This is a genomic window from Corynebacterium cystitidis (assembly GCF_900187295.1).
Classification (GTDB): domain Bacteria; phylum Actinomycetota; class Actinomycetes; order Mycobacteriales; family Mycobacteriaceae; genus Corynebacterium; species Corynebacterium cystitidis.
In genome coordinates this window covers 978,031-1,034,984 of the sequence record NZ_LT906473.1, presented here as the reverse complement: position 1 = coordinate 1,034,984, position 56,954 = coordinate 978,031, and the positions used below count along the sequence as shown (strand labels likewise).

Sequence of the window (56,954 nt, the reverse complement as noted above, 5' to 3'; positions counted from 1 at the left end):
CGCTACCCCACCTTGGATGTAGCACTCGCACACGAATTGGGCACCGAAAAGCTCTATGGCGCCTAGCCTGACACACCACACATCGCACCCGGAGCTATCTCACCGGTTGCTACTGTGGTGGAATGGACGAAAAAGACACCGTCACTGACTTTGACATCGCGCTAGTCGGCCAGGTGCTCGCCGACGAAAACCTCGAATACCGCCTCCAAAACACCCCCACCCCGGACGGCTCAATCACCGTGGTCCGCACCGGCTTCATCAACTCCGCTATCGCCTTCGTGCGCGAGGGCGACTACCTAGTATGCGAAGCTTTGTGGCGCGGCGAATTCCCCAAAGCACTCTCCGCCACACTGCTGGGCATGTGCAACGAATACAACCAAATGCAGTTCGCCCCCACCCTACGCTTCTACGAGCAGGCCGAGGACTACGTCGCAGCGAACGCCTTCCGCCTCCTGGATATCTCTCAAGGCACAAGCTACAACCAAGTCGGAGCATTCGTAGTGTCTACCCTCGACGCCATCGTCGGAGCTTTCAGCGCCCTGGAAGAGCAATTCCCCGAACTTGTCACATGGGAGGACCCACATGAGCACTAACATGAGCACCAATCAGCCCACCGGCAGCCAACCTTACGAAGTCACCATGGACCGCATTGACGCCGTCATGGCTTCCCGCGACATCACGCTGGTCCGCGACGACACCCGTAGAATTGCCCAGGCTAACATCAACGGGTTCACCGTCATCTTCGCATTGCTCGGCTCCGTTCTCGTTGTGCGTGCCGACGCCGCCACCGACATCTCTGCCGACGCCACCAACGCAACCTTCTACCTGGCCGCCAACCAGGTCAACTCCACCACATTTGGGGCGCGCGCCGTAATCGTCAACAAGACCGAGAAACTAGTGGTGCGCACCGAACGCGAGCTGCCGATTTCCGCCGGGCTTAACGACGCACAACTCTCACACACCCTGCAGACCGCGATTGACGGAATCCTGTCCGCCCAAGACACCATGGTCGCAGTCACCGAGCAATTAAACCAGCTCATGGAGGATAACACCTAAAACTTATCCACAAGGTAGTAGTTATCCACAGGTTTTAGCTTCAGCACGCACACGGCCTTGCACCATCGTTTAGTGTCGAAGCCATGAACAGATTTGAGCGGTTCGCCGACGCCTTCGGCGATACCCTGGGGGTGCTCGAAGATGCTCAAGGCTTGAGCCGCGCTGAACTCGTCGACAAGCTCCACGACAACGACATGGCCGGTGTAATTTGCAAGCTCTCGGGGGTCTACTTCGGCACAACTAGGTACAAGAAACAACAGCAAGTCGCGCGCAAAGCCGTGGCCGAAAACAAACACAGCCTCGGAACACTCGACGTCATTGAACGCTACGTGCGCCGCATTCCCGACGGGAAGAAGAAAAACACCAATGCCTGGAAACTACGGAAACGTCTCGCAAGCATCCGTGGAGGGTTGACAAAAATCCGGGCGGCAGCCCGCACCATGCTCGCCGCAATCACCGGCACAACCGGCACCAAACCTGCCCGTACTCAGGCGTCTATGTCCAATCCAGCCGACCGACTCGACCGCACTATCCATCTCACCGGGCCCGAAGCAGCCATCGCCGAAATATGGGAAACCGCCAGGGACCACGCAGCTTCCACCGGGCTCAGCGTTGCCGAATCCCTGCTTGAGCTTTTCAACTCCGGAGGCGAAAGCACCCGCTACACGCCAATGGTGATCGTGTCCTTAGACGACCTCGCCACACTCTACGGCACCACGGCAACCACAACCAAGGACATTACGCTCGAACCCTCCGACAAAGACATCATCCTCTCCGCCACCAATGGGGCCCGCATCACCGGCCAAGAATTCCTCGACCTGCAGCTGACCGAGCACGGATTCTTCATGCTCACCAGCCGTGTCTCTGGTCCGGTAGATCTCTACCGGACCGACCGCTTCTTCAGCCAGAAGCAACGCATCATGGCCAAAGCCTGCGATCCAGTCTGCGCAATACCTGGATGTGGACAACCAGCCGAAAGGTGTGAGCCGAACCATAACATCGCCTGGTCGGCAGGAGGCAACACCAACGTGAGCAATGTATCGATGCTGTGCCGCTATCACAATGGAAAAGTCGACGATAACCGCAGCGAAAAACGTTTCGGTTATGTCGATAACATTAACGGGCAGAGCATGTATTTCAATGCGTTCGGTGCCGCCCCGCAATTAAACGATCATCCGACAGCGCGAGGAGGAGCACTAAGAATCGTTTAAAACTTATATGCTGCTTCAGGAAGAGCTTTGATTTTTGCACACATAACTCCTCTCGCCCGCGAAAAGCCTAGTTAAGACAACTCGAGGCGGCGACGCTCTTCTTCAGGATCAAAATCTAGTTCTGGCCACTTCAGCTCCATGGACTGCATAGCATCCACTAAAAGGGCCTTGACTATGGTGCGTGCGTACTTCTTGTTGTCGGAGGGGACGCAATACCATGGCGCTCGTTTAGTTGAGGTACGTTCCATCGCAATCTGGTATGCCGCTTGATACAGCTCCCACAAGGAGCGATCCTCAAGGTCACCGGGATCGTATTTCCAATGCTTATCCTCACGTTCAAGGCGCTCGAGCAGGTTGTGTTTCTGGAAAGCACGTGAAATGTGCAGCATTACTTTGATGATGCGTGTACCGTTTTTTACCAGTTCGCTTTCGAAATCGATGATCGCCCCGTAGCGTCGCTCAATTTCCTCTGGGGGTGCCAGATTCTTCACTCGCTGAACCAAAACATCCTCGTAGTGAGACCGGTCATACACCGTAATCATGCCGGGAAGCGGCAGATGCGGCTCGAACCGCCAGAGGAAATCATGCGCAGACTCCTCCTCAGTAGGTCGGCCAAAACCGACGGTATGCACACCCTGGGGGTCAAGTTCTTTCACTACATGGCGAATCACCCCGCCCTTTCCCGAAGTATCCATTCCTTGCAGAACTAGCAGGATAGAGCCAGTGTCGTCGGAGTTTGCTCGGCCGTTGGCGAAGAGCTTTTCCTGGAGCTCATCGAGATCATCATCAAATGCGTGAAAGGCGTCTTCGAGGTCACCCGAGTCTCCGTTGAAACCCGGAGTTGATTCCGGGGCGACATCGGCTAAGTGGAAACCTTCCTCGACGCGAAGGGCGAGTGCATCCTCGATTGTTATGTCAGACATGCTTTCCGAGTCTACCGATCTATCAGAGTCTTCCGGCGGCCCAACTAATCGCCTGAAAGATCCCCTAAGGCATTTTGTGACCCCTCCGCGCTCGCTGTGTTTTCCGTATCTCCGCTGTGATCAGATTCATCATTGTCGATAAGCTCCGGAGCGTTGTCCTTGTTTGTTTGGACTACGTCATCGAGCACAGCATGGATGTACGGAGGTGCTTGATTTCCGGAATACTCGGTAGCCATTTCGACGCCCTCGACAACAGAGATGGGCCCATCGACATCATCGTTGAACATGATCTCCCAGGCGCACACGCGGAGGATTGCGCGGTCGACAGCGGGCAGTCGTCCCAGTTCCCAGTCGACAGACAGGAACCGTTCGATCGCGTCGTCGATGTCATCAAGCTTCTCGGCAGCCCCCGCGACGATTGTCTTGGTGTATTCGTTGACGGGTGCAACCTGGTTTTCTGGGTTTCTTGCCAGTTGTACTCGGTCCTCAACGATCGCCACAGGGTCCACGTCGCGAGCTTCCGCCTCGAATAAAATGTCGACGGCGCGTCGCCGTGCCCGGTAGCGTGATCCGCGTCGCTTGAAGTCACGCTTTTTGCGCGTGCTTGCTGTCCCGTTGTCTACGAAGCTGTTCTCAATGGTCCTGTTTTCAGCACCATCTCCGGCGTGCTGTGCGGCACTAGGGTTGTTGGTCTGGCTCATTAGTTGTTTACGCGGGAGAGATACTCGCCGGTACGTGTGTCGACCTTGACTACATTTCCGGTCTCTAGGAATAGCGGAACTTGGATCTCAGCACCGGTTTCGACGGTTGCTGGTTTGGTGCCACCAGTAGAGCGGTCACCTTGCAGACCTGGATCAGTGTGAGTGATCTCAAGATCGACGGAGACAGGAAGCTCACCAAACAGTGCATCGCCTTCGTAGAAGGACACCTGAACCCGCATGTTTTCCTTGAGGAATGCGCCGGCGTCTCCGAATGCGTCGTGCGGTAGCTCATACTGTTCGTAGGTTTGGTCGTCCATGACTACGTAGGAGGTGCCGTCGTCGTAAAGGTAGGTCATGTCACGGCGGTCCACTGTTGCGGTTTCGACCTTCACGCCTGAGTTCCAGGTCTTGTCGACAATCTTGCCAGAGACGACGTCCTTGAGCTTGGTGCGCACGAATGCTGGGCCCTTGCCTGGCTTGACGTGTTGGAACTCAACGATCTGCTGGAGTTTGCCGTCTATCAGCAAGACGAGGCCGTTTTTGAAATCGGCGGTGGTTGCCACGAAGTTTTCCCCTTAACAATTGTTGGATACAAGCAGCCCAAGCCTACACCACAGTCAGTTCTTTACTGACACCGGTGATTATTTTGGGCGCGCCTGAGGTGATCACAAGTGTGTCTTCGATGCGAACTCCGCCCCGGCCTGGTACGTAGATGCCTGGTTCGATCGTTAACGTCATGTTTTCGGCGAGGATCTCGTCGGAACGCGTGGAGGCACTGGGGGCTTCGTGTACGTCGAGCCCGATGCCGTGGCCGGTGGTGTGGGTGAAGTAGGCACCGTAGCCTGCGTCCTCGATGATGCTGCGTGCGGCGGCGTCGATATCACGTAGGGCGGTGCCGGGTGTCGCGGCGCGGATTCCTGCCTGTTGTGCTCGCAGTACGATGTCGTAGATCTCTCGGGCAAACTCATCGGGCTTTCCGACGTTGAACGTACGTGTCATGTCTGAATTGAAACCATGGCGGTGTGCGCCGAAATCGATGGTGACGAGATCTCCGTCAGCAAGGACACGCTGGCCAGCCGTGTGATGTGGTTTGGCAGAATTCGGCCCCGAGGCGACGATGGTGTCGAAGCTGGTGCGCTCAGCCCCGAGGCACCGCATGCGGTATTCCAGGTCAGCGGCAATGGCGATTTCTGTGCGCCCGGCTGCGATTTCACCGGCGGCGAGCATGTCTAGCATGGCCTGGGTGGTCACGGCCGCGATGTTGGTTAGTTCTCTTAATTCGCCTGCGTCTTTGATGGCGCGTTGTGCCTCGATGATGCCGCGAACTGGCACGAGTGTGACGCCTTCTGGGCAGGTTTTTTCCAGCGTTTCTAGTTGGGTGACGGTGACGTAATCGGCCTCGTAGCCGACGCGACGCCCGCCACCGATGTTCTCCAACAATGCAGTGGCGCATTGACGACGAATGGTTGCCTCGATATCTGGGACTTCTTCAGCAATTTGTGTGGTGTAGCGCCCGTCAGTGGCGATTGCGGTTGACCGGTCTTTTGACAGCGCCAACGCTGCGTTGGACCCGGAAAAGCCGGTGAGGTATCGAACGTGGGTGAGATGCGTGACAAGGATGTCGTCGAGACGCATGCCGGCGAGCTTTGCGGCTAGCGCACGGCGGCGGGTATCAAACCGAGTATCTGCTAAAGCCATACCGGCTACTGTAGCGTGGCCGGGCAAGAAGTTGAGCAGTTGTGCTTAAAGCGCTGGAGGTGGGCGACACAACGTGTCTGTGCTTAGCCCCGCTCGGCGTGGCTAAGCGAGTGCGGCGAAATACTCTAGGGCCAGCAGGTAGCCCTGGGGACCTAAGCCTGTAATGGTTCCCACCGCGATGGCGGAGAGATACGAGTGTTGGCGGAAATCCTCTCGCGCAGCAACATTAGAGATGTGCACCTCTATAAACCCATGGTGATCGGTCGTCTCGACGAGCGCATCGCGCAGCGCCACCGAAGTGTGGGTGTACCCGCCCGGATTGATGATCACGGGCCACTGATTGTCTGCAGCCTCGTGTGCCCATTCGACGAGTTGACCTTCGTAGTTGGATTGGCGGCATTCTACCGTCACACCGAGTTCTTGCGCTTTATCGACGAGCATCGTTTCGATCTCTGCCAGCGTCGTCGAACCGTAAATCTCCGGCTGGCGTTTGCCAAGGCGGTTGATGTTGGGGCCGTTGAGCACAAGAATCTTCATGACTGTCCTTCGTCCACCTGTGGTTTTCTTCGTTTGTTTGCGGTCTTCAGTTATTGGGAGACTGCTGTATAGGCTGCCCGTAGCTCTTCTTCGGTTGGGCCTTCAATTCGCGTTGTGCTGCCTACTGCGTCGAGAGCAACGAAGCGGATCATGCCGTCACGATTTTTCTTGTCATGGCTCATTCCTTCGAATAATTCGTCGAATGCGCCGGCCTCGTAACTGGTGGGCAGACCAACTGATTCAAGAATGTTCTTGTGGCGGGCTACAAGCTCGGTGTCGATCAGACCTCGACCGTGGGCGAGGTGTGCGATGAACATCATCCCCACAGCGACCGCATGCCCATGGCGCCACCGGTAGTTTTCACGCTTTTCGACGGCGTGACCAAACGTGTGACCGTAATTAAGCATTTCGCGCAATCCCGCTTCTTTTAGGTCTTGTCCGACCACGCTAGCCTTCACGGCTACGGATCGTTCAATCAACTCGGGAAGGTATCCGTCGACATCAAGGGCACGTGCCGGGTCGGCCTCCACGATTTCTAAGATGCGCTCATCTGCAATGAAGCCGGTTTTTATGATTTCGGCTGAGCCAGCGATGATTTCTTCGTCGTCAAGCGTGTACAACCGCTCTAAGTCGATGTAGACACCGCTGGGTTCATGAAACGCGCCGACCAAGTTTTTGCCTGCTGCGGTGTTAATGCCTGTCTTTCCTCCGACGGCCGCGTCGACCATGGCCAGTAGCGTTGTGGGAACTTGGAGCACTGTGATTCCGCGCATCCACGTGGCTGCGACAAACCCGGCTAAATCGGTAGTGGCACCCCCACCGAGGCCGATGATGGCGTCTTGACGCGAAAAATTATGCTCGCCCAGCAGGTCCCATAATTCGCCCGCGACGCGCAGGGTTTTGCCTTCTTCGGCGTCTGGGATTGGGGCAAGAACGACGTCAACATTGGCAGCCTGGAGTTCTTCAGCCAGTACGCGTGAGGGGGCTGCCAGTGTGGGCTGGTGCACGACGGCTACCTTGTGAGCCCCGATGTCCTTGATCCGTGCTGCAACCATGTTGGTGAGGTTGCGGTCGATGTGGACGTTGTAGGGCGTCGGCCCAGTTACAGTGATGGTCGCCATTGCTTCTTAAAGTTCCTTTACTGTACTAATCACGGTACTAATCACGGGTGCCGATGAGGCCCCGTTGAGGGGCTAGTCAGCGTCAATAATCGCCAGTATTTCGGCAACCACCCGCTGCGGTGGTCGTTCGTCGGTGCGCACGCGGTAGTCTGCAACCTCACGATAAAACGGTTCTCGTGCCTCTAGCAATGCTCGGTAGTGCGCTTCCGGGTCTTGTGCAGCTAGCACAGGCCTGCTGTTATCGCGTGAAGTGCGCCGAATGCCTTCTTCAGGGCTGACATCAATCCACACCACGGTGTGGCCTTGCAGCATGTCCCGGACCTCGTCGGTAAGCACCGCTCCCCCACCGAGCGCGACGATGCCACCGGTGTGGAGAGCTTGGGAAACATAATCCCGTTCGGCTTCGCGGAATTTCTCCTCACCTACCAAGGAGAAGTACTCGCCGGTGGGCATCTTCACGCCCTTGGCGAGCAAGTCGTCGGAATCAATGAGAGGGAGGTTGGTGGCGCTTGCTAAACGACGTCCGATGGTGGACTTTCCGGCACCAGGAGGGCCGACCAGCACCACTTTCGGGGTGGTGTGGCACACAGAGTGGGACGGCATGTGGCTCGGGTCGATAGTGCTTTTGGCGTTGCTACCTGACTGTACATTTTCCTGAGACGCGTCAAACTGGTCCATGTTAGTTCTCTCCAAACGCTAGACGCTCGTCGATGTAGAGCTGGTAGGCAGCAATATTACGCTTAGTTTCCTCCAGACTGTCTCCCCCGAATTTCTCAAGAACAGCTCGTGCGAGAACGAGCGCCACCATCGCTTCAGCTACAACACCTGCGGCGGGTACAGCGCACACGTCAGAGCGTTGGTGAATGCCGGTTGTGGCGTTGCCGGTAGCCATATCCACTGTCTTTAGCGCGCGTGGAACCGTGGAAATTGGCTTCTTGTGGGCGCGCACTCGCAGTTGTTCACCGTTGGTCATGCCGCCTTCGATACCGCCTGCACGGTTGGTGAGGCGTGTTACCCCTTCCCCGTCGCTGTCGCGCACCATTTCGTCGTGGGCTTCAGAGCCACGGCGGCGGGCTTCTTCGATGCCGTCGCCGATCTCAACAGCCTTGATCGCCTGAATGCTCATCAAAGCACCAGCCAGCTGCGCATCTAAACGGTCTTCCCCGGAGATGTGCGAGCCCAAACCAATTGGGAGGCCATCAACGATGACTTCCACCACACCGCCGAGTGTGTCGCCGGCTTTCTTTGCGGATTCGATGCATGCGATCATATCTGCTTCGGAGTCTTCGTCGAAGGCACGTACCGGCGACTGGTCGATCGCTTCGATGTCGGAAAACTGTGGCGACGGGCCATCGTACGGTTTCGATTCGCCGATCGAGATAACGTGTGAAAATACCTCCACGCCAAGGGTTTCTCGCAGGAAACTGCGCGCAATGGTGGCGGCAGCTACGCGGGCTGCCGTTTCGCGTGCCGACGAGCGCTCGAGAACTGGGCGGGCATCATCGAAGCCATACTTCACCATGCCGGCAAAGTCAGCATGTCCAGGGCGTGGCCGGGTGAGTTTAGCGCCACGGCCGGAGCCCATAGCCTTTTGCACATCGGGATCATCCATGTCAACGGGTTCTGCGCTCATTATCGTGGTCCACTTAGGCCACTCACTGTTGCCAATCATCACAGCAATTGGCCCGCCCAGAGTTCTGCCGTGGCGGATTCCGGTGAGCAAAGTTAACTCATCCTGCTCAAACTTCATGCGCGCACCACGGCCGTAGCCGAGGCGTCGACGAGCAAGCTGGTATGAAATTTCTTCTTTTGTCACCGGGACCCCAGCGGGCATGTGCTCCACCATGGAGATGAGCGCTTGGCCGTGGGATTCACCTGCAGTAGTCCAACGAAGCATGCCAAGCATTGTCTCACACTCGGCGCCTCAATCCGACTATTACCCCATTGAGAACGCGCCCCCGCTGGTTTTCAGCAGCTCCACTCCAACCACAGTCCATGCCCCAAGCAGCATAGCAGGCCCATGTGCTCCGCTGGAAGACCCACGCAGCGGCCGTGCGCACAGCAAAGCGCAAACAGTGAACGCGCTTGCCAACGCCATGGCGATGATTGTGCCGAATACTCCCGTGTGCCACGCCACCCAGATCCCTAGTGGCACCGCCAACTTGATGTCCCCGCCTCCTATCCCGCCTGCTCGCCATGCCACGCACAAGTACAGAAACGGCCAGATCGCCCCGACCAAGGCATGCGGATTGAGGATTACCGCAGTCGCGATGGCTACCACCCCTGCCGGTACTGTAAGCCAGTCTGGGAGACGCCGAAATGCCACATCATAAAAGCAAAGAGCAACGCTCCACAAAAGTACTCCCCCGAGTCCTACCATGGCACCGATGCTAGCCGAGGCGGTCCTCCAGCGCTCGGCGCATCGCCTCGCGTGGGGCGTCCACGCCGGTAAACTGTGCAAATTGACTATAGGCCTGGCCAGCCAGCATCACGTGACCGCCCACGGTGCGATATCCATTGGCAGCGGCCCGGATCACTAACGGGGTGGGCCACGGATCATAGATCACGTCAAGCACTGGTGCATGCCCCAACTGTGGAACATAGTCTTCGATCCCCGCGGATGGAACAGTGGAAATAATGGCATCGGCCGACATCGTGATGGACTCTAGCTCTGCATCGAAGCGTACGAAATCAACGGTGGCGTCGAAACGCGCGATCAGCTCTTCGAACTCTGCACGACGGTCGGACCGATTGATCATTGTGATGCGTTCCACGCCCAACGTTCCCAGCGCCCACACAGCGGGCCGCGCTGTACCCCCCGCCCCAATCAGAACGACGTGTTCGAGTGTGGATTGATCGTCGATAAGCTCACTAAAGGCGTAGAGTATGCCCTCACAGTCGGTGTTATCGGCGCGCCAGCCCACTTCAGTGCGTACGAGTGTGTTCGCTGCCCCGATCAAGCGTGCGCGCTCGGTGACCTCGTCGGCGAATTCCAGCGCCGCAAACTTGCCGGGCATTGTGACTGAGAAACCGCGGTAGTCCTCGCTGGCTTGACCAACAATGCGTGGAAGATCTTCCGCGGAGCACTCAATGCGTTCGTACTCCCAGTTGTCTAATCCGGCGGCAGAGAAACCCGCGCCGTGCAAGACTGGTGACAGTGAGTGCTCAACGGGCAGCCCCAGTACAGCGGCCTTGTATGTCGCGGAGGTAAGAGTAGACATCTGTAGTGTGCTCCTAGCGATTGGAGTCGAGGATGCCGGACTGTTGTGCACGCTGCACGTCGTTGAGGTGTTCCTCAAAGGTGTTATTGAATACCGTGGTGCCGTCCTGGTCGATGGTGACGAAGAACAGCCAGTTACCGTCCGCTGGGTTCTCCATTGCCTCGATCGCCGTTTCTGATGGAGAGGCGATCGGGGTGGCAGGCAAGCCGTCCATCGCATACGTGTTCCACGGGGTTTCGCGGGCGCGGTCCTCGTCGGTGGTTGCTACCTCGACGTCCTCGAGGCCGTAGTTCACTGTGGAGTCGAACTCGAGGCGCATCGGCTCATTGAGGCGGTTAAGAATAACACGGGCGACCTTATCGAACTCACCGGCAGGAGCCTCACGCTCCACCAGCGAGGCTGCGGTCAGCAGCTCGTACGGGGTCAGGCCGATCGCTCCTGCACGTTCAACGATGCCCGTGTCATTGTACTTTGCTGTCGAACGAGTAATGAGATCGGTGAGGATTTCCTCGGCGGTTGAATTCGGGTCAACAACGTATTGGCCTGGTGCGATCAATCCTTCGATCCGCTTCGGATCGCCGGTGCGCTCCTCGACCTGAGCCAGGGCCCACGTGGGCACGCCCAGTACGCCAGGGTCTGCATTAGCACCTGCACTTTCAAGCTCGCCGGCGGTGATGCACTGTTCCTGGCTGCCGTTTTCACAGGTGACATTCGAAATCATGGTGTAGATTCCAAACCGGGTGTCACCGCCAACCACGGTGATGTCGGACAGGGTAGCGCCACCTGGAATGTCTAGCAGATCGATCTGATTCTCGGGGTTCAGTAGTGCCTCCACCGCAGCGGCAGCGCTCATCTGCTTCTGCAGACGATAAAAACCAGGCTGAATATTCCCCGAATCAGGGTTGTTGGCGGCAGCCGTCTGGAACGCAGAGTCGGACTTAACGACGCCCAACTCTTCCAACTCTGGGCCCAGGGCTGACATCGAGCTTCCTTCCGGGATCTCAATGATTTGCTCCACACCGTTGCCGGTACCTTCGAAGTCGCGCGAGACGGAGTTACCTGATGATGTAGTCACGGCGAAACCGATATAGGCGACTGCGCCGATGATCAGCAGTAATGAGGTGACCAGTACCGCTACTGCACCGGTGCGACCCCGGGATGAACGCTGGGAGCTCATGAATTGTTCTCCTTACTCTCACTACTGATCTTGAGATAGTTTGCGCGGCCGTCGAGCCACGATTGGAGGATTTCTACCGCTGCTGCTTGGTCCACCACGGCACGGCCTGCCTTCTCCGAGACACCTGATGCGCGTAAAGCTTGGTGGGCAACAACTGTGGTTAATCTCTCATCAGCTAAGCGCACGGGGATGGTGCCTCCGAGCCTGCGATTGATGCGAAAGGCGATTTCTTTTGCGTGTTTTACACTCGCGGATCCATGGCCTTTGAGATTTCGGGGCAGCCCGACGACGATTTCGACCGCCTGGTATTCCTCAATAATGTCAAGCAAACGATCAATATCTTCTTGATCACGGTCTTTGAAACCGGTGACTCGGGGCACTGTTTCCACCGGAGTGGCCAGTGTGGCCTCCCGATTCGATGAGGCAACACCCATTCGAACTGTCCCGACATCGATGCCGATGCGCCGACCTGGGCCGGGGTCATCGACACCGGGTGTGTCGTGTGTGATCTGCTGAGCAGCCATAGGCGTTAGTCCAGTGTCCTTCACAAGTTGAAATGACGGTATTTCCGGTCGCATCCACGCTATCCGCTTTATATGTTGTGATAGCTACACATCCGGGCGTGTTTCGTAACCAATCCGTTACAGTACCCCAAAAAGCGTGTGAACGTCACCAATTGCTACAGAATTCGTCCGTATGTGATCGAACCCGACCGGGCACCGCTGGAGGTTACCGTGCCTGAAGCTCTTCATGAATTGCGCGGAAACCTTCCTCAATGCCTGCAGCGTTCGAGCCGGAGCCTTGTGCGAGGTCGGGTTTACCGCCTCCCTTACCGTCGACGTACCCTGCAAATACTTTCACCATGTCGCCCGCCTTGATGCCCTTGTCGAGGGCACCGGCAGAAACGCCAACAGCAAACGGGACTTTGCCGGAGTTAGCAGCGGTGAGCACAACAACCGCTGGTTGTTCACCGAAGCGTCCACGCAGATCTTGGGCAATGGTACGAAGATCACCGGCATTGGTCCCGTCAGACAGTTGGTGGTTCAACAGTGTGAAGTCTCCGGCGTGGACCGACTTCTCCATTAACTCACCGGTTTGGCTAAGCAACTGCTTCTGGTGCAGTGCTGCGATTTCTTTCTCGGCTGCTTTGAGTTTCTCGGTCAATTGAGCGATGCGCTCTGGGAGTTGGTTGGTAGGGGTCTTTAACTCCTGGGCTAGACCGGAGGCCAATGCGGCTTCCTTCGAGAAATAGCGGAAGGAATCCATACCAGAATATGCCTCAATCCGGCGCGCGCCGGAACCTACCGACGATTCTCCAAGCACTGCGATCGGGCCGATCTGGGAGGAGTGATCCACGTGAGTACCTCCACACAGTTCGATGGAAAACGGCCCGCCGATTTCAACCACCCGTACCTGGTCGCCATAATTCTCACCGAATAGCGCGATTGCTCCCATTGCCTTCGCCTCATCAAGAGAGGTTTCAATGGTATTTACTGCGTAGTCAGCGTCCACCGCCTGGTTGGCGATAACCGAAATCTGCTCCAGCTGTGCCTCGGTAAGTTGCTCAGTGAAGTTAAAGTCGAAGCGCAGGTAGCCAGGTTTGTTCATCGACCCAGCTTGAACAGCGGTAGGGCCAAGCACTTCACGAAGGGCTGCGTGAATCAGGTGAGTCGCGGTATGTGCTTGACGCGCACCATGGCGCCAGCGCCCATCAACCTCGGCGCGCACGACGGAGCCTAAATCGAGGCCACCGTTTTGCACAGTCGCCTTGTGAACCCACAACTTCTTGCCAATTTTCTGCACGTCGTTGACATTAAGCACGGTGTCGCCAACGATAATTCGGCCTCGGTCGCCGAGCTGGCCACCTGCCTCAGCGTACATCGGCGACAAATCCAGGATCACCTCTACTTCATCGCCTGCGGTGACCTGGTTGACCTTGTGGCCGTCCTTAACCAAGCCGATCACTGTCGATTCTGCCTCAAGGTTATCGAATCCCACGAACTCCGTCGGCTGGTTGTCAACCCACTCGCGGTAGACGGACTCATCGGCCCCTGCGCTCTTCTTCGCACGGGAGTCCGCCTTGGCGCGCTCCCGCTGCTGCGTCATCTCTGCATCGAAAGCTGCCATGTCTACTTCGAGGCCAGCTTCAGCGGCCATCTCGATGGTGAGGTCGATGGGGAAACCATACGTGTCGTGCAGTTCGAACGCCTGAGAACCCGACAAGATCCGTGCACCCTTAGACCTCACCTCGGCTGCGGCGTCGTCGAAACGCTCGGTGCCGGAAGCAAGGGTCTTCAAGAAGGCGCGCTCTTCGGCAGTAGCCACACGCAAGATCCGCTCCCGGTTCTCCGCAATCTCAGGAAATGACGGTGTCATGGTGTCCATGATGGTGTTCATGAACGTGTCCAGAGTCTCGCCGGTTGCGCCCAGCAGACGAGCAGAGCGCACAATGCGGCGCAAAAGTCGGCGCAGAATATAACCGCGGCCCTCGTTCGATGGGGTTACACCGTCTAGGATGATCATCATCGAAGTACGTGCATGGTCTGCGATCACACGGAAACGAATATCGGCGTCGGCGTTACCGTCATCGTATTTGGTACCTGTCAGTGTTTCAGCAGCGTCGATGACGGGGCGCAGCAGATCAGTCTCGTAGACGTTTTCCACCCCCTGCAGGATACAGGCAACGCGCTCTACACCCATGCCGGTATCAATATTCTTTTGCGGCAGCTCACCAAGGATGTCAAAGCCGCCCTTATTGTCACCCTCACCGCGCTCAAACTGCATAAACACGAGATTCCAAATCTCTAGGTAGCGGTTGTCGTCGACGGCTGGGCCACCGTCCTGGCCGTAGTCCGAACCACGGTCGTAGTAGATCTCCGAACAGGGGCCCGCGGGTCCCGGAATACCCATAGACCAGTAGTTGTCCTCCATCCCGAGCCGCTGGATACGCTCCGCGGGGACACCGATCTTGTTTTCCCAAATGTCGGCTGCCTCATCATCGTCGAGGTACACGGTGACCCACAGCCGCTTAGGGTCCAACCCATAACCACCGTCTGCAACAGACGATGTCAACAGCGTCCACGCGTGCGTGATAGCGCCTTCTTTAAAATATTGGCCGAAAGAGAAATTTCCAGCCATCTGGAAAAACGTGTTGTGTCGGGTAGTTATCCCCACCTCCTCAATATCCAGAGTGCGTACGCACTTCTGGATGGAGGTTGCGGTACCTGACTCGAACGGCGGGTTTTGCTGCCCCAGGAAATACGGTTTAAAAGGGACCATGCCTGCGTTGACAAACAGCAAGGTAGGATCATCCAGGATCAGCGACGCGCTCGGAACGGCCTGGTGGCCGTTCCTTATAAAGTAATTGGTAAAGCGGTCCCGGATCTCATGGGTTTGCATGAGCGGTCTCCTTCGGTCTGTTCTATTCTGCTGAGCTTCGCTCAGCGTTATTGGTGTAACTCCGCTACACTTTACCCGCGTGTGTGCCCGCGGACGATTCTGCGTAGCTTGCCGACGAAATTCTGGATCCTGTTCTCGTTTCCGTGATCAGTCGGCTCATAATAAATGGCGTCGTCCAAGCCCTCCGGAATATAGCGCTGCGCGACAACGCCTGTCGGGTGGTCATGCGGATAAAGATACCCCACCGCATGCCCCATCGCTTTTGCGCCCTCATAGTGTCCGTCGCGGAGATGCGCAGGTACATGGCCTGCCTTTCCCGCGCGGACGTCGGCAAGCGCGCGATCAATAGCCACATACGTCGCGTTGGACTTCGGTGCCGTCGCTAAGTGGATAGTGGCCTGCGCCAAGGGCAGTCGACCTTCCGGCATTCCGATGAAACTAACAGCTTCGTATGCAGCTGTTGCCGTCTGCAGCGCCGTCGGGTCAGCCATTCCAATATCCTCAGAGGCATGAATAACCAGCCTTCGGGCGATGAAACGGGGGTCCTCGCCTGCCTCGATCATGCGCGCCAGATAGTGCAGCGCAGCATCCACATCCGAACCCCGGATGGACTTAATGAAGGCGCTGGTCACATCGTAGTGTTGGTCACCGTCGCGGTCGTAACGCACAATCGCTCGATTGACGCTGTGGCGAACCGTTTCCAACGTGAGTTCTGCGCCGTCGTTGACAGCCTCAGCAGCAGCTTCCAGATAAGTTAGAGAGCGTCGTGCGTCGCCCCCGGCGAGCAGCACCAGCTGGTCAAGGGCATCGTCGGCAAGCGTAATCCTGCCGTCAAGGCCTCGCTTATCGACGACGGCTCGCGTGATCACCTCACGCAAATCCTCCGCATCCAGGGGCTCTAATTTCAGCAGCAGCGAACGAGACAGCAACGGTGCCACGACAGAAAACGAAGGATTTTCCGTCGTCGCCGCCACGAGCAAGATCGTGCGATTTTCCACTGCTGCGAGCAACGCATCCTGTTGAGTTTTGGAAAATCTGTGCACCTCATCGATAAACAACACGGTACGACGACCACTGCGCAAATCACGCGTGGCGCTGTCGATGACTTGGCGGACTTGCTTTACCCCAGAGGTCAATGCGGACAATCCCACGAAGTTATCGCCCATCGTCTGGGCAATCAGGGACGCGATTGTTGTTTTTCCCGTACCGGGCGGACCGTACAAGATCACCGAAGCGTCACCCGATCCTTCAATCAGGCGTCGCAGCGGTTTACCTTCACCGAGGAGGTGTTCTTGGCCCACAATTTCATCCAAGGATTGGGGCCGCATGCGAGCGGCTAAGGGTGCCCCAGCACCTGCCTGAAAAAAAGAGGTTCCCCGGAGAGCGGAATCGTCGTCGCGACGCGCGCTGGGATCTCCGAATAATCCTTCCTGCATGAACCCCTCCTGCATGAACCTCTTCTGTTTGAACTATGAACTTAGACTACGTGATGAGCCTACAGCCGTGCATCGTTCAGTATTTCGGCAACGTGGAATGCGAATTCAGACAAGACCGAGTAGGAGGAATTACGGCCGGCGGCGGCAAAGCGCCCCAACGCCTCAAAAGTTTCATAAAGATCGCGCCGCACAAGCAATTCATCCTCAGTGAAGTCGACATCGTTAGCAGGCTTTAGCAAGTTAGTGTTGGTCTCGGAACTGCGGTCTGGGTTGATTCCAAGGCGGTCGAGATCCTCCGTGGTGATCTCAAGATAGTCGCGGGCTGCGGCATGACTCGAAATGATATTGGCCAGGGAGCCATAGTACATCAAGGTCACGCTGGAAAAAGCCCACCCAACCAGGGCGATTGTGATGCGTTCGTGAAGCACGTCTTCGTTGGTTAAACCTGGCCATAGCTCGTCTACTTCATGCAGCCACGCCTCCGTGAAGGCTGCGGCTTCATCATCTGAAATCGGCTGCAAGGAAATATATTGCGGGAAACCCGCGATGACACACGCTAGATCGAACGAGACATCTCGAAACCCTGCCCACTCATAGTCCAGAAACTCGGTGCGGTCAGCCACGATGATGTTGTCTGGTGAGAGATCGAAAGGGGTAAAAGCGCGGTAGCGGCCTTGGCGCAAACGGCGCTGGATTGTAGGCATTGTTTCACTTGCTTCGCGTGGAACCTCGATGCCGGCGTTGCGGATGATATCCAGGCCTACTGCAAATCCCAGTTCCAGCAGTCGCTCGCGGATTTCTTGAAACCGGTGAGCATTCTCGTCGTTTCTGCCTAGCCGACTGAGCAAGATGTTGAAGGCTTCTTCCTTGCCTGCGGTACCAGAGTGCATCCGGCCCAACGATGTTCCCAAAGCGCGTAGGATTTGAACACGTTTTTCGGGATCTGATTCTTCCAGCAAATCGGCAAACGTATCACCATCACCGCTATCGGACAAGACGATCAGGCGACTATTGCAGTCATGCGCCAAAATTACCGGCCCCGGACGGAACTCTTCAGCCAAGGAGGTAGTGAATTGGTAGGATGCTACTTCTCGCAGGAAGGCGGCATCTTCAACAAGGTCACCCGTGCGTGGCGACTGCTTCAAAATCACGGTTCGGTGCGGAAGGAAAGGGCTAGAGGTCACTCGCGCGCGGATTACGCGGGCGTGGCCTGAGCCACTGAGTTCTACCGGATCCTGGAGTTTTTGCGTACCGCCATAGCGCCGGGTGAGCAGATCCTCTGCGATTTCGGTGATGCTTTTGTCATCGTGGTGTTGGCTTGAGTCCATGATCTTGAGCTCCTTCACAAGTATCCACTTCCATGGTGCCATGCGGGACCGGTCCCATGGCCTGGAACACACGAAACCTCCCGTGTGGCCAGCACACCGCTGGCACCGGGAGGTTCACGTCCAAGTTCTACTGCGCTCCGGTTTAAGCATTGTCGGTGCCTGCTGCGGCGGTGGTCTCTGCTGCGCCTTTCGCCTTAGCCTGGTTTTCGTTCTTCTTTTCTTTCTTCGGTTTGAAGTCCACACCAGTCTCCTTTCGCTGCTCAGGCGTAATTGGTCCAGGTGCGTCAGTCAGCGGATCGACGCCACCACCCGACTTCGGGAAGGCGATAACATCACGAATTGATTCGTAGCCGCCGAGCAGGGAAACGATGCGGTCCCAGCCGAAAGCAATGCCACCATGTGGAGGAGCACCGAAAGCGAAGGCATCCAGCAAGAAGCCGAACTTCTCGCGCGCTTCTTCCTCGCCAATGCCCATCACGTCGAACACGCGCTCTTGCACGTCACGGTCATGGATACGAATGGAGCCACCACCGATCTCGTTGCCGTTGCACACGATGTCGTAGGCATAAGCCAATGCCTCAGCTGGCTGCTTGTCGAACGAGTCCAGGAACTCTGGCTTCGGGGAGGTAAACGCGTGGTGGACTGCTGTCCACTTAGAGTTACCCAGTGCTACGTCACCAGAGGCGGTGGCATCTGCGGCAGGCTCGAACATGGGGGCGTCGACCACCCAGGTAAATGCCCAGTCGCCGTCCTTGATCAGCCCGAGCTTTTCCGCAATCGCGCCACGTGCGGCACCTAGGAGCGCGCGCGAGCTTTTAGTCTCGCCAGCTGCGAAGAAGATACAGTCTCCCGGCTTTGCACCGACGTGGCCAGCAATGCCTGCGCGTTCTGCGTCGGTAATGTTCTTCGCCACCGGGCCAGACAATTCACCGTCTTCACCGATGAGGATGTAGGCCAGCCCCTTCGCACCGCGCTGTTTAGCCCATTCCTGCCAGGCGTCGAGCTGGCGGCGGGGTTGGGAAGCGCCACCGTCCATCACGACGGCGCCAACGTACTCATTCTGGAACACCCGGAATGTTGTGTCCTTAAAGAACTCAGTGCACTCCACCAGCTCAATGTCGAAGCGGAGGTCTGGCTTATCAGAGCCGTACTTTTCCATTGCTTCGGCGTAGGTTATGCGTGGGATCGGGGTCTGGATGTCGTAGCCGATCAGCTTCCACAGCTCCACGAGGATCTCTTCGGCCAAAGCGATCACATCGTCCTGGTCAACGAAGCTCATCTCAACGTCAAGTTGAGTGAACTCCGGCTGGCGGTCCGCACGGAAGTCTTCATCTCGGTAGCAGCGGGCGATTTGGTAGTAGCGCTCCATACCCGCAACCATGAGCAGCTGTTTGAACAGCTGCGGGGATTGGGGCAATGCGTACCAGGAACCCGGGCGCAAACGTGCTGGCACAAGGAAGTCACGGGCGCCCTCTGGGGTAGAACGGGTCAGCGTTGGGGTTTCGATTTCGGTGAAGTCGTGGCGGTCCAGCACCTCGCGTGCAGCCTTGTTGGCCTTGGAACGCAGGCGCAGGCCAGCTGCCTGGCGCTCGCGGCGTAAGTCCAGGTAGCGGTACTTCAAACGGGTTTCCTCACCGACTTCGCCCGAGGATGCGTCTTCGATTTGGAATGGCAGAGCTGCAGACTTATTTAGCACGGTCAGCTCGGTGACGTTAACCTCGATCTCGCCGGATGGCATGTTCGGGTTTTCAGAGCCTGCTGGGCGTGGCTCTACCTTACCGGTGACCTGGATGACGAACTCGCTGCGCAAATCGTGCGCCGCCTCAGCAACACTAGACTCGCGGAACACCACCTGTGCCAAGCCGGAGCGGTCGCGCAAATCGATGAAGATCACGCCACCATGATCACGACGACGAGCCACCCAGCCCGTCAAGGTGACGGTTTGGCCAGCGATATCTTTGCGGAGGTCTCCCGCCAGGTGAGTGCGCAGCACGGTTTCTTCCACGTCCTTCCACGTGTGGTGATGATGAACGTTCGAAAGTCTACCCCCTCTGACTCTTTGTTTCTTGCCCTACCCCTCATTTCCACCGGTTTGAAGGAAATTCGGGCCGAATTTTCCTACCTTTATGAGGATTTCTCTCATTCAGTCCACCCGTTCAGTGCACCGACGCATACACGACGTGGCATGATTATCGCATGACTTTCAAAGGTGGGCGTCAGCTCAATCAAAACCGTGCACGCACCGGCGGTGGCCGTGGTGGTGCAATCGCCCTGGGTGGCGGTGGCATCGGTGGCCTTTTGCTCGTGGGTTTATTCCTTTTGATGGGTGGAAACCCGGCCCAGCTCGACCAAATCGCCGGCAGCCCGCAACGCGCTCAAGATACTGGGTATAGTCTTGACCACTGCCAGACAACCGACGACGCAAACCAGTATGCAGACTGTCGCGTGTTGGGGGCAGCTGAATCCATCGACCAAATGTGGGCCGAAATCCTGCCGGAGCAGGCTGGCCTGGAATATACCCAGCCGGGGCTCGTCTTGTTCCAAAACTCTACCCAATCTGGCTGCGGCTACGCGTCTGCACACACCGGGCCTTTTTATTGTGGCGGTGACACGTCTGCCTATTTCGATGTGAGCTTCTTCGATCAGCTCGAGCAGCTCGGCGGGTCGAGCGCCCCTCTGGCACAGATGTACATTGTCGCCCACGAATTCGGCCACCACATCCAATACCTGGAAGGCACCATCGGCTTGATCGATTACAACAATCCGGGCAAGGACTCCAATGCGGTCAAGCTGGAACTGCAGGCAGACTGCTACGCAGGCATCTGGGTAAACCATGCCGACGAGGGAGAGAATGCCTACTTGGAATCCGTCACACCGCAGCAAGTCGAGGCAGCGATTAATACCGCACGCGCCGTAGGCGATGACAATATCCAGAAGCGCACCCAGGGCGAGGTTCAGCCTGACTTGTGGACGCATGGTTCGTCACAGCAACGTCAAGACGCTTTCCTGCGCGGTTACAACGAAGGAACCATGGCCGCCTGCGACTATCTGGAAACGGGTAACTACCGCACCTAGGCCACGAATGCTAGTACAGCGCTAGTACAGTGCTAGTACAGTGCCCCGTACAGTGGAGGCCATGAGCACATCGTCGGAAAGCACTACACCTCACAGAGCCGTTGCTTTTCTCGCAGCGTTCAACGACATTGAAGGGTTTCTTCGTGCGAAGTTGAGTGCAAAGAAAAGCGACGGCTTTTCTCGTATGGTCAGCTGGGCTGAGCGCGACCGCATCCTTACGCCCCACCAGGCTGAGGATCTCAAGGAGTTTGCGGATCTGCGTAACGCGATCTCTCACGGTGCCTACACAGATTTCGTGCCCATAGCAGAGCCTTTGCAAGAAACCGTGCACGCGATCGAGAAAATCCGCGACTTGCTATTGCACCCACCGTTGGCCATCACGGTACTGCCGCGCCAGGAGGTCATCACCGTCAGCCCTGAAGATGCCATTCGAGTCGCCCTTGACGTTGTTCGAACGACAACGATCTCCCAATTCCCAATCTACGACGGTAATCAGTGCACAGGGCTCTTAACGACGAACACTATCGCCCGGTGGGTTGCTGCCGATTTGGACGATAATGACCATCTTGACGCCCGGACTGTCGAAGAGGTTCTGCAGTACGCAGAAAATTCCGATCAGGCTGTCTTTCTTCCGCGCAATGTCACTGCGGGCGAAGCTTTGGACAAACTCCTCTCCCCCACGGATAACGGTGTTCTTCCGCGGGCCGCTGTGATTACCGAACATGGGACACCCCAGCAAAAACCTTTGCGCGTGATCGGCGGGTCAGATATTAAGGCACTTATCGACGCCACTCAGTAGACTGCCGCATCCACACATGATTGCATGTTGTTGTCATGTCATATACCCTGGAATAGGCTTGAACGTAAAGGAGTTATACCAACCATGCAATTCGGATTATTTACTATCGGCGATGTCACCCAAGACCCCACAACCGGTGATTCCCCGACCGAACACGAGCGCATTAATGCAATGACGCAGATCGCCCTCAAGGCCGAGGAAGTCGGCCTAGACGTATTCGCTACCGGCCAGCACCACAATCCACCGTTCGTACCGTCTGCGCCGACAACCCACTTAGCCTATATCGCAGCCCAGACCAAGAACCTAAAACTGTCCACAGCGACAACATTGATTACCACCACAGATCCCGTGCGCATCGCAGAAGATTACGCATTCCTGCAGCATCTATCTGGTGGTCGCGTAGACCTGATGATGGGACGTGGCAATACCGGACCGGTGTACCCCTGGTTCGGGAAAGACATTCGCCAAGGTATCCCCTTAGCAATTGAAAACTACCACCTGCTGCGACGCTTATGGCGCGAAGACGTGGTGACTTGGTCAGGCAAATTCCGCACCCCACTGAATGGATTTACCTCCACCCCACGACCACTCGATGGTGTCCCACCGTTCGTTTGGCATGGCTCCATTCGCTCCCCACAGATCGCAGAACAAGCCGCATTCTACGGAGACGGCTTCTTCCACAACAATATTTTCTGGAACAAGGAACACACTGCAAAGATGGTGGGCATCTACCGCCGCCGCTACGAAAAGTACGGTCACGGACAAGCTGATCAAGCCATCGTTGGCTTGGGCGGGCAGGTCTATATCGCAGAGACCGAGGAACAGGCTAAGAAAGAATTCCGCCCATACTTCGACAACGCGCCAGTCTACGGCCACGGCCCTACCTTGGAGGAGTTCACCGAACTAACCCCGCTGACCGTCGGCACTGTCGAACAAATCATCGAGCGCACCATGCAGTTCGCCGATTGGGTGGGCGATTACCAACGTCAACTCTTCCTCATCGACCACGCCGGGCTGCCTTTAGAAACCGTGCTCAACCAGATTGAGATTCTGGGCACCCACGTTGTTCCCGAGCTGCGCCGTCGCATGGAAGAACGTCGCCCCGAGCACGTTCCGAGCGAACCACCTACCTTCGCCACACTTCGCGAAGACCGCGATCACCCACACTTCAAGGTCAACCCCAGCCAGCATGAAGAAAGCGAGACATAAACCAACATGCGCCAACTCACAGTCGTTTCAGCAGGCTTGTCCAACCCTTCGTCGACACGCTCCGTGGCTGATGCCATTTCAAGCGCGGTGAACGCTGCGGTCTCTGCCCGCGGCGAGGCTTTAGAGATCCACACTGTGGAGCTGCGCGAGATCGTTAAAGATCTCGCGACAGTATTTACCACAGGGATGTCCTCGCCACGCCTGGACGAAATCAAAAAGCAGCTATCTGCTTCCGATGGACTTGTCGCGGTCACCCCAATTTTCAAGGCAAGCTACTCGGGGCTGTTTAAGATGTTTTTTGACGCCCTCGATCAAGATGCGCTCAACGGTATGCCAACGATCATCGCCGCGACCGCCGGTACACCCCGCCACTCACTTGCCACTGAGTATGCGATGCGGCCACTGTTTACCTACCTGCGGGCGGTGGTAGTGCCTACTTCACTGTTTGCGGCGACCGATGATTTCGGTGGAGACGAAGGTATCTCATTTGAAAAGCGGGTCGCACGGGCTGCCGGCGAACTCGCCGATCTGATCGTCTCGGCGGGCGACTACTCCCCCGGCCTTGGAGGAGCAACCGTCGAATCCAGCCGTAGGCCCCGCAAGACAGGCGTAGACCTTGAAGAGGACCTCGTACCGTTGGAGGAGCTACTCCGCGGACACGACGGGAATAGCTAAACCCACGTGCTAGTTCGCCTGTGCTAGTTTGCCAGTGCTGCGCGCAAAGCGGTGACGACATCGTCCAGATCGACCGGCTGCTGCGACTGGTCGGACATGTTTTTGATGGCCACTTGCCCGTCGTCTAGCTCACGGTCGCCCAGTACCAACGCGAAGGCTGCTCTGGCACGGTCCGCCCCCTTCATGGCGCCCTTGAGACCGCGCTCACCATACACCATGTCGGCGGATATGCCGGCGGCGCGCAGCTCGTCGATAAGGACGCTCATACGACGCTTTGCGGCTTCACCAAGTGCGACACCGTAGACGTCGACGCGGCGCTCCACACCATCGAGAGTGATGCCCTCTGCCTCAAGCGCCAGCACCGTACGGTCCACGCCCAGGCCATAGCCGATCCCAGAGAGGTCTTGGCCACCGATTTGGGCCATCAGGCCGTCGTAACGCCCGCCACCACCAATGCCGGACTGCGCACCAAGACCGTCATGAACGAACTCGAAAGTAGTCTTGGTGTAGTAGTCAAGGCCGCGTACCATGCGCGGGTTAATCGTATACACGATCCCCATGTCATCGAGAGTGCCAGTGACAGTCTCGAAATGCTCTTGAGTGTTGGCATCCAGGTGGTCAAGCATTAGTGGAGCATCCTCGGTCATTTCCTTGACCTCTGGGCGCTTATCGTCGAGAACGCGGAGCGGATTAATCTCGGCGCGGTGGCGGGTTTCCTCGTCGAGAGGCAACGTGAACAAAAACTCCTGAAGCTTCTCGCGGTACGCGGGGCGGCAAGTACTATCGCCCAAACTGGTCAGCTCCAAGCGGAACTCTTTAAGCCCTAAAGCCCGGTAGGAACGATCCGCTAATGCGATCACTTCCGCGTCCAGCAGTGGGTCATCCACGCCAATCGCCTCGATGCCTACCTGTTGCAGCTGGCGGTAGCGGCCTGCTTGGGGGCGCTCATACCGGAAAAACGGCCCATAGTAGTTCAACTTAACAGGCAGATGTCCACGGTCCAGATTATGCTGAATGACCGCACGCATCACCCCCGCGGTGCCCTCAGGACGCAAGGTGACAGAACGATCTCCGCGATCATCGAAGGTGTACATCTCTTTGCTCACCACATCAGTAGACTCACCCACGCCGCGGGCAAACAAGGTTGTATCCTCGAAGATCGGCAACTCTACGTGCTGGTAACCGGCCAAATGGGCTTGACGCACCATCTCATCGCGCACACGTAGGAACGTCGCGGAGGTTGGCGGAACATAGTCCGGCACACCCTTGGGTGCGGAAAGTGCCTGGAACTTTTCGGTCTGAGAGGACTTGTTTTTACTCACACCCGGCCATCTTAGTACCTTATTGCGGGTATTTTTGCTTTGCCATGCGCAGATATGGGTTGGAGGAACGTTCCATCCGCATCGAGGTTGTGGGCCCGTGTCCCGGCAGCACCGACAGGGCGTCGTCAAGCGCCCAGACAGGACCAGCCAAGGACTTTTCCATTTCGTCTGGATCAGACTCTGCCATGTCAGTACGCCCAATCGTGCCTCGGAACAATACATCGCCACTGAAACACACTTCGTCGTGGACCAACAGGACGCTGCCCGGAGAGTGGCCCGGAGCGTGCGCCACACGCACTGTAAACCCGGCGTGTGTGACAGTTTCACCATCGACGAAATAGCGCAGTTCCGGAATCGGGATCATATTATCGGCATCAAACAACAGCCGTGTTCGCGGCGCAACACCGTCACCAGCCTCAAGCATGTACTCATCTTCAGCATGAATATACACCGGCGCGTTGTGCTTCTTCGCTAGCGCACCTGCATCACGAGTATGGTCGATGTGCCCGTGTGTTAAGTAGATCGCCTCGAGGCAAACACCTTGCTCACGAAGGTAAGCCTCCACCTTGCCCTGGGCATGCATCCCGGGATCGACCACAACTGCGGCGCCATCGCCGATCACCACATAGCAGTTGGTTTTGTAGGGGCCTGCAGAAAAACCTGCGATATTCATGTGGGTCATCCTAGCCAAAGAAACGCTTAACGACGACGTCCCCTAGCGGCGGGGCCGTCGTCGTTAAGCGAACTATTGTAACTACTTCAATGCGTCAATCGCAGCGTCGTAGTTGGGTTCGGTAGTGATTTCGCTGACCAGCTCAGTGTGGACAACCTTGTGGTCTGTGTCAGTCACAACAACTGAACGTGACAACAGACCCTGCAGTGGGGAGTCCTGCAGTGTAACGCCGAAGTCCTCACCAAACGACGAGCGGAACGCGGAACCGGTGGTGACGTTATCCACGCCGTTATCTTCCAAGAAGCGATCCTGAGCGAATGGCAGGTCCTTGGAGATATTCACAACGACGGTGTCATCGCCTAAGTCCTGCGCACGCTTATTGAACTCGCGAACGGAATTAGCACAGACACCAGTATCTAGCGAAGGGAAAATGTTCAGAACCAGGCGCTTACCCTGGAAATCCTTGTCGGTCACAGCAGACAGGTCGGTGCCGACAAGCTCGAAGGACGGAAGCTGGTCACCCTTAGCGGGAAGTTCTCCAGCGGTGGTTGCAGGTGCAGAATCAAAAGTAACGTTAGCCATGGGCCCCACTGTAGTGACGCAGCTCCCACTTCGCCATGATTCGCTACTCTTAGCCCGAGCCAGTGCGCATTCACGCATGGTACAGAAGTAAAGTGTTGGCATAACGTGACCAGTTGTCCCACAATCGAAACGAGGTTTAAACCAGGTGAGCAGTAACAAGCAGCGCGGTAAAGACGCCTTGAAAGAGCTAGAAGGCGCACTTAATGCGCGTGACCGCAAAGAAAAGACCCAGCCACTGACTGTAGTGCTCATCGCAGCAGTGGTTCTCGTTGCCATCGTCGGTGGTATCTACTGGGCGGCCACATACAACAATGAGGACGAAGAAGTTGTGGCCGAAGACCAAGCCACCAGCGAGTCCGCCGATGAGACACCAGAAAATACGGACCCCTTGGCCGATTTTGAGACGCTAGCTACCGAGCGCGCAGAAGCCCTTCCTCCCACAGTGACCTGTACCTATAACGAGGACGGCGACCCGGCGAAAGATGTTGGCCTGCCCGACGGCGAAAATGTATCTACCGAGGGGACTGTCACTGTCGAACTCGACACATCAGCTGGACCGATTGGTATGGAGTTGGATCGATCGGTTGCCCCTTGCACGGTCAACGCGATTGTCCACTTGGTGGAAAACGATTACTATGACGATACCGTCTGCCACCGCATGACCACCGGTGACACCTTGCAGGTTCTTCAATGTGGTGACCCAACCGGCACCGGTTCGGGTGGCCCAGGTTTCCAGTTCGACAATGAATTCCCAACCGACGAAACCGAAGACACCTCTACCCCTGTGGTCTACGAGCGCGGTACCATCGCCATGGCCAATGCCGGGCCAAATACCAATGGTTCCCAGTTCTTTTTGAACTACGGTGACGGTGGGCTGCCGCCTGCGTACACCTACTTTGGCCAGATCAACGATGAGGGTCTAGCGACGCTTGACTCCATCGCCGAAACAGGCTTGGAACCGCAATCGGCACCCGCCGGTGACGGTGCACCAGCGGAGGAAGTACGAATCAACGAAGCGCAAGTTGTGGAGTAGGGTTGGTAAAAGCACTTCCAACTTGGTGCAATTACCCCCGTTTTAACCCCCATCTTGAGGAAACCCCGAGCATCCTAAATGCTCGGGGTTTCATGTGCTTAACATGCTGGACATTCTTAGTTTTGTTTCCACATGTTTAGGGAATTTTTCATGTGCATCCACTGGAAGTTTACCGAACGCCAAGGCAGCGAGAAGAATTGTGTTTATTCAATGACCCAGGCAGGAAATGGGAACCCTTTAGTTTTCCCAAGAGAATCATTAAAAGACTTAATTACACAGGTAGCCCTTAGGCTAAGGAGCCGTGAGACACACCCAAACTAATCTTGCCAGAAACCTCTTTTAAGACTATTGTCTCATAGCAGTAATTAACGCCGTATCAGAAAGATTGGGTTTACATGAAGCTCCGTAAGTCTCTGGTTGCAGCTGCAACCGCACTCACCGTCGCTACCGCAGGCACCACCGTCGCGCTGGCTGAAACGCCTGAACCAGAGGTAACCGCAGAGGAAAAGAAGGATAAGGTCGTCACCACCGAACCTACCGATGGCGACAAAGACAAGGACACCAAAGACGACGCCGACAAGGGCAAAGAGGGCGATAAGAAAGAAGAGCCTAAGGATGGTTCTTCCAAGGCTTTCGGTTCCTCCATCCAGGATCAGCAGCCAGAGGACATCAAGGCTTGGATCAGCGTTTTCACCGCGATCATCACCGCTCTAGGTGCCGTCTTCGCATTTACCCAGAAGTATCTGCAGCCTTAATCGCTGAGATTCAGCACAGCTTACTAAGTTTTAAGCCGCTGTCCCCCGTGTAGGAACAGCGGTTTTCTCATGCCCAGGGACATTAGTGCTTCTTAAATCAAGTTAGTCAGGGCAGCGTCAATCTGGTTCGGGAATAGCACCGCGATAAGACCCCCGAGGCCCAAGATGGCGGCGAGACTAAGCATTGCACCGACGACGGGGCTGGAGGAAAACGCAGTTGCTGAGTGAGCAGGAACAGGGGCAACAGCTGCCACTTCAGCGACCTGAACCGGCATGGAGATATCTGTACCGGCGTCGGTAGTAACGGTGAGCGTCTGTTCACCACTCAGCTCAGCAGGAAGACTAATGTCAACAGTGGCGCGACCAAACTCGCCAAACCCCTTGTCATCCTCAGTAGTGCTGTTGTCGATGTTAGTGGTGATGTCGGTGTCTCCAATCCTTAGAGTCACGGTGTTCGCAAGTGGCTCACCATCGGTCGAATAATTCAGTGAGGTCAGCTCCACCGTATTAGTTTGACCTGCTTTCAGTCCTTTCGACCCGAGGTTGCCATTGTCCCTACACTTGTTTGCACAGGTGGCCACTTTCCGCTTCCCAAGAATTCACCGTGGGTTAATACATGGTGCGACGGAAGTTAACTCTGCTTCGCAAACTCATGGTTTAGGCAGTGACTCGATAGATGTCGAACACGCCCTCGACGTTGCGCAATTGATTCATAATCGCACCGAGCTGCTTAGTGTCAGATACGCCGACAGTAAACTTAATCATCGCCACTCGGTCGTCTCCCAGCTTGGAATTTAGCGCCATCACGGAAAGTTTCTGTTCCGTCAAGATCCTGGTGAGTTCTGCGAGCAAACCGTAGCGGTCTAAAGCTTCAATCTGCAGTGTCGCGGAGAAACCATGACCACCGGAACCATCCCCAGCCCACTCCACCGGCAATAGACGCTCTGGTTCTTCCTGTAACTTTGGAGCATTTGTGCAGTCAGTGCGGTGCACAGACACCCCACCTCCGCGAGTCACAAAACCAAGAATCTCGTCGCCTGGAACAGGTTGGCAGCACTTTGCCAGTTTCGCCATCACATCCGGAGACCCGTCGACAAGCACTCCCGTTTCGTTACCGGAGGTTTGCTGAGGAGTCACCAGTTTCGACAGCGGTGTACGTGCGGTGAGCGCATCGACGGCGTCGTCTTCATCGCCGAACATCGCCATGAGCTGATGTGCCACATGCTGGGCCGACACTGTTCCCGCGCCGATCGCGGTGTACAGCGCATCGACATCCGGGTAATGCAGCTGGGTGGCGACCTTGCGCATGGATTCCGCGGTGAACAACCGATGCATCGGAAGCCCGCCACGCTGAACCTCGGCTGCGAGGGCATCTCGGCCTGCCTCGAGGTGCTCTTCACGACGCTCCTTCGCGAACCATTGGCGAATCTTAGCTTTGGCCCGCGGCGAGACCACGAAATCTTGCCAGTCATGGGAAGGCCCGGCGTTAGGGTCCTTGGAGGTGAATACTTCGACTCGGTCACCGGATTGAAGCTCAGATTCCAGTGCCACTAGTTTGCCATTTACTTTTGCCCCGATACAACGGTGGCCTACCTCGGTGTGCACGGCATAAGCGAAATCAACCGGCGTTGATCCGGCGGGAAGATTAATTACATCGCCCTTCGGAGTGAACGCGAATATTTGCTTTGCGCTCAAGTCATACCTCAACGAGTCGAGGAACTCGTTGGGGTCTGCGGCTTCCTTCTGCCAGTCGAGCAGCTGGCGCATCCACGACATCTGATCGATTTCGGTCTGGTCGCCCTTATGTGATCCCTTGGTTTCCTTATACCGCCAGTGCGCAGCAACCCCGAATTCAGCGTTATAGTGCATCTCGTGGGTCCGCACTTGGATTTCCAGTGGGCGCCCCGCATCCGTCATCACCGTGGTGTGCAAGGATTGGTATACACCGAAACGCGGGTTAGAGATATAGTCTTTGAACCTGCCTGGCATCGCCGAGTACAGCGAGTGCACCACACCAATGGCCGCATAACAGTCTGAGATGGTGTCGACAAGTACACGGATTCCTACTAGGTCGAAGATTTCATCGAACTCGCGTCCACGCACCACCATCTTTTGATAGATCGACCAATAATGTTTGGGACGCCCCCGGATTTCGGCGCTCACATTATTGGCCTTCAGTTCAGCTCCTACGTGCTGCGAAATCTCGCGCAGTGCGCGGTCACGCGACGGCGCTCGGTCTGCGACCAACCGGACAATCTCTTCGTATTTCTTGGGATACAAAATCGCGAAGGAAAGGTCTTCCAACTCCCACTTCACGCTGGCCATCCCCAGCCGGTGTGCTAGAGGAGCGATAACTTCGAGCGTCTGACGGGCTTTCTTCGCCTGCTTTTCCGGCGGCAAGAAGCGCATGGTGCGCATATTGTGGAGCCGGTCGCCAACCTTAATCACGAGCACACGAGGGTCCTGCGCCATTGCAACAATCATCTTGCGAATGGTCTCCGCCTCAGCCGCGGCACCAAGCGCCACCTTGTCCAGTTTGGTTACGCCGTCGACGAGGCGCGCGACCTCTGGGCCAAAATCCTCATTGAGTTCCTCCAGCGTGTAGTCTGTATCTTCCACCGTGTCGTGAAGCAAAGCCGCGATCAACGTGGTCGTGTCCATGCCGATTTCAGCACAAATCGTGGCAACGGCCAACGGGTGGGTGATATAAGGATCACCAGACTTACGCAGCACTCCCTCATGTAACCGCTCGGCAGTGTCATAAGCACGAGACAGCGTTTCTACGTCTGCTTTGGGGTGAAATTCGCGGTGAATCGAAAGCAATGGGTCAAGTACTGGGTTTGTGCGTGCTCGACCTCCGGTGAGAGAACGCGCAAGCCGCGCAGAGACACCTCGCATACCCGTCAGGCGTTGGCTTTTTTCCTGAGTCATTGTCGCCTCCTCCACCCTTCGCATTGCGACCTTCCAATCCTGTGCTGATTTCCACCATGATACTCCGCGGGACTGACGCTTTAGCCAGCATCCACGGTATCGTCGTCAAGCACGATCAGGGGAGCCCGCCCCTCCACTCGCTGCCGCCCACCGAGGCCTTCCACCTCGAGGACAACGACATAGCCAGCCACCGCTCCCCCAGCCTGCTCTATCAGTTCAGTAGCAGCAATTAAGGTACCGCCGGTGGCAAGGACATCGTCGACAAGCACTACCTTCTTGGATTTGAGATCGATCCCGTCCACAGGAATCTCGAGTGCCGCAGAGCTGTATTCCGTCTCATACTCCTGCGTAAAAACCGGTGGCGGAAGCTTGCCCTTCTTACGGATGGCCAGCACCCCAACGCCGAGGTCGTAGGCGACAGCCGAGCCCAATAAAAAACCGCGGGCATCAAGGCCACCAATCATGTCTGCCCCGAGACGTCGACACGCTGTTGACAAATCTCTGATGATAACGGACAGGGCCTCGCCGTCTGCTAACACTGGTGTTAAGTCTTCAAATAACACGCCCTGCTCAGGAAAGTCCTGGACGTAGCGCATCTTCGCTTTCAGCGCTTCGCGGGAGTGTGCGTATTTAATCTGGCTCACTGGTAGGTTCCTCATTCGCTACTTGCCACCGATCCATATTCCAACCGATTCCGGCGGTTCCGGTGTACACCACAACGTTACCCACATGACGGTCAACGATGAACGAACGGGGCTGGGCTGCAAGTGGAATCCTCGACAATTCTGCCCAAAGTTCCTCTTCAGCCGCCCGCAAATCCTCAAGTTCGCTCGACCGTGGTTCCGCAGTACTGTATTCCGTCAACGGGTCCACCGCGCCGAGAAAAGCATCAATGCTGCCGTCCTCAATAGTCTGCTCTCCCCATTCACCGATTCCATAACCTCCGACATCGGCAAGCGTCTTACCTTCCTCGGTTGCATCAATAATCGCAATGCCAGCGGGTTCACACGACACCCTCATCGCCTCGACCATCGCAGCTTTTCGCTCATTTGGCGCCGAATAACCCACGCGAAGCTCGGTTGCCTGTGCAAGACTTGCTGCTTGAAAATCAGGAGCGATATGCGGATCAACAATATCTGCTAGCTGACGAGCAAGCGGGTCGAAGTGGTCGACAACATGCACCCCCACAGCCGGAACATCAACACCTGACACCGCCGATGAAGCGGCCGCGACGGCGTTTCGGTCAATACATTTTGCTAAAGCTTGACGGTACTCCGGCATCGCCCACGCACCCGATTCTTCCAGACGCAAAGTATCGGTCAATTCGCCCACCCGGGTTTCTATCGTGTACGGGCTACCTTCCGTGTTGAGATCCACCCATGCAGGGTCAGCCTCATGGATATCACCTACCCGCAAAGCACCCTCATCCACCAACTTCCCAGAGTCTGCTGTCGATGGCCACACCACCACCGTGTCCAACGCCGCCTGGTCGCCGTAGTAGTAGTCATTGCGTACCAGGGTTACTTCGCCACTATCACCGACACCGTCGATGCGGAACGGGCCGAAAGAAACCTGCATTTCAGGATCGTAGTTGGCTAAGTTGAAACCTTCGCGCCACACTCGTGCAATCGGCTCCATCTCGGTTGGGTCGTCCGATTCAAGAGCTTCGACAAACTGAGTTGCATCCATGTTAACTTTGCGTGCCACCGCGTGAGAAGGCAGCACAGTGCCCGGGCCGAATAATTCACGCCAGCGACCACCCTGACCAGGCTTGAAAACCGCTGTGAATTGTTTCGCGCCTGGCAGACAATTCAATCGTTCCACTTGATCCATCACCGGCATGTGAGAGCCGAAGAGTTCCGGATACGCACCTGCCTTGTAGGCCAACAAAAAATCGGTGCACGTAACATGAGTGCCATCCGAAAACACCGCGTCTGGCGATAGTGTATACACGACTTGTCGCTGCGCTCCCGGCAGAACCTGTGTGGTGACCAAATCCGAATTGGGAATCATCTGCCCGCTCGGCCCAGGAACGAACACCGCAGGATACAACCGCACAGAAAGTAAATGGGCGTTAGTTGAAACACCCACCTCAGATCCAGCGTTTGTAGTCAGCAAAGGAACCGCCACCTGGTAGCCAAAGTGATCGGTGGACTTCAGCTCTGGTCCCGGGCCCGATACTGGGGTTTCCGCGCAACCGAACAGCAGCGTAGCCGCACTCAAAGTAACCATGATGCTGCGGAAAAAGCGGATAGCGATGCGCACAGAATTACCTCATTTCGAGCCGAATAAAAGACACATTTTACTCTTGGGCGCACCTGGGCACTTACCAGGACTAACGACGGTCGGGCCTCCAAGTTGACGTGCGTGGCGCGTCGCGCACTGTCACATCTTCATCCGCTGGCACGCGGTCATCAGAAACGAGAGTGCTGACACGACGCTTCGGGCCACCGAGATTATCCTCTACAGCGGAGTCGGACGTGGCTTCGTCAAGTTCTGCGGATCCATCGCGTTGAGCCCGGAAGTCAGCCACAGCTTTGTTGTGCTTTTTGTGTTTTTCTTCGCGGTTAACGATGCTGACCAGCAGTGGAGTAGCCAAGAAGAGAGACGAGAAGATGCCGACGAGAACGCCAAGCAGCTGAATCAAGGCAAGATCTTTCAGTGTGCCGACACCCAACAGCCAGACAGCGACGACCAACAAAGCCACAATCGGTAAGGCTGAAATTACTGACGTCGAAATTGACCGCATCACCGTTTGGTTCACAGCGAGGTTGGCCTCCTCTGCGTACGTAGATCTGCGTGATTCAAGCACTCCGGAGGTGTTCTCCTTCACCTTGTCGAACACAATCACCGTGTCATAAATCGAGAACGTGAGCACCGTGAGCAAACCAATGATCATCGCCGGAGACACCTCCAAGCCGAAGACCGAATAAATACCCATGATCACAATGCCGTCAACGAACAGCGCTGCCATGGCGGCAACAGCCATTTCTTTCTCCAAACGCACTGCGACGTAGACTGCGGCTGCGACAAGGAAGACCACCAACGCGAGAATCATGCGCTCTGTAATCGTGGAACCCCAAGATTCAGACACTGTCGAATCACCAATGGCATCAGGAGTTGCCTCGCCCAGGGCGTTCATCGGCTGGTGTTCTTCGTAGATCGCCATCCGGGCAGAATCGATCTGTTCCTGGGTCAAGTGCTGGGAGTTGATTTCCAGGGTGCGGGAATCACCCGCACCCACGATTTGCGTTAATTCCGGTTCAACGCCTGTAGCTTCAATAAAGGTGTCTTCAACCTCCTCTGCGACAAGATCCCCAGCCTGCATGGACATCTTGGTACCGCCCTCGAAATCAATAGACAGATCAAACCCGCGGAAAATGATCGATAGCAGGGAGATCACAATCAGCGCGATGGTGATGATGTACCAAAGTTTGGAACGGCCAATGAAGTCGATACCGCCCTCCCCTGTGTACAGCTTGTCGTACGCGTTCATCCTTGTGGAGTTGGAACCCGCCGTGGCTTCGGTGGAAATTGTCGCCTTGGTGGTAGGCATTGCAGATTGTGCGGTGCTAGACATAACTACTTCTCCTCGCTTTCGGCGGAGGTTGGTGCAGAGGCGTCGTCGCTTACGACTGCAGCTGCGGGGGCTTCTGCTTTAGTGGCTTCGACTTCAGGGTCGCGTCCAGCCTGGCGGTCTGCCTCGGCCAGGGCGAACATCTTGCCCATGCCGTTGACGCTCGGGTTAGCGAAGAACGAATTGCGTGACGCAAGAATCATCAATGGTGCAGTGACCAGGAATGTCACCAGCAAGTCGAAGACTGTGGTCAACCCCATGGTGAAGGCAAATCCCTTCACCTCACCTACTGCCAGGAAGTAGATAATGACCGCACCAATCAACGTCACCATGTTGCCGGTAACGATAGTCTGCTTTGCGCGATCCCAACCGCGTGCGGTGGCAGAGCGGAAGGTCTTACCTGCGCGAACCTCGTCTTTGATGCGCTCGTACAACACGACGAAGGAATCGGCCGTGGCGCCAATACCAATGATCAAACCGGCAACTCCAGACAAGTCAAGTGAGTACCCGATCCAGCGTCCCAGCAGAACTAACATGCCGTATACCAAAACTCCGGAGCCGAACAGGGTGATAAGGGAAATAAATCCGAAGATGCGATAGTAAGTAAACACGAATATCGCGATCAACGCCAGCCCGACGAGACCTGCGATTAGACCCGCCTTAAGTGACGCCTCACCCAACGATGGAGGCACAGTTTGCGCTGTTCCGCCTGGTTCGCCGTTCTCGCCAGCGAAGGACAGCGGAAGTGCACCATATCGAAGGTTGTTAGCAAGTGCTTGTGCTTCCTCCTGGGTGAAGTCACCCGTAATCGAGGTCGCGGAACCTACTGGAGTAGCGCCCTGGATGACAGGCGCTGAAATGATCTGAGAATCCAGAGTGATCGCGATCTGCTGGCCCAGCAGCTCGGAGGTCAGCTGCGCCCAGGTCTGAGAGCCATTGTGCTCTCCATCATGTTTGAAGGAGAAACTGATCTCCATCTGTCCGGTCTCCGGGTTGAATCCACCGTTAATCGGCTGGTTGGTATCGATCTGATTACCGGTCAAACGTGGGCCGTTCTCATCAGTCACGCCCGAAAGCAGTGGTACCGGTTCAAGAAGGTGTGCTTGGCCACTGTTGGGATCACACGACACAAGTGGAAGCTCTGGCTCGTCAGTTCCTGATAGTGGGTCTGTCGAGTCCGGTTCACAGCGCATCAGCGCTTGCGACACCAATTGCTGGGTAGGGTCCGTCGATTGACGGTCCTCTCGCAACATATCGGTAAGTTCTTGACGGCGCTTGCCCGCTTCAAGGGAGTTCTCAGGTTCTGGCAGTAGTTCCGCAGTCACGGTGGGAACTTCATTTGTGGCTTCTTCACCGGCAGCTTGATTGACAGCGGTGAAGGTCTGTTCGAGCGACTCATCGGCCTGCTCGGGAGTGATAATGCCGTATTTCACCCAATCGTTTGCGGTTTCTTCCATCACCTGGGGCAAAGTGGCCATATCTGGCATCCCTGGTTGTGCGACAGGACGGAACATCAGCTGCGATGTCTGCCCCAGATTGCGCACTTCCGAGGTGTCTTCACCGGCGACAGTAATCACTAGCGTGTTGCCGTCGACGACGACTTCCGCACCGGAGACGCCCATGCCGTTGACTCGGTTTTCTAGGATCGTGCGAGCCTGGTCCAGTTGCTCCTGGGTTGGTTCGTCGCCCTGTGGGACTAAGGTGACACGGGTGCCACCCTGCAGGTCAATTCCTAGTTTCGGGGTTGCTGAACGATCGCCGGTGAAAAAGACCAGCGCGTACACCACGGCAACAATGAGGACGAACAGGGCTAGTGCGCGCTTTGGCCACTGCCTTTTCGACCCGTTGTCGTGTGCACGCCGAGTAGTAACGGACACGGAGGCTTCTCCTCGATGGTGATATGGACTATCTAGTTAAAAGGTGCTGCGTAGACCCCGCGTGCATCGTGCACGCAGGAAGTACGGAACGAACACAAACTCATATGGTACGTCAGTGGTGCTAAAAACTTGTGCCCGACCCCGCCGAAGCGCAATCGGGTACTTGTGCTCTGGTCCGCTTAGCGGTGATCGCCCCGATCAGGGTATTGCTCGCCATCACCAAAGTTTTCAGGGTGGTCGCCTGAGTTTTCTGGGTGCCGGTATCCACCATCCTCGGTCTGGCGTGGCTGGTTATCCTGGTTATCCCAGTAGCTACCAGCTGATCCCGGTATCTCACCCGTAGGCGGTTCGACAGGCTCAACCTTGCGCATGACACCGGCACGCTCCATCGTGGCTTCCACGCCTGGCGACAACTCCAGAGTGAGGGTCGATTCTTGCGTATCGACGATCGTTGCGTGAAACCCAGACACGGTGACGATCTTGTCACCTGCTTGAACAGAATTCTGCAATCCAAGCATTTCAGCCTGGCGCTTCTTCTGGGTTCGCGCCATGAGGAAAGAAGGCACCATGAACACGCCGAGGATAAGGATTAAAAGAAGGATCTCCATAGTGCCCCATTGTTACACGACTACTTCCAAAGGTCTCACTACCCCTGCTTACTGGTAGCTACAGAAGGTTTAATTGACCCGGCGCATCGGGTGGCGGTTGAAGTCCGATATGGTGCCATGCCGCCGCAGTAGCGACACGGCCACGCCCCGTACGTGCCATCAAACCGGCACGAACCAGATAGGGTTCACACACTTCTTCGACGGTGCTGGGTTCTTCGCCAACAGCCACCGCAAGCGTGTTCACGCCGACGGGCCCTCCTCCATGGCCCCGAATCAAGGCATCAAGGACCGCCCGATCAAGACGGTCGAGCCCAAGTTCATCGACGTCGAAGACGCGGAGCGCTTCTTGTGCAGCGGTCACATTGACATGTCCGTCGCCGTTGACCTCGGCCCAGTCGCGAACCCGTCGCAGAAGGCGGTTAGCAATGCGGGGTGTTCCCCGCGATCGCGCACCGATCTCGACTGCCGCATCGGAATCAATGCTGACTCCTAAGATGCCAGCAGCACGGGTAACAACTCGGGTTAAGTCTTCGACATCGTAAAACTCCATTTGGGCCGTGAATCCGAAACGGTCACGCAGTGGACCGGTAAGCATCCCTGCTCGCGTCGTAGCCCCCACCAAAGTAAATGGCGGAATCTCCAGCGGGATGGAGGTAGCCCCTGGGCCCTTTCCAACAATGACGTCGATGCGGAAATCCTCCATCGCCATGTACAGCATCTCTTCCGCTGGTCGCGCTATTCGGTGGATCTCATCGATGAACAGAACATCGCCCTCCATCAGATTTGAAAGCATCGCAGCCAGATCCCCCGCCCGTTCCAGCGCTGGGCCAGATGTCATCCGCAGCGAGGTACCCAGCTCTTGAGCGATAATCATGGCGAGGGTGGTTTTACCCAGGCCGGGTGGCCCGGATAAAAGAATATGATCCGGAGTTACTCCCCGTTTGCGAGCTCCAGTCAGCACGAGGTCTAACTGCTCGCGAACTTTCGGCTGTCCGATAAATTCCTCGAGTGCTTTCGGGCGAAGCGTTTTCTCAACGTCACGGTCATCGGCTTGTTCTTGCGGGTCGATCGGGGCGTCGTCGGAACGCGTGGACTTTTTCTCGAGGTCCGGCGGAAGCTGAAACTCGGTCTTCTCGATGTCGGACATTAGTCACTTCCCTACTTCTTGCCCAGCTGAGATAGAGATGTTCGCAAAACAGTCGTGGTATCAGTGTTTTTCTCGGCTTCTGCCACCTGCTCCACCACAGGGCGCGCCTGCTTATCAGTAAAACCAAGGCCCACCAAAGCCTCTACCACTTGGTCCACCACAGCGGACGAGCCTCCGGCAGGAGCAGCCCCGGATCCGAGACTTTCTGTTCCGGAAAACAGGCCTTGAAGTTTATCTTTCAGCTCGACAATCATGCGTTCAGCCATGCGCTTGCCAACACCCGGGATCGCCTGCAATCCCTTTGTGTCTTCACCGGTGATGTGCTGAGCAATCTCTGCTGCGTTATAGACCGACAATGAAGCGAGAGCCAACTTCGGCCCCAAACCGGACACTGTTTGCAGCGTATGAAACATTGTGCGGTCATCATCTTCCATAAACCCGTACAAAGTCATAGCGTCTTCGCGAACACTCAAGAAAGTTAGCACGCGGGTAGTCTCACCACGTGTCAGCCTGCTCAACGTTGGTGGTGTGGCGAGGAACCGGTACCCCACACCGCCACATTCGATAACTGCATGATCTAAGCCGATGGTCAGCACTTCGCCGTGTAAAGAATCAATCATGGATGTGAGCCTCCTGCAGTATTTGTTGCTAACTGTGTACGAGCAAGTAAAGGCGCACGCCAACAATGGCACACGGCGACTGCCAAAGCGTCAGCCGCATCTGCAGGTTTCGGTGCTTCCGCTAAGCCCAAAATTCGGGTGATCATCACTGTCATCTGCTTTTTATCTGCACGGCCATTACCCGAAATTGCTTTTTTGACTTCCGACGGTGTGTACATATGCACGGGAATATCACGTTCCGCGGCGGCGAGAATCATGACGCCTACCGCATGCGCAGTATTCATCACCGTAGAGACGTTCCCCCGTTCAAAAATGCGCTCCATCGCGACCACATCCGGAAGGTAGTCATCCATCCATTCACCGACCGCACGAGAAATGCGCAACAAGCGTTCAGCCAGCTCTGCATCTGACGGCGTACGTACCACCCCCACAGCCACTGGGATTACCTGTCGACCACGACCAGCTTGGACAACAGAAAGACCGCAACGTGTCAATCCGGGGTCAATGCCCATCACCCGGAGGCCCTCTAAATTCACACGCCCTCCCTCAGCACGTACAGTTCACTCACACACCTGTTCTATCATAGCGGGAGCACCAGATAGAGCATCCCCGCCGTCATCAGTGCGTTGCAGCGCTGCAAGCGAGCGGCGGGGCAGTCCTTGTAGGAGGGGTGCTTAATCGTCGAGTGACTCCATCATCTCATCAGAGATGCTGGCATTTGTATACACGTTCTGCACGTCATCCGATTCCTCTAAGGCATCGATTAAGTTCAGGAGCTTCTTCGCGTCTTCCTTGTCCAGCTCCACCTCTACCGACGCGCGGAAATCCTGGCCGGCAGTGTCAACCTCAATACCAGCTTCTGCCAACGCAGTCTTGACCTCCTGCAGGTCAGTGGGAGCGCAAATCACCTCAAACTCGTCGCCCAAGTCATTGACCTCTTCAGCACCCGCTTCAAGTACCGCCATGAGAACATCGTCCTCAGACAGCTCACCTTTTTTAACTTGAACAACACCGGTGCGAGTAAACATGTAGGCCACAGACCCCGATTCGCCCAAGTTGCCGTTGTTACGGGTCATCGCGGTGCGGACCTCAGTAGCAGCACGGTTACGGTTATCCGTGAGACACTCGATGAGCATCGCTACACCATTAGGGCCGTAGCCTTCGTACATAATGTTCTCGTAATCAGCGCCGCCCGCTTCTTCACCAGATCCACGTTTGCGGGCACGCTCAATATTATCGTTCGGGACTGAGGCCTTTTTGGCCTTCTTGATCATGTCATCCAGAGTCGGATTACCAGCGGGATCACCTCCGCCAGTACGCGCCGCAACCTCGATGTCCTTGATCATTTTCGCCCAAAGCTTCGACCGCTTCGCATCGTTCGCAGCCTTCTTATGCTTGGTAGTAGCCCACTTTGAATGGCCAGCCATAACCTCGTCCCAGTCCTTTCCTTGATGCAGAGGAGATCATGAGCGTTGCTCCACGATATCCTCGTTGCTTCAGCCGAGTATACGCGCACCCGGTGTGGCACTATAGATCTGGGCGCAGACGACGCGCATTTGGCTCATGCGGCCCATCACCACCCACACGGCGGCCACAGCGTTATTTTTAGTGTTCATTATCCTTCAGGGTCTTCAACGGTAAAGACTTCTCACCGTCGCGCAGTGTCCGCGTGAGCCCCTCCTGGGTCACCATCGCGACAAGATTTCCGGCGTGATCGAAAATACGCCCGTGTGTCAGCGCGCGCCCACCATGAGCAGAGGGCGATACCTGGTCATAGAGGAGCCACTCGTCAGCGCGAAACGGGCGCAGGAACCACATAGCGTGGTCCAACGATGCCATTTGCACTTTATGCCCCGGGTGTGGAACAAGTGCTGAATGCAGCAAAGTCATGTCGGACATGTATGCCAAAGTACACACGTGGAAGGTGGCGTCGTCCGGAAGCTGCTGCTTCGATTTAAACCAGACCACCTGCTGCGATGGAGTGTACTTATTGTGCTCGTACAGATCCGAGGGAACTACCCGGATGTCCCAGTCGGACCACTCATCCAGCAGTGCGCGCCGCGACGGTGGGATAGTCTCGCGCTCATCTGGAATCTCGTCGGGCATCGGGACGTCACGCATGATGTCGGAATGCTCTGGGCCGGGATCACCCGATCGGTGGAAGCTGGCTTGCATCGCAAAAATAGTTTCACCATTTTGAACTGCTTCGACGTGACGCGTTGCAAAAGATTGTCCATCACGCATCCGGTTAACAAGAAATACTGTGTCTTGCGCAGCCACGCCTGGGCGCATGAAATATCCGTGGAGTGAGTGCACGAACTTATCGTCGCCTACCGTGCGTGTTGCCGCGACAAGCGCTTGGGCCGCCACCTGGCCGCCGAACGTGCGCTCAAGCTCTGACTCCACTGCCGCTGCGCGGTAAATATCAGTGTCGATAGTCTCCAAGTCTAAAATTGTGCTGATTGGGGAACGCTTCGCCGTCATACATCGAAACGGTACACGGCTTTTTCTGCATTCCAGGTATCGTTAGACATCATGGGGTGTTAGGCCAATTTCCGGTGACGGTATTCGGCAGTGATTCTCGTCGCCTTGTGTTTACGATCCTGATGACGATTGTCCAACCAAACGACCCGGATGCAGTCGTGGATACCCTCATCGGCAGGAACAGGTCCCCGGCCGCTCAGGCATCGGCCAGCTCAAAGAATTCCGGTAACCGGGCGGTCCCCCCAAGCCGCAGGATGCGCACGATGGGTCGCAGCCGTAGCGCCCGCGTATCGGCTACGGCATCGTTGTAGAAGCGCAGTGCAAGCATGACCCTGGCGTCAGCATCCGCTATTTTCGCGCTTTCCGACGCTCCGATCTTTTGAAGCCGTGCACCCAAATCACGCTCCCGCGCGATCCGGGTGGAAAAATCTCCGGGAGTAAGCCCTGCTTCTTCGACACGACGTGCCTCCAACGCAGCCGCAGGGTAAGCCACGGCGACAACCGCTGCCCTCCGGTCTAGCGCCGCCTCTAAGGCATTACGGGCGCGGTCAACGCGCACATGAAGACGGTCGAGCCTTTGCGCCGTTGCATACGCCCACGTCAGAAAGACGGTGATCAGGACGGCGAGAATCACCCACAGCAGTGTTTCCACCAACTACCCCCGCACGGTCGTGCCATCTGCAACAGTCTCATACACAGCCATGACCTTGGCTGCAACCGTGTCCCAGTCATAAAGTTGGGAGCGCTTAAGTCCGCTTTCAATGAGTCGCTGACGGGCCGCCTCATCGTCGATAAGCATGCGAAGCGCCATCGCGAGCGCATGGTCATCTCCGACAGGGAACAACACTCCAGCGGGTTCTTCGCTGGTGATGTCACACACCGCAGCAAAGGCTTCCAAGTCGCTGGCGACAACGGCGCACCCGGCAGCCATTGCTTCGACCAGAACAATGCCGAAGGATTCACCGCCGGTATTGGGGGCAACGTAAATATCAGCACGCCCCAAAATTTCTGCCTTCTGCTGATCGCTAACGCGCCCCACAAAATTGATGCCGGAAAACTCGCGCGGGCGGCCCCCACCGATGACGGTGACAGTGACCTTCCGATCTAGCTGAGCCAGCGCGCGAAGAAGGATGTCTAGGCCCTTGCGGGATTCATCGAGTCTACCCAAGAACACGATCTCCACAGGGGCGTGAGGGTCACGCGGACGCCGTGCTGCTGCGAAACGGGCTGTATCCACACCATTCGGAATCAGCACCGGGTCGCCGCCGAGCTTTTCTACTTGCAGGCGACGCGCCATTTCAGAGACTGCAATACCGCCACCAATCTTTTCGAGCTTGGGCTGGAGCAGGGGGCGGGCAAGTGAGAGGATCCATGACGAAGCCGCTGATGCATGGTAGGTAGCAACTATCGGCCCCTCTGCGATGAACAGAGACGCCATAGAGAAACTGGGCGAATTCGGTTCGTGGATATGCAGCACGTCAAACTGTCCTTCGTTAAGAAACCAGCGGGTCGTGCTGATCACCTGAGGCCCGATAGCGAGCCGGGCCACCGAACCGTTATAGCGGATCGGGACAGACCCTCCGCCTTTGGTGACATACTCTGGCACATCGGTACCTGCAGATGCTGGGCCGAGAACACCCACGTAATGCCCCTGCGAGCGAAAAACCTCCGCCAAGTCAAGGATATGAGCTTGAACCCCGCCAGGTTCGTCGAAGGAATAAGGGCACACAATTCCAATCCGCACGGCTTACTCCCCCACGTTTGATGTTCTTCGCTGCTTTTTGTCCACCGGCCACTGCGGTTGGAGCATATGCCAATCCTCCGGATGAGCTGCGATATTGGCGGCAAAAAGATCAGCGACACGCTGCGTGGTTTCCTCCAACGAAGTGACCTCAATCGGTGCCGAAGCTGACAGCCCCCAGCCTGGATCCGAGTCTGTACCAGTAAACCAACAGTGCACAGCGTGCAACGCCGCCCCAGTCTCAATAGCCAACTGAGCTGGGCCAGCAGGCATTGTGGTAGTTTCTCCGAAAAACGAGACAGGCACCCCACGTGCTGTAAGGTCTCGCTCACCGAGCAGGCACACAATTCCCCCTGCCTCAAGAACGTCCTTCAAACGTTGAAACGGTGGAGTCGCAGAACCTGTAAGTGCCAGAACCTCAAAGCCAAGAGACTCACGAAAATCCACAAAAGCGTCGAAAAGTACCGCCGGTTTCACCCGCTCAGCCACCGTAGTGAACTGCCCATAGTGAGTATGCAACCACATGCCGGCCATATCCCAGTTGCCAGAGTGAGGAAGCGTAAGAATCACGCCTTTGCCTCGAGCCAGTGACTCGTCGAGAAGCTCACGGCCCACCGTCCCCTCACTAATCTTCGCAATAAGATCAGGATCCCCCGCCAAACGCGGAAGACGAAAGGCCTCACGCCAATACCGTGCGTAAGACCGAACTGAGGCACGGACAAGGTCACGAGTGACATTGTGCGCTCCCACCACACGGGTTAGATTGCGACGCAGCATGTCCATGCCCGCCCCATCTTTGGAAACCTGATCCGCACCCCAGTTAAACAATGCTGCCACCCAGGATTGTGGAAGCTTCCCGATTAACTTCCACCCAGCTAAATAACCCGCTGCCGATAAATCTTCAGTGGTAGGTAGACGAAAAGCCACAGTGTCTAATCCTCTTCCTCAACAGTACCCGCTGGAGCGCAGACCCGGGCTTGAGAATTCTCATCAAGAGAGGCGATTACCAGGCGCTGGATCACGGTAAACACGGAGCCGACGGCAAGAAGCCACAAACTCACCTCGATGGCAAAAGGCATGCCGAATCCTTCCAGAGCCAGGCCACCCAATCCCAGAATTAGCCTTTCAGGACGTTCAATCAACCCCCCAACCATGCGCAGTCCACCTGCTTCGCCACGGGCTTTCACATAGCTAATGATCTGCGACGTAACGATAACAACCAGGGAGACCGCGACGGTAGCTGGGTGGGCAGAATCGACGAATACCAGCCAGTAGGTAATGGCGGCGAATAGCGCTCCGTCAGTAATCCGATCACAACTGGCGTCTAATGTGGCACCGAAAGCGGTACCACCACCTCGAAGCCGCGCCATCGTGCCATCTACCATGTCAAAAGCAGAAAAAACTGCCGAAAGAATCGCAGCCAATACCAGATGATCAGTGGGAATGAGAACAACCGCCACCGCGACCGTGAGCGCCGCGCCGACCACCGTCACTACATTGGGGGTAAGACCAATACGCAGGAAACCCCGGGCGATTGGCTCAACAACAACAGCTGCGGGCTTCCTGCCATGCACGCTAAGCATTGTCTCTCCCCTTCTCCTGGGCAGCCAAGCGGTCGTCGTCGACAAGCTCACTCCATGCTTCAGCCAGTAACTTGCGGGTATCCCGCAGCAGCTCCGGGAATACTTTTGTTTCTCCGAGAACTGTCATGAAGTTAGAGTCTCCCGTCCACCGTGGAACGATATGGAGGTGCAGGTGGTCACCCACCGAGCCACCAGCCGAACGTCCCAAATTCAGGCCCACGTTGATAGATTCTGGGTGCGACACCCGTTTCAAAGTCCGCACAGCAAGCTTGGCAAACTCCATAAGTTCGGCAGTTTCCTCATCCGTCAGATCCTCGAGGTTCGCTACCTTCCGGTACGGAACAACCATGAGGTGGCCAGAGTTGTACGGATAAAGATTGAGCAGTGCGTACACGCTGGAGCCACGAGCGACAATCAAGGCTTCCTCATCGTCCATCTCGGCAGCAACGACGAACGGACCTCGCTCTTCGTCTTTCTGCGGTACGTCCGCTATATACGCGGCACGGTATGGCGCCCACAGCCGTTGCAACCGGTCTTCTTCACCCACACCGGTGTCTATGTACGCCGCCGGTTTCTCTGCGTTGTTATGCACGTCGCGTGGCAATCGTTTCCTCGCTGGGTTGATCATTGTTTCGCTCGCAGATCCACTCCTCAATGATACCGATCGCCTCATCGACTGGAACACCATTCACCTGCGAACCATCGAGGAATCGGAAACTCACAGCGTCCGCCTCCACATCGCGACCACCGGCCAAGAGCATGAATGGGACCTTAGCCTGTGTGTGGTTGCGGATCTTCTTCTGCATCCGATCAGCAGAAGTATCAACATCGGCGCGGATTCCACGGCTGCGGAGTTCAGACATAATTTTCTCCAAATGTGGGGAAAAATCGTCGGCGACCGGAATACCCATAACCTGGTGTGGAGCTAACCACGCGGGAAACGCCCCAGCATAGTGCTCCAGCAACACGGCGAAGAAACGCTCAATCGAGCCGAAGAGCGCGCGGTGAATCATGATTGGGCGATGCTTCGCGCCATCGGAAGCGGTGTACTCCAGCTCAAAGCGCTCAGGCAGATTGAAGTCCAGCTGGACTGTAGACATCTGCCAGGTCCGCCCAATAGCGTCGCGCGCCTGCACAGAAATCTTCGGGCCGTAAAACGCTGCACCCGCTGGGTCCGGGACAAGCTCAAGGCCAGACTTTTCAGCGACGGTCTGCAAAATATTGGTCGAACGCTCCCACACCTCATCATCTCCAATGAACTTCTCTGGGTCCTTCGTGGACAACTCGAGATAAAAATCATCCAAACCATAGTCACGCAGCAAGGAGATAATGAACTCAAGAACGCTGGTGAGTTCCTCTTCCAGCTGGTCCTCCGTGCAGTAGATGTGAGCGTCATCTTGCGTGAACCCACGTGCTCGGGTCAGGCCGTGAATCACGCCAGACTTCTCGTAGCGGTACACCGTGCCGAACTCGAAAAGTCGGAGTGGAAGCTCCCGGTAGGAGCGTCCACGGGATGCATAGATAAGATTATGCATTGGGCAGTTCATCGGTTTGGCATAGTAATCCTGTGCCGGCTTTGTCACGTTGCCTTCATCATCGGTCTCGCCATCCAGCTGCATAGGTGGGAACATCCCATCTGAGTACCACTCCAAGTGACCAGACTTCTTAAACAGGTCACCCTTGGTGATATGCGGAGTGTTTACGAAGCTATACCCAGCGTCGATATGGCGACGCCGCGAATGCTCCTCCATCTCCAACCGCACAATGCCGCCATTGGGATGGAAAACTGGGAAACCAGAACCGATCTCATCGGGGAAAGAGAACAGGTCAAGCTCAGAACCAAGACGGCGGTGGTCGCGTTTTTCCGCTTCCTCCATCATCACCTGGTACTCATCAAGCTTTTCTTTCGATTCCCAGGCGGTACCGTACACCCGCTGGAGGCCGGCATTAGCCTGGTCTCCACGCCAGTACGCGGCTGACGCACGGGTCAAGGCGAAAGCTGGGATGTATTTGGTTGTCGGCACATGAGGACCACGGCATAGATCCGACCACTCCACCTCACCGGAACGCGGGTTAACGTTGTCGTAGTAAGTCAGCTCGCCTCCGCCGACCTCGGTTGCTTCGTCCGAATCAGGATCCACATTGCCTTTATCCGCGACCAGTTCCAGTTTGTAGGGTTCGTCTTTAAGCTGCTCAGCGGCGTGTTCATTTGAATCGTAGACACCACGCTCAAACTTCTGGCCGGACTTGATGATCTTCTTCATCCGGCGCTCAATGGTTTTCAGATCCTCAGGAGTAAACGGCTCCTTGACGTCAAAGTCGTAGTAGAAACCGTTCTCGATAGCAGGACCGATGCCGAGTTTAGTGCCGGGAAATTCAGCCTGGACTGCTTGCGCCAACACATGCGCACACGAGTGCCGGATTACACCGCGGCCTTCTTCGCTCGAAGCTGCAATCGGCGTGTATTCACCGTCTGCCTCTGGAACGTGGGAAAGGTCCTTCAGGTTGCCTTCTTCATCTTTGACAACAACGACTGCGTCAGGGCCCTTATTGGGAAGCTCCAATGCCCGCATAGCAGCCCCGACGGGAGTACCCGCAGGAACAGTAAAAGGTGCGTAGGTGGCTGGTGCCAGGGCGGATTCGGTGGCCATGATTATCGGTGCGCTCCTTTGCGCTCGCGCGTCCGCGGCATACCTGGCCGCGCACGCTGTGCTAGCAAGAAAGACCCTCAACTACGTCTGCTCAGGGTCGCCGGAACCAGTCTACTCCCCTACTAATAATTGCACCGGAGCAGGCCCCTAATTCCGACCAGAAAAGGCGTCGTCGTTACGCGTCTTTTTCCAGCAAGCGTTGCGCCCAAAACTCATCTCGGTCGCCGTCCACAGAAACACCAGGTGGGATCCAATACACCGCAGAGCCAATGTGGCTAATCCACTCATTCAGACGATCGGCTTCATCAAGGCGTTGCTGAATCGGAATATATTGTGTAACCGGATCTTTTTGAAAACAGATAAAGATCAAGCCAGCATTAGAAAGCTGCCCCGATGCAGGATCCGGCTGGATGTCGTAATTATAAGGGCGACGCTTGATCCGTTGCTCTGGATGATCTGCGGGTGCTGTCGAACGCGCAATATGAGAATTGCGGTCGATCACTGGCAATCCATACTGATCGGTGGCGTCAAAGTCGGGGTCATCGAACTCATCCTCGCCGGTCAACGGCGCGCCGTTGGCAAGCTTGCGGCCCATGGATTCCTCTCGCGAGACACGATCAAGCATTTCCCACGTATCCAAGTTCATATTGATGCGGCGCACAATCATAGAGGTACCTCCGATTTCGAAGTCTTCCCCCTCATCAACCCACACCTGCTCGGCGAACTCTTCGTCGGTCCGCGGGTTAACCGTGCCATCCACCTGGCCGAACAAATTGCGCGGAGTCGACGAATCCGGCATTGATCCGTCCGCATGGAGGAAACCCTGTTGCAACCAGCCTGTTTCAACATAGTCCATTCCGGCCCGCACCATATGGCGCATAGCATGGCTTGCCATAGTGGGATCATCGGAACAGATCTGGAGTACCAAATCCGATTGCCCCCATTTTTCATCTAATTCATCGCGAGAAAACTCTGGAAGAGGTTCCAGCCAGTAAGGTTTCTCGTCGTTAAGCCCGGCTATGTCGAACACTCGCGGGCCAAAACCACACGTAATGGTGAGGTTCGCCGGGATCTGGACCATTTCCGGTTCCAAAGAACCTAAAGGCGTCTCACCCGAGCAGAGTGCTCGAGCGTCCTCAGTCCACAGGCGCATCAACCGCGTGAGGCCAGCACGATCCACACTTTCCTTCACATTAAATGCTAGAAGGTTGAGATTGGCCTGCGGAGGGGTAGAAATGCCAGCTTGATGAGGGCCATCAAATTCGACGGTTGCCTCAGTCAAGCGAAAGTCCACATCGGCACTATCGCCGGATTCAGTGACAGTATTGTCATTGTCTTCAGCATTGTCTGCAGCTGGCTCCTTGGCCCCGGCAAAAGCCTTGTGGGCACCGGATAAAGCTACTGCGGAACTAGCAGTTACGGCTGTGCCGGTGATGAAACCTCGACGCGATATGGACATGTTCTTCTACCCCTCCGTAGCGTTTCTAACGATAGTGACTACTTGGTTGGATGGAGCCCCAGGCTCCATTTAGTGGCCATGCATATCGTGGCCCGGCTGGTGGCCAGTCAACTGGCCGTCCTCGCCGTAGTTTTCCTCACCAGGAATCAAAGTGCGTACTGGGACATCCTCGACGGTGTACTCATTGCCATCAGCATCCTTGAAAGAAACGTTGATGGTGTCGCCAGCTTCGATCGCCTCGTCATAGCCCATAATCATGAAGTGATCAGCGCCTGGTTCTAGGACGTAGGTGCCGTTCGCAGGAACAACGAAGCCGCCTTCGACCTCCTGCATAATGCCATCGACAGTCTCATGAAGCTCATACATCGTCGCTCCGAGGTCCGTGGAGAACTCAACGATATTGATGTCCTCGTCAGTGTGGTTAGTCAGGGTTCCGAAAACACCAGTCATGCCCTTACCAGCCTCCATTGCGCGAACAACAGGATCCTCCAGTGTGACGTCCTGCCCCGCAGCAACCTCGGCGGTCTCTGTAGTGGTTTCTTCGGTGGTCTCGGTGGTCGAATCCGTGTCGTTTCCGCAGGCAGCGATTGTTAGGGATGCAGCGATCAGGGCTGCACCAGCAGCAAGACGGCGGTTCATAGGGATTCTCTCCTTGTATTTTGGGTTGGTAGGAACTTAACGACGTTTACCAGCCGCAGCGATTATCGCTCCAGCACTGAGGACAACAGCAAGCCCCGCTCCCACGATTAAGCCCCAGGGAAAGGACGAGTCTGTCTCGACAGTGTCCGGTGCAGACGCTTCCGGCTTGCTCGGAGCCGAGCTGTCAGCATTATCTTCCTGCTGGCTCGACTCACCTGCCACCGTGAAGGTGGTCATACCTCTGGTGGCATGCCCATCGGACGAGGTAATCTGGAATCCAACACGGTATTCGCCCGGACCAGGATCAACATCAGGGGGCACGTCGAGCGAGACTAGACGCGCATTTACTGTTGGTTCTCCGGAAAACAACACTTCTTTGGTCTTGGCATCAGAGACCGCGAAAGTATTGAAATCATCCTTGACATATCCCGAGAATTCCAAAGTGATCGTGTCCGGAAATTCAGCGACAACTTCTTCATTGCTCGGACTTCCACCAATCACGGAATCGTGCGCTGCAGCGAGAGGGCTAGCAAACGCAGCCGCCGCTAAGAACAGCCCAGCGGTTGCGACAGCGACGGTATGGCGGATGGAACGCAACAAAAAGTCTCCTAGTATTCCAGTATTTCTTCTTTGACCTTCAACCATACGGATGATGGAACCAAATCTCGAGGTACAGCTAGCAGTAGATAATTCTCTACCGAATGGCTGGTAAATATTCGACGCTAGCACCCAAGTGGGTCCGACTGCGTCAAGTAAGTTGTCGGTAGAACCGGGAGAAAAGTTCCCGGATACACCGCGTTAACCTGCAATTAACCCCGAAAGGGGTCAATCAAGGCTCCTTAAGTACCGAAACGATCTTAACCCAAAAAGCAACACGGTTTGACCACCAAGAAGCACAAACACCCGCCAGCAACAATGCTGGCGGGTGCAGTATGGTGGTCCTAGCTGGGATCGAACCAGCGACCTTTCCGGTGTGAACGGAACGCTCTTCCACTGAGCCATAGGACCAACGGCCCCTTCGGACGTAAACAAACATTAGTCCGAAGCTCCATCAAGTACCTAATCAGCAGGCCACCGGAGCCCTCCGTCTTGCGGTACACACTAAATCGACGGTCTCTGAGCGAACCACATTACTGTCATTTGACTATTAACCTCCACCGTGGCAGAGCAACTTTTAGATACTCGATGACCAGTCGATTTGTGTATCAGCTGCCCGTCAAGCTAAAGTTTTGATTCGCACCGCGTCATTGCGTGGCCTCAGCCACAATCGGCTATTATCTGCGGTGCAAGCGGATGTAGCGCAGTTGGTAGCGCATCACCTTGCCAAGGTGAGGGTCGCGAGTTCGAGTCTCGTCATCCGCTCCAGGATTCCATTACAGGATCCTGCCAAGACAATGGAATTAGCGCGATTAGCTCAGCGGTAGAGCACTACCTCGACACGGTAGGGGTCACTGGTTCAATCCCAGTATCGCGCACGCAGTTTTCAGGTTGACGGCTTTCGGGCTGTGAGCCTGCGAACAGCCCGCGGATGTAGCGCAGTTGGTAGCGCATCACCTTGCCAAGGTGAGGGTCGCGAGTTCGAGTCTCGTCATCCGCTCCAGGTACTTTTCGGGTACTTTGGGGGTTAAACCATGGTGGATTGGTCGAGTGGTTAGGCAACGGTCTGCAAAACCGTGTACACGGGTTCGATTCCCGTATCCACCTCCATCCCTCGCGCGATTAGCTCAGCGGTAGAGCACTACCTCGACACGGTAGGGGTCACTGGTTCAATCCCAGTATCGCGCACGCAGTTTTCAGGTTGATGGCTTTCGGGCTGTGAGCCTGCGAACAGTGTTTTCAGGTTGACGGCTTTCGGGCTGTGAGCCTGCGAACAGCCCGCGGATGTAGCGCAGTTGGTAGCGCATCACCTTGCCAAGGTGAGGGTCGCGAGTTCGAGTCTCGTCATCCGCTCCAATCACAGCCCGGCCACCTTTTTGGGGGGCCGGGCTGTCCCTCGTTTAGTCACCATTTTCCAGGGAACCTAGCCACAGCCGCGACACAGTAAAGTCGAGCGGTTCAACTAAAGGATCTGAGTAGGTCCTGGCCCCAAACTTCTCATTCATTTCCTGGCGCGCGAGGCGGACGATTCCATTAAGGCCTCCGGATGATACCTGCATTGGATTCTTATCCAATGCCACGACGCTTTCAGCAAGACCCGCTTTAACAACCATGCGCCGGAAGAGATCTTTATCGCGTGAAAGATTCTCTCCTCGCACAACCTGGGGATGGAGACGCTGGGCAAGGCGCACTGCGGCCTCTGTTTGCCACACCTGAATGTGGCGATCCGGATCATTTAAGAGCCGCTCGTAAAAGTCAGGAATGAAGCGTTTCCTCGTAAAATTCGACTCGATCTTAGCCCTCACCCGCTTATCCCATTGCGCGACTACCTCGCTCATATCGTTGAATCCAGTTGTCTCAAAATCAGCGCCGCCCAGGAAAAGCGCATCAGCACCTCCCCCAGAGATAATTGGTCCATTGGCGTTGCTCTGCTGAGCCGCTTGGTTGATTGCTACGAGGACGACACCCGCAAGAACTTCCCATGGCTCACTGGTGCCAAGTTTCCGGACAGTCTCGGCCAACAACTTTTCTAGCTGGGAGGAATCAGGCTCTACGATCTGATGTTCCAAGCCTAGTTGTCGCGCTACTGCAGCTGCCGTTTCCGCTTCCTTCGCGGCATTATCGTCGCCCTCTTGGCTAAATGTGAGAGCCAATGAGTCCGGACGCAAGCGAGCTACAACTGTGGCGATCAAAATGGAATCAATTCCGCCCGACAGCATCAACGTCGCCCGCTCTGGCCACCTATCGAATACCGCAGTCAGCCGTCCCTCTAAATAATCAGTGACCAACAAGGTCGCTTCACGGTAGTTTGAAACGTCGTATGCCCCAGTGCCAATCTTTAGGTCATCTGCTACGTACTCGCAGCCTGCATCGGTATGTTTCATTGATGCTTCTCCGCCTTATATAGAGTTTTTCCACGTTGTGCATCCTTGATCTTTCCAAAACCTGTGAAACGGACGGAGCTTATCTTCGATCTCCTTCGATTTCCTTTGGTGTGAGAGTTCATTTCTTCAGGATATCCCGTGTGTAGACTGCGCCACATGGAACGAATTGTGAGCGAGCTTGTTGGCCCTTTGGCTGCGCCTGCGGTGCGAGAGCTCAGAGCGATTGCTGTAACAACGATCAGTGGTACTGCCTCTATTAATGGGCTATCCAAAGCACTTGGAAACGACACCGACTCCCAGCTCCTCAATGCTTTAAGAGTGTGGTCGGACGTACTCCTCGTCGGACTAAACACAGTACGCTCCGAAAATTACTTTGGGATACAGGTTAACGAGCAGGAAAAAACTGCGCGTCGAAGCAATGGGCAGCAGGAAGTCCCACCGGTTGCAGTAGTTTCACGCTCACTGGATTTCGACACCACGGCACAACTGTTTTGGAACACCGAAATAGCTCCCCTGATCCTTACGCCGGCGGGCACGCTTAACGACGCAGCCCTCGCAGACAGACGTGCGGCTTTAGAGGCAGCTGGCGCAACGCTTGTGGATACAGGTGCGGGCACTGCGCATGAGATTGTTGGGGCTTTGCACGCCCGTGGTTACTCCCGCGTCATATGTGAAGGCGGCCCCGGTATTTACTCGATGTTGTTCAACGCGGACCTAGTGGATGTGTTCCACCTGACTGTGGACCCGCAGGTGCATGGGCCCGTCGAAAAGCATCTTCTTTCTTTCCGTCCAGATGGCACCCCGTTTTCCCACCGCATGACACTGGAAGATGCGCACGTAACCGACGATTCAGTGTTGTTCTTAAGGTATCGCCGGGTACGGTGAAAGGCGTGTCTGTAAAACGTCTCGAAAACAAGTGGGTGGCGCACGCTCCCTTAAGCGAAACGGCTGCCCCACGCAGGGCTAATGCGATTGGAAACGCTGTCGCTTGGCCCCTAGCGATTCTGCTGGTGATTCATCGCGTCTTCGTGTTGGCACGCACCGGCAGTATCACGGATGACTTCACCACCGTGCAGACCGCCGCTCGGCGTTTCATCGAGCGCGTGCCGGTGTACAACGAGATTTACCATCACGTGAATCCGCACTACCTGTACAACCCTGGTGCCACCCTACTGCTATCGCCACTGGGGTTCACCGCCGATACCGCTGCCATCCGGCCTTGGTTCATTGGGGCCAACGCGATGGCGATCATCTTGGCGCTGCTGATCATGACGTACCTGGTAGGTCACACCTGGCGTTCATGGCTTGTCCCTGCCTCAATCGCTGCGGCTTTCGCCACTGAGTCGGTCACCAACACCCTAGTGTTTTCCAATATCAACGGCATTTTATTACTAGCGCTTGTCGGGTTTTTCTGGTTGTTTCTCAACCGCAGATCGTGGCTGGCGGGCATCGTGTTGGGGCTGGCGATCGTCGTTAAGCCCATGTTCCTCCCCCTCCTGTTTCTCCCCCTGGCGAAATTGAATTGGAAGGCGCTCGACGCGGGTGTTGCGGTACCGGTGCTGCTTAATGTGCTCGCCTGGCCACTGACCCCTGGTGCCAGCGATTACGTGGACAAGCTTGTCCCCTACCTCGGTGAAACCCGCGATTACGCTAATTCTTCTTTAGCGGGGTTTGCCGTGTATTTTGGCATGCCGGGGTGGATGGAATCTGTGCTCTGGCTCATCCTCGCCGCTGCCGTCGCCATAGCTGTGCTAGGGCTGCTGCGCTTCCGCTTTACTGATCCGCTGCTGTGGGCCACTACCACTGCTGCGGTTTTACTAGTTGGGGTATTTCTCCTTTCATCGCTGGGCCAGGCGTATTACTCAATGATGATCTTTCCAGCAATGTTCACCGTGGTGCAGCGCGTGAGTTTCTTCCACAACCCCATGGCCTGGGTCGGCGCGGTGTTGTGCTTGGTGCCACTGGATTGGTATTCACCCCACTTCACCCTGACTGGGCGCTGGTTAACTACCTATCTGCCTACCGTGGGGTGGGCGATTCTGATTCTTGCGGCAGCCACATGGGTAGTGTTGGTGTCACGAACCCAGATACCAGAACGGAAGGACATGCACTCCCATGACTAATTATCTTGATTGGTCCGACCAGCAGTGGCGCGACAAGCTTAATGAGAGGGAGTATTTCGTCCTGCGCGAGGCAGGCACCGAACCGCCAGGAGTTGGCGAGTACACCGATACCACAGCAGAAGGCGTCTACTACTGCCGTGGATGTGGTGAAGAAATTTTCCGCTCCAACACCAAGTTCGATGCACGGTGCGGCTGGCCTGCGTTTTACCAGCCGTCCGACAGTGACAAGGTGATCGAGCGGAAAGACACCACTCACGGGATGGTCCGCACCGAGGTGTTGTGCGCGAATTGCCATTCTCACTTAGGACACGTTTTTGAAGGTGAGGGCTTCCCCACCCCAACGGATCTGCGCTACTGCATCAACTCTATTTCGATGACTTTCGAGCCACAGTCCGGCTAACACTCAACCTTTTAGCTCCCCAACACATCCTGCCTGTCTACGGCAGCAGGGTGACAATCTCTGCGACGTCTGTGACGCGACGCCCGGAGAAGAACGGGATCTCCTCGCGAACATGAAGACGCGCCTCTGTGTAGCGCATCTTGTACATCAAGTCGACGATGCGGTCCAGGGTTGGTGCTTCGAAAGCGAGCAACCACTCGTAATCGCCCAGTGCAAAGGCCGGAACCGTGTTCGCTCGCACGTCGGCGAAGTCCCGCGCTGCCTGGCCGTGCTCGACGAGGATCTTGCGACGCTTCTGGGCATCCATGATGTACCAATCGTAGGAACGCACGAATGGGTAGACCGTGATCCAATCACCCGGCTCCTCATCCATGATGAAGCTTGGCAGGTGAGACTTGTTGAACTCCGCTGGACGGTGGAGACCGTTGCCGATCCAGAATGGTTCGAGTGCGCGTCCTAATTCGGTGTCGCGGCGGAAACGGTTGTAGGCATCTTGGAGGGTGGAAAATTCTTCGGCATGCCACCAGATCATGACATCTGCCTCTGCACGAGTACCGGTGATGTCGTAGATGCCACGCACGATCAAGTCACCTTCGTTTTCCAGAGTGTCGAAAAAAGCCTTCGCTTCATCGATCACGCCCTGGCGGTCGTCGCCAAGCGCTCCCGGCAGAGCGCGCAGGGTGATCCACTGCGTGTAGCGCTGCATGCTGTTGAGCTTCTGAAAATCAAGTTTTGCCACGGACAAGTTCCTTTCAAGCGGCGGTATTCAAACGAAAGTATTATCCACCCTAGCAGGCCTCGGATTGCAATCAACGGCGCGCCTCCACAAAAACGCCCAGGCCCTCATTACGTTGAATATCGTGACCAATTCCGACTCGAATCCCCAGTCCCCTGCAGCTCACACCGACCTCGGCGTGCACGCAGGCACGCAATCGAGTGGCGATACTTCCACGATTCCGAGCGAATTCTCAGCTGCTGTGGAATCAATGCACGACGTCAATCTGCGCCCCGAGATCACCCTCGGAACCATTCGCCCTCCCCAGCGCCCAGCGCCCTACAGCCACGCGATTGGTCTTGAGGTGTCCAAGGGCTCCGACGATGCCGCTCTCGCACCGGATTCAAATGGCGACGCTTTTGGTCGCCTTATTCTGCTGCACTCTGCCGAAGCCGAAGAGGCCTGGGAAGGCTCCATGCGCCTTGTCGCCTATATTCAGGCTGACATGGATGATGCTGTAGCCAGCGATCCCTTGTTGCCTGATGTGGCGTGGCAATGGCTCAACGAATCGTTGGCGGAAGCTGGCGCCGGTTTCACTAACCTCGGCGGTACCGTTACCTCCACAGCTAGTGTGCGCTTCGGAGAGATCGGTGGCCCGCCACGCGCCTACCAACTGGAAATGCGTGCGTCGTGGACTGCCGATGGCATTGATTTATCCTCACATGTTGAGGCTTTTTCGCACGTTCTAGCGCTCGTAGCTGGCCTTCCACCGGTTGGAGTCACTGAAATTCCCGGCAGATAGCATGGCTGCGCAATACGAACTCGTTGATACGGCCGAGGGGTTTTCCCGAGCGGCATCCGTTTTAGCGCGGGGCCGTGGCCCCTTTGCAATAGACACCGAACGCGCGTCATCGTTTCGCTATGATGACCGCGCTTTTCTTGTCCAGATTTACCGGCGCGACGCAGGCACTTTCCTATTCGCCCCAGAGGGACTGCGGGACGAGTTTTCCGCCGCGGTAGGCCCCGTAGTCACCGGACAGTCATGGATTCTGCATGCGGCCAGTGAGGACCTTCCTAGCCTTGGGTGGTTGAAATTGTTGCCAGGTGAGCTTTTCGATACAGAACTAGCGGGCCGATTAGCTGGCTTTAGCAAGCCAAATCTTGCCGCCATGGTGCAGGAGTTTTGCGGTGTGGAGCTGGCCAAGGGCCACGGCCGCGAAGACTGGTCACGTACACCGCTGCCTGAGGACTGGTTAGAGTACGCCGCCCTCGATGTGGCCTATCTCAATCTCCTAGCTGAAGCACAAGCCGAATTACTGGACGCACAAGGAAAGCTCGAGTGGCTCGAAGCTGAATGCGAACACCTCGTGTCCACGCATGCCGACGATAGCATCCCGACGCCACGGTCATGGCGGGATACCAAAGGTATCGGCAAGTTGCGCACTGCGCGAAGCCTGCATATCGCTCGAACTATCTGGGAACACCGG

The 56,954-nt window shown here is 56.2% G+C and carries 57 protein-coding genes and 7 tRNA genes (2 of these 64 only partly in view); 21 read left to right on the top strand and 43 right to left on the bottom strand.

The features are described 5' to 3' along the window. The 4 genes from CKV99_RS04925 to CKV99_RS04910 form a co-directional block, all read left to right on the top strand. Nucleotides 1–66, top strand: the 3' portion of a protein-coding gene (locus tag CKV99_RS04925; RefSeq protein WP_331712844.1) for a TIGR01777 family oxidoreductase. It extends 1,185 nt beyond the left edge of the window; 66 of the gene's 1,251 nt are visible here — the last part of the coding sequence; its start codon lies off the left edge, out of view; its stop codon occupies nt 64–66. Nucleotides 67–122: 56 nt separating this feature from the next. Further along, nucleotides 123–593 (top strand): type III secretion system chaperone family protein, encoded by a 471-nt coding sequence (locus CKV99_RS04920; protein WP_092255174.1) that lies wholly within the window; start codon nt 123–125, stop codon nt 591–593. Further along, nucleotides 583–1,056, top strand: a complete 474-nt coding sequence (locus tag CKV99_RS04915) for a YbjN domain-containing protein (protein ID WP_231910175.1) — start codon at nt 583–585, stop codon at nt 1,054–1,056. The genes CKV99_RS04920 and CKV99_RS04915 overlap by 11 nt, the downstream gene beginning before the upstream one ends. Nucleotides 1,057–1,139: 83 nt before the next feature. After that, the gene (locus CKV99_RS04910; protein WP_092255171.1) at nt 1,140–2,267 is read left to right on the top strand and encodes an HNH endonuclease signature motif containing protein; all 1,128 of its coding nucleotides are present in this window, start codon (nt 1,140–1,142) and stop codon (nt 2,265–2,267) included. Nucleotides 2,268–2,338: 71 nt separating this feature from the next. On the opposite strand, the gene CKV99_RS04905 is transcribed toward CKV99_RS04910, so the two are convergent. The 16 genes from CKV99_RS04905 to aspS all read right to left on the bottom strand — a co-directional run bounded on the left by CKV99_RS04905 (nt 2,339) and on the right by aspS (nt 19,801). Next, nucleotides 2,339–3,190 carry a PPK2 family polyphosphate kinase gene (locus tag CKV99_RS04905; RefSeq protein ID WP_092255169.1) on the bottom strand — a complete coding sequence of 284 codons (852 nt, stop codon included), beginning with the start codon at nt 3,188–3,190 and terminating at the stop codon, nt 2,339–2,341. Between the two features lie 44 nt (nt 3,191–3,234). Continuing rightward, nucleotides 3,235–3,891 (bottom strand): transcription antitermination factor NusB, encoded by a 657-nt coding sequence (gene nusB / locus CKV99_RS04900; RefSeq protein WP_092255167.1) that lies wholly within the window; start codon nt 3,889–3,891, stop codon nt 3,235–3,237. Further along, nucleotides 3,891–4,454, bottom strand: a complete 564-nt coding sequence (efp, locus tag CKV99_RS04895; RefSeq protein ID WP_092255165.1) for an elongation factor P — start codon at nt 4,452–4,454, stop codon at nt 3,891–3,893. The genes nusB and efp overlap by 1 nt, the downstream gene beginning before the upstream one ends. 43 nt (nt 4,455–4,497) lie before the next feature. After that, nucleotides 4,498–5,589 (bottom strand): M24 family metallopeptidase, encoded by a 1,092-nt coding sequence (locus CKV99_RS04890; RefSeq protein ID WP_092255163.1) that lies wholly within the window; start codon nt 5,587–5,589, stop codon nt 4,498–4,500. Nucleotides 5,590–5,691: 102 nt separating this feature from the next. Further along, nucleotides 5,692–6,126: a type II 3-dehydroquinate dehydratase gene (gene aroQ, locus CKV99_RS04885; RefSeq protein ID WP_092255161.1), complete on the bottom strand. Its 435-nt coding sequence runs from the start codon at nt 6,124–6,126 to the stop codon at nt 5,692–5,694. 50 nt (nt 6,127–6,176) lie between these two features. Further along, nucleotides 6,177–7,247: a 3-dehydroquinate synthase gene (gene aroB / locus CKV99_RS04880; RefSeq protein ID WP_092255159.1), complete on the bottom strand. Its 1,071-nt coding sequence runs from the start codon at nt 7,245–7,247 to the stop codon at nt 6,177–6,179. Between the two features lie 72 nt (nt 7,248–7,319). After that, nucleotides 7,320–7,850 carry a shikimate kinase gene (locus CKV99_RS04875; protein WP_092255717.1) on the bottom strand — a complete coding sequence of 177 codons (531 nt, stop codon included), beginning with the start codon at nt 7,848–7,850 and terminating at the stop codon, nt 7,320–7,322. A gap of 76 nt (nt 7,851–7,926) precedes the next feature. Next, nucleotides 7,927–9,144, bottom strand: a complete 1,218-nt coding sequence (gene aroC / locus CKV99_RS04870) for a chorismate synthase (protein WP_197697212.1) — start codon at nt 9,142–9,144, stop codon at nt 7,927–7,929. Nucleotides 9,145–9,183: 39 nt separating this feature from the next. Further along, nucleotides 9,184–9,627 carry a prepilin peptidase gene (locus tag CKV99_RS04865; protein WP_092255155.1) on the bottom strand — a complete coding sequence of 148 codons (444 nt, stop codon included), beginning with the start codon at nt 9,625–9,627 and terminating at the stop codon, nt 9,184–9,186. Nucleotides 9,628–9,637: 10 nt separating this feature from the next. Next, the gene (locus CKV99_RS04860) at nt 9,638–10,468 is read right to left on the bottom strand and encodes a shikimate dehydrogenase (protein WP_092255153.1); all 831 of its coding nucleotides are present in this window, start codon (nt 10,466–10,468) and stop codon (nt 9,638–9,640) included. 13 nt (nt 10,469–10,481) lie between these two features. Beyond that, on the bottom strand, nt 10,482–11,645 hold the full coding sequence (mltG, locus tag CKV99_RS04855; RefSeq protein ID WP_092255151.1) for an endolytic transglycosylase MltG: 1,164 nt from the start codon (nt 11,643–11,645) through the stop codon (nt 10,482–10,484). After that, nucleotides 11,642–12,169 carry a Holliday junction resolvase RuvX gene (gene ruvX / locus CKV99_RS04850; protein WP_092255149.1) on the bottom strand — a complete coding sequence of 176 codons (528 nt, stop codon included), beginning with the start codon at nt 12,167–12,169 and terminating at the stop codon, nt 11,642–11,644. The genes mltG and ruvX overlap by 4 nt, the downstream gene beginning before the upstream one ends. A 205-nt stretch (nt 12,170–12,374) precedes the next feature. Further along, nucleotides 12,375–15,044, bottom strand: a complete 2,670-nt coding sequence (gene alaS, locus CKV99_RS04845; protein ID WP_092255147.1) for an alanine--tRNA ligase — start codon at nt 15,042–15,044, stop codon at nt 12,375–12,377. 71 nt (nt 15,045–15,115) lie between these two features. Further along, nucleotides 15,116–16,480, bottom strand: coding sequence for a replication-associated recombination protein A (locus CKV99_RS04840; protein WP_092255713.1), 1,365 nt, complete (start codon nt 16,478–16,480; stop codon nt 15,116–15,118). Nucleotides 16,481–16,539: 59 nt separating this feature from the next. Continuing rightward, nucleotides 16,540–17,850 carry a phosphotransferase gene (locus tag CKV99_RS04835; protein WP_169872603.1) on the bottom strand — a complete coding sequence of 437 codons (1,311 nt, stop codon included), beginning with the start codon at nt 17,848–17,850 and terminating at the stop codon, nt 16,540–16,542. Between the two features lie 100 nt (nt 17,851–17,950). Further along, complete coding sequence (aspS, locus tag CKV99_RS04830; protein WP_092255710.1) at nt 17,951–19,801, bottom strand: aspartate--tRNA ligase; 1,851 nt, start codon at nt 19,799–19,801, stop codon at nt 17,951–17,953. A gap of 203 nt (nt 19,802–20,004) precedes the next feature. On the opposite strand from aspS, the gene ypfJ reads away from it, so the two are divergent. The 4 genes from ypfJ (at nt 20,005) to CKV99_RS04810 (ending at nt 23,566) form a co-directional block, all read left to right on the top strand. Continuing rightward, entirely contained in the window at nt 20,005–20,883 is an 879-nt protein-coding gene (gene ypfJ / locus CKV99_RS04825; RefSeq protein ID WP_092255143.1) for a KPN_02809 family neutral zinc metallopeptidase, read from the top strand. A 61-nt stretch (nt 20,884–20,944) separates the two neighbouring features. Next, entirely contained in the window at nt 20,945–21,682 is a 738-nt protein-coding gene (locus CKV99_RS04820) for a CBS domain-containing protein (RefSeq protein ID WP_169872602.1), read from the top strand. 84 nt (nt 21,683–21,766) lie between these two features. Continuing rightward, the gene (locus CKV99_RS04815; protein WP_092255141.1) at nt 21,767–22,891 is read left to right on the top strand and encodes a CE1758 family FMN-dependent luciferase-like monooxygenase; all 1,125 of its coding nucleotides are present in this window, start codon (nt 21,767–21,769) and stop codon (nt 22,889–22,891) included. A 6-nt stretch (nt 22,892–22,897) separates the two neighbouring features. Continuing rightward, nucleotides 22,898–23,566, top strand: coding sequence for an FMN reductase (locus tag CKV99_RS04810; protein WP_092255140.1), 669 nt, complete (start codon nt 22,898–22,900; stop codon nt 23,564–23,566). 23 nt (nt 23,567–23,589) lie between these two features. Here the strand turns inward: CKV99_RS04810 and hisS are convergent, their stop codons facing one another. From hisS to tpx, 3 genes are all read right to left on the bottom strand, one after another. Beyond that, nucleotides 23,590–24,888, bottom strand: coding sequence for a histidine--tRNA ligase (gene hisS, locus CKV99_RS04805; protein WP_092255138.1), 1,299 nt, complete (start codon nt 24,886–24,888; stop codon nt 23,590–23,592). Between the two features lie 19 nt (nt 24,889–24,907). After that, nucleotides 24,908–25,561 (bottom strand): MBL fold metallo-hydrolase, encoded by a 654-nt coding sequence (locus CKV99_RS04800; RefSeq protein WP_092255136.1) that lies wholly within the window; start codon nt 25,559–25,561, stop codon nt 24,908–24,910. A gap of 81 nt (nt 25,562–25,642) precedes the next feature. Continuing rightward, complete coding sequence (tpx, locus tag CKV99_RS04795) at nt 25,643–26,143, bottom strand: thiol peroxidase (RefSeq protein ID WP_092255134.1); 501 nt, start codon at nt 26,141–26,143, stop codon at nt 25,643–25,645. A 145-nt stretch (nt 26,144–26,288) separates the two neighbouring features. Here tpx and CKV99_RS04790 point away from each other — a divergent pair, with 145 nt between their 5' ends. Continuing rightward, entirely contained in the window at nt 26,289–27,176 is an 888-nt protein-coding gene (locus tag CKV99_RS04790) for a peptidylprolyl isomerase (RefSeq protein WP_092255132.1), read from the top strand. A gap of 395 nt (nt 27,177–27,571) precedes the next feature. Beyond that, nucleotides 27,572–27,931, top strand: coding sequence for a hypothetical protein (locus tag CKV99_RS04785; RefSeq protein WP_092255129.1), 360 nt, complete (start codon nt 27,572–27,574; stop codon nt 27,929–27,931). Nucleotides 27,932–28,023: 92 nt separating this feature from the next. Here CKV99_RS04785 and CKV99_RS04780 read toward each other — a convergent pair whose 3' ends face one another. From CKV99_RS04780 to CKV99_RS04675, 22 genes are all read right to left on the bottom strand, one after another. Further along, the gene (locus CKV99_RS04780) at nt 28,024–28,434 is read right to left on the bottom strand and encodes a hypothetical protein (RefSeq protein ID WP_092255126.1); all 411 of its coding nucleotides are present in this window, start codon (nt 28,432–28,434) and stop codon (nt 28,024–28,026) included. A gap of 154 nt (nt 28,435–28,588) precedes the next feature. After that, complete coding sequence (locus tag CKV99_RS04775; protein WP_092255123.1) at nt 28,589–30,862, bottom strand: RelA/SpoT family protein; 2,274 nt, start codon at nt 30,860–30,862, stop codon at nt 28,589–28,591. 80 nt (nt 30,863–30,942) lie between these two features. After that, complete coding sequence (locus tag CKV99_RS04770) at nt 30,943–31,506, bottom strand: adenine phosphoribosyltransferase (protein WP_092255119.1); 564 nt, start codon at nt 31,504–31,506, stop codon at nt 30,943–30,945. Beyond that, a complete protein-coding gene (locus CKV99_RS04765) occupies nt 31,493–33,094 on the bottom strand; it encodes an ABC transporter substrate-binding protein (RefSeq protein ID WP_092255702.1) in 1,602 nt (533 codons plus the stop codon). Before CKV99_RS04765 ends, CKV99_RS04770 begins: the two co-directional genes overlap by 14 nt. Before the next feature lie 103 nt (nt 33,095–33,197). Then, a complete protein-coding gene (gene secF, locus CKV99_RS04760) occupies nt 33,198–34,358 on the bottom strand; it encodes a protein translocase subunit SecF (protein ID WP_231910222.1) in 1,161 nt (386 codons plus the stop codon). Nucleotides 34,359–34,444: 86 nt separating this feature from the next. Beyond that, complete coding sequence (gene secD / locus CKV99_RS04755) at nt 34,445–36,316, bottom strand: protein translocase subunit SecD (RefSeq protein WP_092255117.1); 1,872 nt, start codon at nt 36,314–36,316, stop codon at nt 34,445–34,447. 179 nt (nt 36,317–36,495) lie between these two features. Next, entirely contained in the window at nt 36,496–36,924 is a 429-nt protein-coding gene (gene yajC / locus CKV99_RS04750) for a preprotein translocase subunit YajC (RefSeq protein WP_092255114.1), read from the bottom strand. Nucleotides 36,925–36,982: 58 nt separating this feature from the next. Next, the gene (gene ruvB / locus CKV99_RS04745; protein ID WP_092255111.1) at nt 36,983–38,071 is read right to left on the bottom strand and encodes a Holliday junction branch migration DNA helicase RuvB; all 1,089 of its coding nucleotides are present in this window, start codon (nt 38,069–38,071) and stop codon (nt 36,983–36,985) included. A gap of 11 nt (nt 38,072–38,082) precedes the next feature. Next, nucleotides 38,083–38,691 (bottom strand): Holliday junction branch migration protein RuvA, encoded by a 609-nt coding sequence (ruvA, locus tag CKV99_RS04740; protein WP_092255108.1) that lies wholly within the window; start codon nt 38,689–38,691, stop codon nt 38,083–38,085. Beyond that, nucleotides 38,688–39,227 carry a crossover junction endodeoxyribonuclease RuvC gene (gene ruvC / locus CKV99_RS04735; RefSeq protein WP_092255104.1) on the bottom strand — a complete coding sequence of 180 codons (540 nt, stop codon included), beginning with the start codon at nt 39,225–39,227 and terminating at the stop codon, nt 38,688–38,690. Before ruvC ends, ruvA begins: the two co-directional genes overlap by 4 nt. 138 nt (nt 39,228–39,365) lie before the next feature. Next, nucleotides 39,366–40,118 carry a YebC/PmpR family DNA-binding transcriptional regulator gene (locus CKV99_RS04730; RefSeq protein ID WP_092255101.1) on the bottom strand — a complete coding sequence of 251 codons (753 nt, stop codon included), beginning with the start codon at nt 40,116–40,118 and terminating at the stop codon, nt 39,366–39,368. A gap of 178 nt (nt 40,119–40,296) precedes the next feature. Then, a complete protein-coding gene (locus tag CKV99_RS04725; protein WP_092255098.1) occupies nt 40,297–41,175 on the bottom strand; it encodes an acyl-CoA thioesterase in 879 nt (292 codons plus the stop codon). Between the two features lie 196 nt (nt 41,176–41,371). Further along, nucleotides 41,372–41,827, bottom strand: a complete 456-nt coding sequence (locus tag CKV99_RS04720) for a hypothetical protein (RefSeq protein WP_092255696.1) — start codon at nt 41,825–41,827, stop codon at nt 41,372–41,374. Nucleotides 41,828–41,830: 3 nt separating this feature from the next. Further along, nucleotides 41,831–42,919 (bottom strand): glycosyltransferase family 4 protein, encoded by a 1,089-nt coding sequence (locus tag CKV99_RS04715; protein WP_092255095.1) that lies wholly within the window; start codon nt 42,917–42,919, stop codon nt 41,831–41,833. 3 nt (nt 42,920–42,922) lie between these two features. Next, the gene (locus CKV99_RS04710; protein WP_092255092.1) at nt 42,923–43,843 is read right to left on the bottom strand and encodes a phosphatidylinositol mannoside acyltransferase; all 921 of its coding nucleotides are present in this window, start codon (nt 43,841–43,843) and stop codon (nt 42,923–42,925) included. A 5-nt stretch (nt 43,844–43,848) separates the two neighbouring features. Continuing rightward, entirely contained in the window at nt 43,849–44,499 is a 651-nt protein-coding gene (gene pgsA / locus CKV99_RS04705; protein WP_092255089.1) for a phosphatidylinositol phosphate synthase, read from the bottom strand. Beyond that, nucleotides 44,492–45,127 (bottom strand): HIT family protein, encoded by a 636-nt coding sequence (locus CKV99_RS04700; protein ID WP_092255086.1) that lies wholly within the window; start codon nt 45,125–45,127, stop codon nt 44,492–44,494. The genes pgsA and CKV99_RS04700 overlap by 8 nt, the downstream gene beginning before the upstream one ends. Then, a complete protein-coding gene (thrS, locus tag CKV99_RS04695) occupies nt 45,084–47,150 on the bottom strand; it encodes a threonine--tRNA ligase (protein WP_092255084.1) in 2,067 nt (688 codons plus the stop codon). Before thrS ends, CKV99_RS04700 begins: the two co-directional genes overlap by 44 nt. Nucleotides 47,151–47,325: 175 nt before the next feature. Then, entirely contained in the window at nt 47,326–48,609 is a 1,284-nt protein-coding gene (locus CKV99_RS04690; protein ID WP_092255080.1) for a Dyp-type peroxidase, read from the bottom strand. A gap of 69 nt (nt 48,610–48,678) precedes the next feature. Continuing rightward, nucleotides 48,679–49,248 (bottom strand): copper chaperone PCu(A)C, encoded by a 570-nt coding sequence (locus CKV99_RS04685; protein ID WP_092255077.1) that lies wholly within the window; start codon nt 49,246–49,248, stop codon nt 48,679–48,681. A gap of 36 nt (nt 49,249–49,284) precedes the next feature. Next, nucleotides 49,285–49,893, bottom strand: a complete 609-nt coding sequence (locus CKV99_RS04680; RefSeq protein ID WP_092255074.1) for a copper resistance CopC family protein — start codon at nt 49,891–49,893, stop codon at nt 49,285–49,287. Between the two features lie 288 nt (nt 49,894–50,181). Continuing rightward, nucleotides 50,182–50,256 (bottom strand) — tRNA-Val (locus CKV99_RS04675). A 281-nt stretch (nt 50,257–50,537) separates the two neighbouring features. Here CKV99_RS04675 and CKV99_RS04670 point away from each other — a divergent pair. From CKV99_RS04670 to CKV99_RS04645, 6 genes are all read left to right on the top strand, one after another. Next, nucleotides 50,538–50,613 (top strand) — tRNA-Gly (locus CKV99_RS04670). A gap of 38 nt (nt 50,614–50,651) precedes the next feature. Next, a tRNA-Val gene (locus tag CKV99_RS04665) sits at nt 50,652–50,723 on the top strand. A gap of 49 nt (nt 50,724–50,772) precedes the next feature. Further along, a tRNA-Gly gene (locus tag CKV99_RS04660) sits at nt 50,773–50,848 on the top strand. Between the two features lie 33 nt (nt 50,849–50,881). Then, a tRNA-Cys gene (locus CKV99_RS04655) sits at nt 50,882–50,955 on the top strand. Nucleotides 50,956–50,961: 6 nt separating this feature from the next. Beyond that, nucleotides 50,962–51,033, top strand: a tRNA-Val gene (locus CKV99_RS04650). 92 nt (nt 51,034–51,125) lie between these two features. Then, nucleotides 51,126–51,201 (top strand) — tRNA-Gly (locus CKV99_RS04645). Between the two features lie 44 nt (nt 51,202–51,245). Here the strand turns inward: CKV99_RS04645 and CKV99_RS04640 are convergent. After that, nucleotides 51,246–52,229: an asparagine synthase-related protein gene (locus CKV99_RS04640; RefSeq protein WP_092255071.1), complete on the bottom strand. Its 984-nt coding sequence runs from the start codon at nt 52,227–52,229 to the stop codon at nt 51,246–51,248. A gap of 156 nt (nt 52,230–52,385) precedes the next feature. On the opposite strand from CKV99_RS04640, the gene CKV99_RS04635 reads away from it, so the two are divergent. The 3 genes from CKV99_RS04635 to msrB are packed head-to-tail and all read left to right on the top strand — an operon-like array spanning nt 52,386 to nt 54,752. After that, the gene (locus tag CKV99_RS04635; protein ID WP_092255067.1) at nt 52,386–53,114 is read left to right on the top strand and encodes a pyrimidine reductase family protein; all 729 of its coding nucleotides are present in this window, start codon (nt 52,386–52,388) and stop codon (nt 53,112–53,114) included. Nucleotides 53,115–53,119: 5 nt separating this feature from the next. Beyond that, a complete protein-coding gene (locus CKV99_RS04630) occupies nt 53,120–54,352 on the top strand; it encodes a glycosyltransferase family 87 protein (protein ID WP_092255693.1) in 1,233 nt (410 codons plus the stop codon). Further along, complete coding sequence (gene msrB / locus CKV99_RS04625) at nt 54,345–54,752, top strand: peptide-methionine (R)-S-oxide reductase MsrB (protein WP_092255064.1); 408 nt, start codon at nt 54,345–54,347, stop codon at nt 54,750–54,752. The genes CKV99_RS04630 and msrB overlap by 8 nt, the downstream gene beginning before the upstream one ends. A gap of 37 nt (nt 54,753–54,789) precedes the next feature. On the opposite strand, the gene hemQ is transcribed toward msrB, so the two are convergent. After that, complete coding sequence (gene hemQ, locus CKV99_RS04620; protein WP_092255690.1) at nt 54,790–55,458, bottom strand: hydrogen peroxide-dependent heme synthase; 669 nt, start codon at nt 55,456–55,458, stop codon at nt 54,790–54,792. A 208-nt stretch (nt 55,459–55,666) separates the two neighbouring features. Here hemQ and CKV99_RS04615 point away from each other — a divergent pair, with 208 nt between their 5' ends. Beyond that, on the top strand, nt 55,667–56,269 hold the full coding sequence (locus CKV99_RS04615; protein ID WP_092255687.1) for a DUF3000 domain-containing protein: 603 nt from the start codon (nt 55,667–55,669) through the stop codon (nt 56,267–56,269). A 1-nt stretch (nt 56,270) separates the two neighbouring features. Beyond that, nucleotides 56,271–56,954, top strand: partial view of an HRDC domain-containing protein gene (locus CKV99_RS04610; RefSeq protein ID WP_092255061.1) — the 5' portion only. It continues 489 nt past the right edge of the window; 684 of the gene's 1,173 nt are visible here — the first part of the coding sequence; it begins with the start codon at nt 56,271–56,273; its stop codon lies beyond the right edge, outside the window.

Bases quoted from the DNA above. Each gene is read 5' to 3' on its own strand.
- CKV99_RS04920 (WP_092255174.1), top strand. From the start codon at position 123: ATGGACGAAAAAGACACCGTCACTGACTTTGACATCGCGCTAGTCGGC.
- CKV99_RS04915 (WP_231910175.1), top strand. From the start codon at position 583: ATGAGCACTAACATGAGCACCAATCAGCCCACCGGCAGCCAACCTTAC.
- CKV99_RS04910 (WP_092255171.1), top strand. From the start codon at position 1,140: ATGAACAGATTTGAGCGGTTCGCCGACGCCTTCGGCGATACCCTGGGG.
- CKV99_RS04905 (WP_092255169.1), bottom strand. From the start codon at position 3,190: ATGTCTGACATAACAATCGAGGATGCACTCGCCCTTCGCGTCGAGGAA.
- nusB (WP_092255167.1), bottom strand. From the start codon at position 3,891: ATGAGCCAGACCAACAACCCTAGTGCCGCACAGCACGCCGGAGATGGT.
- CKV99_RS04890 (WP_092255163.1), bottom strand. From the start codon at position 5,589: ATGGCTTTAGCAGATACTCGGTTTGATACCCGCCGCCGTGCGCTAGCC.
- aroQ (WP_092255161.1), bottom strand. From the start codon at position 6,126: ATGAAGATTCTTGTGCTCAACGGCCCCAACATCAACCGCCTTGGCAAA.
- aroB (WP_092255159.1), bottom strand. From the start codon at position 7,247: ATGGCGACCATCACTGTAACTGGGCCGACGCCCTACAACGTCCACATC.
- CKV99_RS04875 (WP_092255717.1), bottom strand. From the start codon at position 7,850: ATGCCGTCCCACTCTGTGTGCCACACCACCCCGAAAGTGGTGCTGGTC.
- aroC (WP_197697212.1), bottom strand. From the start codon at position 9,144: ATGCTTCGTTGGACTACTGCAGGTGAATCCCACGGCCAAGCGCTCATC.
- CKV99_RS04865 (WP_092255155.1), bottom strand. From the start codon at position 9,627: ATGGTAGGACTCGGGGGAGTACTTTTGTGGAGCGTTGCTCTTTGCTTT.
- CKV99_RS04860 (WP_092255153.1), bottom strand. From the start codon at position 10,468: ATGTCTACTCTTACCTCCGCGACATACAAGGCCGCTGTACTGGGGCTG.
- mltG (WP_092255151.1), bottom strand. From the start codon at position 11,645: ATGAGCTCCCAGCGTTCATCCCGGGGTCGCACCGGTGCAGTAGCGGTA.
- ruvX (WP_092255149.1), bottom strand. From the start codon at position 12,169: ATGGCTGCTCAGCAGATCACACACGACACACCCGGTGTCGATGACCCC.
- alaS (WP_092255147.1), bottom strand. From the start codon at position 15,044: ATGCAAACCCATGAGATCCGGGACCGCTTTACCAATTACTTTATAAGG.
- CKV99_RS04840 (WP_092255713.1), bottom strand. From the start codon at position 16,480: ATGCAGGAAGGATTATTCGGAGATCCCAGCGCGCGTCGCGACGACGAT.
- CKV99_RS04835 (WP_169872603.1), bottom strand. From the start codon at position 17,850: ATGGCACCATGGAAGTGGATACTTGTGAAGGAGCTCAAGATCATGGAC.
- ypfJ (WP_092255143.1), top strand. From the start codon at position 20,005: ATGACTTTCAAAGGTGGGCGTCAGCTCAATCAAAACCGTGCACGCACC.
- CKV99_RS04820 (WP_169872602.1), top strand. From the start codon at position 20,945: ATGAGCACATCGTCGGAAAGCACTACACCTCACAGAGCCGTTGCTTTT.
- CKV99_RS04815 (WP_092255141.1), top strand. From the start codon at position 21,767: ATGCAATTCGGATTATTTACTATCGGCGATGTCACCCAAGACCCCACA.
- CKV99_RS04810 (WP_092255140.1), top strand. From the start codon at position 22,898: ATGCGCCAACTCACAGTCGTTTCAGCAGGCTTGTCCAACCCTTCGTCG.
- CKV99_RS04800 (WP_092255136.1), bottom strand. From the start codon at position 25,561: ATGAATATCGCAGGTTTTTCTGCAGGCCCCTACAAAACCAACTGCTAT.
- tpx (WP_092255134.1), bottom strand. From the start codon at position 26,143: ATGGCTAACGTTACTTTTGATTCTGCACCTGCAACCACCGCTGGAGAA.
- CKV99_RS04785 (WP_092255129.1), top strand. From the start codon at position 27,572: ATGAAGCTCCGTAAGTCTCTGGTTGCAGCTGCAACCGCACTCACCGTC.
- CKV99_RS04775 (WP_092255123.1), bottom strand. From the start codon at position 30,862: ATGACTCAGGAAAAAAGCCAACGCCTGACGGGTATGCGAGGTGTCTCT.
- CKV99_RS04765 (WP_092255702.1), bottom strand. From the start codon at position 33,094: ATGGTTACTTTGAGTGCGGCTACGCTGCTGTTCGGTTGCGCGGAAACC.
- secF (WP_231910222.1), bottom strand. From the start codon at position 34,358: ATGAACGCGTACGACAAGCTGTACACAGGGGAGGGCGGTATCGACTTC.
- yajC (WP_092255114.1), bottom strand. From the start codon at position 36,924: ATGGAGATCCTTCTTTTAATCCTTATCCTCGGCGTGTTCATGGTGCCT.
- ruvB (WP_092255111.1), bottom strand. From the start codon at position 38,071: ATGTCCGACATCGAGAAGACCGAGTTTCAGCTTCCGCCGGACCTCGAG.
- ruvA (WP_092255108.1), bottom strand. From the start codon at position 38,691: ATGATTGATTCTTTACACGGCGAAGTGCTGACCATCGGCTTAGATCAT.
- CKV99_RS04730 (WP_092255101.1), bottom strand. From the start codon at position 40,118: ATGGCTGGCCATTCAAAGTGGGCTACTACCAAGCATAAGAAGGCTGCG.
- CKV99_RS04725 (WP_092255098.1), bottom strand. From the start codon at position 41,175: ATGACGGCGAAGCGTTCCCCAATCAGCACAATTTTAGACTTGGAGACT.
- pgsA (WP_092255089.1), bottom strand. From the start codon at position 44,499: ATGCTTAGCGTGCATGGCAGGAAGCCCGCAGCTGTTGTTGTTGAGCCA.
- CKV99_RS04700 (WP_092255086.1), bottom strand. From the start codon at position 45,127: ATGATCAACCCAGCGAGGAAACGATTGCCACGCGACGTGCATAACAAC.
- thrS (WP_092255084.1), bottom strand. From the start codon at position 47,150: ATGGCCACCGAATCCGCCCTGGCACCAGCCACCTACGCACCTTTTACT.
- CKV99_RS04690 (WP_092255080.1), bottom strand. From the start codon at position 48,609: ATGTCCATATCGCGTCGAGGTTTCATCACCGGCACAGCCGTAACTGCT.
- CKV99_RS04685 (WP_092255077.1), bottom strand. From the start codon at position 49,248: ATGAACCGCCGTCTTGCTGCTGGTGCAGCCCTGATCGCTGCATCCCTA.
- CKV99_RS04680 (WP_092255074.1), bottom strand. From the start codon at position 49,893: ATGGTTGAAGGTCAAAGAAGAAATACTGGAATACTAGGAGACTTTTTG.
- CKV99_RS04640 (WP_092255071.1), bottom strand. From the start codon at position 52,229: ATGAAACATACCGATGCAGGCTGCGAGTACGTAGCAGATGACCTAAAG.
- CKV99_RS04635 (WP_092255067.1), top strand. From the start codon at position 52,386: ATGGAACGAATTGTGAGCGAGCTTGTTGGCCCTTTGGCTGCGCCTGCG.
- msrB (WP_092255064.1), top strand. From the start codon at position 54,345: ATGACTAATTATCTTGATTGGTCCGACCAGCAGTGGCGCGACAAGCTT.
- hemQ (WP_092255690.1), bottom strand. From the start codon at position 55,458: ATGCAGCGCTACACGCAGTGGATCACCCTGCGCGCTCTGCCGGGAGCG.